This is a genomic window from Nitrosospira sp. Nsp18 (assembly GCF_900103145.1).
In the GTDB taxonomy this organism is placed as follows: Bacteria; Pseudomonadota; Gammaproteobacteria; order Burkholderiales; family Nitrosomonadaceae; genus Nitrosospira.
In genome coordinates, this window is the sequence record NZ_FMWY01000026.1 from 1 (window position 1) to 48,341 (window position 48,341).

The 48,341-nt window shown below is 52.7% G+C and carries 39 protein-coding genes and 3 tRNA genes; 35 read left to right on the forward strand and 7 right to left on the reverse strand.

Annotated features, from left to right (window positions below; all coding sequences use genetic code 11):
- The first annotated feature begins 499 nt into the window (after positions 1-499).
- The 9 genes from BLS94_RS11200 (at position 500) to der (ending at position 10,479) form a co-directional block, all read left to right on the forward strand.
- Positions 500-1,261 (forward strand): SGNH/GDSL hydrolase family protein, encoded by a 762-nt coding sequence (locus BLS94_RS11200; RefSeq protein ID WP_218124794.1) that lies wholly within the window; start codon positions 500-502, stop codon positions 1,259-1,261.
- A 299-nt stretch (positions 1,262-1,560) separates the two neighbouring features.
- Positions 1,561-1,986, forward strand: coding sequence for a nucleoside-diphosphate kinase (gene ndk, locus BLS94_RS11205; RefSeq protein ID WP_090961016.1), 426 nt, complete (start codon positions 1,561-1,563; stop codon positions 1,984-1,986).
- Positions 1,987-2,004: 18 nt separating this feature from the next.
- On the forward strand, positions 2,005-3,102 hold the full coding sequence (gene rlmN, locus BLS94_RS11210) for a dual-specificity RNA methyltransferase RlmN (protein WP_090961018.1): 1,098 nt from the start codon (positions 2,005-2,007) through the stop codon (positions 3,100-3,102).
- 112 nt (positions 3,103-3,214) lie between these two features.
- Positions 3,215-4,216 (forward strand): RodZ domain-containing protein, encoded by a 1,002-nt coding sequence (locus BLS94_RS11215; RefSeq protein ID WP_090961023.1) that lies wholly within the window; start codon positions 3,215-3,217, stop codon positions 4,214-4,216.
- Between the two features lie 39 nt (positions 4,217-4,255).
- Positions 4,256-5,500 (forward strand): flavodoxin-dependent (E)-4-hydroxy-3-methylbut-2-enyl-diphosphate synthase, encoded by a 1,245-nt coding sequence (gene ispG, locus BLS94_RS11220; protein ID WP_090961103.1) that lies wholly within the window; start codon positions 4,256-4,258, stop codon positions 5,498-5,500.
- A complete protein-coding gene (hisS, locus tag BLS94_RS11225) occupies positions 5,490-6,767 on the forward strand; it encodes a histidine--tRNA ligase (protein WP_090961027.1) in 1,278 nt (425 codons plus the stop codon). The genes ispG and hisS overlap by 11 nt, the downstream gene beginning before the upstream one ends.
- A 45-nt stretch (positions 6,768-6,812) precedes the next feature.
- Entirely contained in the window at positions 6,813-7,439 is a 627-nt protein-coding gene (locus BLS94_RS11230) for a tetratricopeptide repeat protein (protein ID WP_090961030.1), read from the forward strand.
- A 251-nt stretch (positions 7,440-7,690) separates the two neighbouring features.
- Complete coding sequence (bamB, locus tag BLS94_RS11235; RefSeq protein ID WP_256325403.1) at positions 7,691-8,971, forward strand: outer membrane protein assembly factor BamB; 1,281 nt, start codon at positions 7,691-7,693, stop codon at positions 8,969-8,971.
- A gap of 107 nt (positions 8,972-9,078) precedes the next feature.
- Complete coding sequence (gene der / locus BLS94_RS11240) at positions 9,079-10,479, forward strand: ribosome biogenesis GTPase Der (protein WP_072768197.1); 1,401 nt, start codon at positions 9,079-9,081, stop codon at positions 10,477-10,479.
- A gap of 193 nt (positions 10,480-10,672) precedes the next feature.
- On the opposite strand, the gene apaG is transcribed toward der, so the two are convergent.
- Positions 10,673-11,056, reverse strand: a complete 384-nt coding sequence (apaG, locus tag BLS94_RS11245; protein ID WP_072768196.1) for a Co2+/Mg2+ efflux protein ApaG — start codon at positions 11,054-11,056, stop codon at positions 10,673-10,675.
- Between the two features lie 165 nt (positions 11,057-11,221).
- Between apaG and rpe the strand changes: the two genes are divergently transcribed.
- From rpe to trpE, 3 genes are all read left to right on the forward strand, one after another.
- Positions 11,222-11,905: a ribulose-phosphate 3-epimerase gene (rpe, locus tag BLS94_RS11250; protein ID WP_090961037.1), complete on the forward strand. Its 684-nt coding sequence runs from the start codon at positions 11,222-11,224 to the stop codon at positions 11,903-11,905.
- 265 nt (positions 11,906-12,170) lie between these two features.
- Positions 12,171-12,899 carry a phosphoglycolate phosphatase gene (locus BLS94_RS11255; protein WP_256325401.1) on the forward strand — a complete coding sequence of 243 codons (729 nt, stop codon included), beginning with the start codon at positions 12,171-12,173 and terminating at the stop codon, positions 12,897-12,899.
- Positions 12,900-13,029: 130 nt separating this feature from the next.
- On the forward strand, positions 13,030-14,511 hold the full coding sequence (gene trpE / locus BLS94_RS11260; RefSeq protein ID WP_090961040.1) for an anthranilate synthase component I: 1,482 nt from the start codon (positions 13,030-13,032) through the stop codon (positions 14,509-14,511).
- 191 nt (positions 14,512-14,702) lie between these two features.
- On the opposite strand, the gene dacB is transcribed toward trpE, so the two are convergent.
- Both dacB and bioA read right to left on the reverse strand, forming a co-directional pair.
- Entirely contained in the window at positions 14,703-16,232 is a 1,530-nt protein-coding gene (dacB, locus tag BLS94_RS11265; RefSeq protein WP_176767862.1) for a D-alanyl-D-alanine carboxypeptidase/D-alanyl-D-alanine endopeptidase, read from the reverse strand.
- Positions 16,233-16,285: 53 nt separating this feature from the next.
- Complete coding sequence (bioA, locus tag BLS94_RS11270) at positions 16,286-17,596, reverse strand: adenosylmethionine--8-amino-7-oxononanoate transaminase (protein ID WP_090961043.1); 1,311 nt, start codon at positions 17,594-17,596, stop codon at positions 16,286-16,288.
- A 148-nt stretch (positions 17,597-17,744) separates the two neighbouring features.
- Between bioA and groES the strand changes: the two genes are divergently transcribed.
- The 14 genes from groES (at position 17,745) to BLS94_RS11335 (ending at position 30,577) form a co-directional block, all read left to right on the forward strand.
- A complete protein-coding gene (groES, locus tag BLS94_RS11275) occupies positions 17,745-18,035 on the forward strand; it encodes a co-chaperone GroES (protein WP_025041667.1) in 291 nt (96 codons plus the stop codon).
- Positions 18,036-18,079: 44 nt separating this feature from the next.
- The gene (gene groL / locus BLS94_RS11280; RefSeq protein ID WP_072768190.1) at positions 18,080-19,732 is read left to right on the forward strand and encodes a chaperonin GroEL; all 1,653 of its coding nucleotides are present in this window, start codon (positions 18,080-18,082) and stop codon (positions 19,730-19,732) included.
- Positions 19,733-20,135: 403 nt separating this feature from the next.
- Complete coding sequence (hpnD, locus tag BLS94_RS11285) at positions 20,136-20,981, forward strand: presqualene diphosphate synthase HpnD (RefSeq protein WP_090961046.1); 846 nt, start codon at positions 20,136-20,138, stop codon at positions 20,979-20,981.
- A 2-nt stretch (positions 20,982-20,983) separates the two neighbouring features.
- Positions 20,984-21,118: a hypothetical protein gene (locus BLS94_RS15320; protein WP_256325402.1), complete on the forward strand. Its 135-nt coding sequence runs from the start codon at positions 20,984-20,986 to the stop codon at positions 21,116-21,118.
- Positions 21,119-21,157: 39 nt separating this feature from the next.
- The gene (locus BLS94_RS11290) at positions 21,158-21,916 is read left to right on the forward strand and encodes a YciK family oxidoreductase (RefSeq protein ID WP_090961049.1); all 759 of its coding nucleotides are present in this window, start codon (positions 21,158-21,160) and stop codon (positions 21,914-21,916) included.
- Between the two features lie 62 nt (positions 21,917-21,978).
- Positions 21,979-22,063 (forward strand) — tRNA-Leu (locus BLS94_RS11295).
- Positions 22,064-22,162: 99 nt separating this feature from the next.
- Positions 22,163-23,467 carry a trigger factor gene (tig, locus tag BLS94_RS11300; RefSeq protein ID WP_090961053.1) on the forward strand — a complete coding sequence of 435 codons (1,305 nt, stop codon included), beginning with the start codon at positions 22,163-22,165 and terminating at the stop codon, positions 23,465-23,467.
- Complete coding sequence (clpP, locus tag BLS94_RS11305) at positions 23,464-24,108, forward strand: ATP-dependent Clp endopeptidase proteolytic subunit ClpP (RefSeq protein ID WP_371130283.1); 645 nt, start codon at positions 23,464-23,466, stop codon at positions 24,106-24,108. The genes tig and clpP overlap by 4 nt, the downstream gene beginning before the upstream one ends.
- 65 nt (positions 24,109-24,173) lie before the next feature.
- Complete coding sequence (gene clpX / locus BLS94_RS11310; RefSeq protein ID WP_072768185.1) at positions 24,174-25,451, forward strand: ATP-dependent Clp protease ATP-binding subunit ClpX; 1,278 nt, start codon at positions 24,174-24,176, stop codon at positions 25,449-25,451.
- An 89-nt stretch (positions 25,452-25,540) separates the two neighbouring features.
- Positions 25,541-27,955, forward strand: a complete 2,415-nt coding sequence (gene lon / locus BLS94_RS11315) for an endopeptidase La (RefSeq protein WP_072768184.1) — start codon at positions 25,541-25,543, stop codon at positions 27,953-27,955.
- A 218-nt stretch (positions 27,956-28,173) separates the two neighbouring features.
- Complete coding sequence (locus BLS94_RS11320; protein WP_025041659.1) at positions 28,174-28,446, forward strand: HU family DNA-binding protein; 273 nt, start codon at positions 28,174-28,176, stop codon at positions 28,444-28,446.
- A gap of 13 nt (positions 28,447-28,459) precedes the next feature.
- Positions 28,460-28,535: transfer RNA gene (locus tag BLS94_RS11325), tRNA-Val, on the forward strand.
- Between the two features lie 17 nt (positions 28,536-28,552).
- Positions 28,553-28,629: transfer RNA gene (locus BLS94_RS11330), tRNA-Asp, on the forward strand.
- Positions 28,630-28,690: 61 nt separating this feature from the next.
- The gene (locus tag BLS94_RS11335; RefSeq protein ID WP_090961062.1) at positions 28,691-30,577 is read left to right on the forward strand and encodes a SurA N-terminal domain-containing protein; all 1,887 of its coding nucleotides are present in this window, start codon (positions 28,691-28,693) and stop codon (positions 30,575-30,577) included.
- 24 nt (positions 30,578-30,601) lie between these two features.
- On the opposite strand, the gene BLS94_RS11340 is transcribed toward BLS94_RS11335, so the two are convergent.
- Positions 30,602-31,384 (reverse strand): enoyl-ACP reductase FabI, encoded by a 783-nt coding sequence (locus BLS94_RS11340; RefSeq protein WP_072768182.1) that lies wholly within the window; start codon positions 31,382-31,384, stop codon positions 30,602-30,604.
- Positions 31,385-31,688: 304 nt separating this feature from the next.
- On the opposite strand from BLS94_RS11340, the gene BLS94_RS14935 reads away from it, so the two are divergent.
- From BLS94_RS14935 to BLS94_RS11375, 8 genes are all read left to right on the forward strand, one after another.
- The gene (locus tag BLS94_RS14935) at positions 31,689-31,829 is read left to right on the forward strand and encodes a hypothetical protein (RefSeq protein ID WP_176767863.1); all 141 of its coding nucleotides are present in this window, start codon (positions 31,689-31,691) and stop codon (positions 31,827-31,829) included.
- Between the two features lie 91 nt (positions 31,830-31,920).
- Positions 31,921-34,203 carry an ABC transporter substrate-binding protein gene (locus BLS94_RS11345; protein ID WP_090961065.1) on the forward strand — a complete coding sequence of 761 codons (2,283 nt, stop codon included), beginning with the start codon at positions 31,921-31,923 and terminating at the stop codon, positions 34,201-34,203.
- Positions 34,196-35,173: an ABC transporter permease gene (locus BLS94_RS11350; protein WP_090961068.1), complete on the forward strand. Its 978-nt coding sequence runs from the start codon at positions 34,196-34,198 to the stop codon at positions 35,171-35,173. Before BLS94_RS11345 ends, BLS94_RS11350 begins: the two co-directional genes overlap by 8 nt.
- A gap of 22 nt (positions 35,174-35,195) precedes the next feature.
- Positions 35,196-36,704, forward strand: coding sequence for an ABC transporter permease (locus BLS94_RS11355; protein WP_090961071.1), 1,509 nt, complete (start codon positions 35,196-35,198; stop codon positions 36,702-36,704).
- On the forward strand, positions 36,701-38,845 hold the full coding sequence (locus BLS94_RS11360; protein ID WP_090961076.1) for an ABC transporter ATP-binding protein: 2,145 nt from the start codon (positions 36,701-36,703) through the stop codon (positions 38,843-38,845). The genes BLS94_RS11355 and BLS94_RS11360 overlap by 4 nt, the downstream gene beginning before the upstream one ends.
- 10 nt (positions 38,846-38,855) lie before the next feature.
- Positions 38,856-40,466, forward strand: coding sequence for a peptide chain release factor 3 (locus BLS94_RS11365; protein WP_090961079.1), 1,611 nt, complete (start codon positions 38,856-38,858; stop codon positions 40,464-40,466).
- 603 nt (positions 40,467-41,069) lie between these two features.
- Positions 41,070-41,789 carry a hypothetical protein gene (locus BLS94_RS11370; RefSeq protein WP_090961082.1) on the forward strand — a complete coding sequence of 240 codons (720 nt, stop codon included), beginning with the start codon at positions 41,070-41,072 and terminating at the stop codon, positions 41,787-41,789.
- A gap of 201 nt (positions 41,790-41,990) precedes the next feature.
- Positions 41,991-42,419 carry a hypothetical protein gene (locus BLS94_RS11375; protein ID WP_090961085.1) on the forward strand — a complete coding sequence of 143 codons (429 nt, stop codon included), beginning with the start codon at positions 41,991-41,993 and terminating at the stop codon, positions 42,417-42,419.
- A 345-nt stretch (positions 42,420-42,764) separates the two neighbouring features.
- Here the strand turns inward: BLS94_RS11375 and BLS94_RS11380 are convergent, their stop codons facing one another.
- From BLS94_RS11380 to BLS94_RS11390, 3 genes are all read right to left on the reverse strand, one after another.
- On the reverse strand, positions 42,765-43,649 hold the full coding sequence (locus BLS94_RS11380) for a fructosamine kinase family protein (RefSeq protein ID WP_090961088.1): 885 nt from the start codon (positions 43,647-43,649) through the stop codon (positions 42,765-42,767).
- A gap of 33 nt (positions 43,650-43,682) precedes the next feature.
- A complete protein-coding gene (gene argH, locus BLS94_RS11385; RefSeq protein WP_090961091.1) occupies positions 43,683-45,095 on the reverse strand; it encodes an argininosuccinate lyase in 1,413 nt (470 codons plus the stop codon).
- Positions 45,096-45,316: 221 nt separating this feature from the next.
- Complete coding sequence (locus tag BLS94_RS11390; RefSeq protein WP_090961094.1) at positions 45,317-47,518, reverse strand: primosomal protein N'; 2,202 nt, start codon at positions 47,516-47,518, stop codon at positions 45,317-45,319.
- 190 nt (positions 47,519-47,708) lie between these two features.
- On the opposite strand from BLS94_RS11390, the gene BLS94_RS11395 reads away from it, so the two are divergent.
- A complete protein-coding gene (locus BLS94_RS11395; RefSeq protein WP_090961097.1) occupies positions 47,709-47,906 on the forward strand; it encodes a hypothetical protein in 198 nt (65 codons plus the stop codon).
- Positions 47,907-48,341: the final 435 nt, after the last annotated feature.

The following is a 48,341-nucleotide window of genomic DNA, read 5'->3' on the forward strand; positions in this document are numbered from 1 at the left end:
TTACCATATCAAGGTCTCCTTTTCGGTAACCTTCAATATGGCGCAACGTTATTTCTCAGAATACCTTTCGGTTACATTTAATTCGGCGCAATTCGTCTTCATCGGAGTGGTATCAAGGGGCTAACCGGACGGGCTATAATTACGCGGCGCCTGGTTTATCCTCTCCTCTACGATCCTGGTTGGGGGGTGCGATGCGTCGGCTGTGAGGTTATCCAGCAGCCTGCCGGGCTTAAAAGGAAATCGCTGTAAAAGCGCAAAATGTCTAGGCTGTTCATATTTCGCCGCTTTTTCGACCAATAGAATAACTATTGGCCTTCAAAATCTGCAAAATCCGCCTTCACCCAGTCACTTTTTCGCTGCGATTCTTTAAGCTCGACACGCTGCCAGCGGGGGCGGAACAATCGATGGGTGCGCAATCATCACAACGGATTGTAGTGCATTTCGATACGGCTCATCCATGTCTGTATATCGTTGACTCGTTATATGATGACCGGGAAATATGGCTAGTCGCCGCACTCCGGATGATGGGTTCGAGTCGAGCACCCGGCGCTGCTGGCTGCGGACACTCATAGCCGGCGCCGCAATGATCGCACTGGATGCGACAGGAGCAACCAGGCGGCGTAATGGATTCACTGTTCTCACATTTGGGGATTCCATCCTGGACTGCGCCCGATACAATGAATATGGCGTACATCCAGGGCAGCTGATCCTGCGTAATGACGATCATCTGTTTCCCGAGTTCCGCGGTAATGACCTTTTGTCGTTCGCGTTTGCACAGCTCGACCATCGGGCGCGTGACGGCAGTCGGGTGGAGGATCTTCCGCGGCAAGCGCTAGGACTCCAGGTTGCCGAGCCGGGGGTGGCGTTGGTGACGATCGGTGGCAACGATCTTCTTGCGGGACTTGCCGCAGACCGGGGAAATGGCATACTGCGCTTCGAGCAGCGTCTGGATATGTTTCTGCACGCGCTCCCAATGCAGCCAGTTCTGCTCGGCACGGTCTACGATCCGACGTTCGGTGACGATTCGCGCAACTTTCTAGGTGTCGATGCGGGCATTGCACGTGCGAATTTTAATCGGGTAAACGCGATCATTGCCAAGCTCGCCGTGCGCTATGGGCAACTCATCGATTTGCACCGGCATTTTCTAGGCGGCGATCCCTCATGGTTTACGTATACGATCGAGCCGAGCCTGCGGGGGGCCTCGGAAATCCGTGCCGCATTCCTGCCAGCGGTATTGACGGCCCAAAAATGCCTGATGTAGGGCGTGGCCGCGATTCATGAACGGTTGATCTCTGCACCAGTCTCATGCTCTATGTCTCGATAACTACTCGATCCACTTCCTGCCCGCTAAACAATCGCTCGTATTACACCGGCATCCACCGATCCCGAAGCCATCCAGGCATGTTTAGATGGAAGAGTCGATGGAAAGAATCGTTTTTCACCTGATCCCTAATTTATCGAAGCCATCGCCAAGCTAACCGTTGGTTTTCCGATTTCCGGGCGTAAGGGCGGTTTTTTTGTTAAAATACGCTTTAATTTATTAATTTAGTGGAGTATTTAATGGCTGTCGAGAGAACTTTGTCTATCATCAAACCTGATGCGGTTGCTAAAAACGTGATCGGCGAAATCTATTCCCGCTTCGAAAGCAAGGGATTGAAAATAATCGCGGCGCGCATGCTACAGCTGTCGCAGGCCGAAGCGGAAGGTTTTTACGCTGTGCATCGCAGCCGCCCATTTTTTAACGATCTGGTGAAGTTCATGGTTTCCGGGCCGGTAATGGTGCAGGTGCTTGAGGGCGAAGGCGCAATCGGCAAAAACCGGGAACTGATGGGCGCGACGGATCCGAAAAAGGCCGAGAATGGTACTATCCGCGCAGATTTCGCCGATAGCATCGACGCCAATGCCGTGCATGGTTCCGACGCGCCGGAAACTGCAGCAACTGAAATTTCCTATTTTTTTCCGCAACTCAACATTTATTCTCGCTAGGAAAACCACAGCTCCGCCATGAGCGTTAATCTTCTCGATTTCGATGCGAAAGGGCTCTCCGGCTTCTTTACGGAAATTGGTGAGAAGCCGTTTCGTGCCAAGCAGTTGCTGCGCTGGATACACCGATGTGGCCGGGCGGATTTTGATGGCATGAGCGACTTGGCGAAAGAATTGCGCGATAAGCTTGCTGCAACCGCCGTGATCGAATCCCCGCAGGTCATCAGCGATCATACCGCAGCCGACGGTACCCGAAAATGGCTGCTGTCGGTGGGTGCAGGTAATGGAATCGAGACGGTTTACATACCTGAAACCAACCGTGGGACGTTATGCATTTCCAGTCAGGTTGGCTGCGCGCTGGCGTGTACTTTTTGCTCTACCGGCAGGCAGGGATTCAACCGGAATTTGACAGTAGCGGAAATCATCGGTCAGTTATGGTGGGCAAATAAAGCGCTGGCGGAAGAGTTCGGCGGCGAGCAGGTCCGCGATCGGGCTGTCACGAATGTGGTAATGATGGGCATGGGCGAGCCCTTGGCTAATTTGGAAAATGTCGTGACCGCACTCAGCCTGATGCTGGACGATAACGCCTATGGGCTTTCGCGGCGACGCGTGACAGTAAGTACATCAGGCTTGATACCGGCCATGGACCGGTTGCGGGAGCGTTGCCCGGTAGCGCTGGCGGTATCCTTGCATGCGCCCAACGACATGCTGCGCGACCAGTTGGTTCCAATCAACAAGAAGTACCCCATCAAGGAATTGCTGGCGGCGTGCGAGCGCTACCTTCAATCCGCGCCGAGGGATTTCATCACTTTCGAATACGTCATGCTGGATGGGATTAACGATAGCGTGGCTCATGCACGTGAATTGGTTCAGTTGGTACGGCATACGCCCTGCAAGTTCAACCTGATTCCGTTCAATCCGTTTCCGAATTCCGGTTACAAGCGCTCATTGCCGGAAGCGGTGTCCTCATTTCGGGATGTGCTGATGCAGGCCGGGTTGGTGGTCACGGTACGCAAGACACGCGGAGACGATATTGCCGCTGCATGTGGTCAGCTGGCAGGGAAAGTCCATGATAAAACCCGACGGACAAGCCGGGGATCGATGGAAGTGGCAAGATGACGCAGACTTCGTGACGCAAACTTCGACGGATTTCTACAGTCAGTATTCACATACAGTGATAGAGCTGATTTCCGAATAAGAGGCAAGGCTGGCACAATGACGGATTCGAGTAATGGACGCGCCTGATAACGGAGATACCACCCTTGGGGCGGATGAAAAACCAGCCCGGACTGGAACAGGCGTGGGCGAATTATTGCGAGCGGAACGGCTGGCGCGCGGCTTGAGCATCGAGGATGTGGCACGGCAACTGCGCTTGGCGGTGCGGCAGGTGACGGCGCTCGAGGAGGATGACTACGACAAGCTTGCGGGCGGAACATTCGCGCGCGGATTCGTACGCAATTATGCCAAGCTGTTGCAGATCGATGCTGCGCCGTTATTGCAACAACTGGATCAGTCACTTCCGCCGTCCGCCCCTCAAACCATTACCTATCAGACTGAAGGTGTTCCGTTTCCTTCGAAGCAGAAATCGGGAACCCGCAACCTGATTGTCGCGGGGGTGATAATTCTGGCGTTGCTGCTGCTGATTTATGAAATTTATCGTGGTAACGAGGCTAATATAGCCAATATAGGCAAGCAGCCCAGCGTAAGTAGTGAAACCGGATCTGGAGCTGAAGAAGCAACCGAGCCGCCGCAATTCCAATCTCCTGACGTAATTTCAAACAGCGACGCCGGCTTGCCTGCCGAGGAAGCCACGGCAGGCAAGCAAGAAAGTACTGCGCAGCTTTCTGTTCCTGCTCCGGTTTTGTCTCCACCGCTGGCGCGGCAAGCTGCTCCGGCGACCGCTGTGCCTGAATCGGCGAACACGGTTTCCCCAAGGTCGGCGAGCCAATCGGCGAATACGACCGTTGCCTCTCCAGCCGTGAATGGCGGGGCGAACGGTATTCACTTGATATTTGCAGGAGAATCATGGACCGAAGTTAAAGATGGCAAAGGCAGATTGCTCCTTTCGCGGATTAACCCCCGGGGCGCCGAGCATGTTCTGCAAGGTACGCCGCCATTCTTCCTGACGATCGGGAACGCGGCTGAGGTCAAGCTGGTCTACAATAGCAAACCGGTTGATCTGGCGCCTTATACAAATGCCTTTGGTGGAACGGCGCGGTTGTCGCTCGAATAGAATTTCAACATTTATAAGATTCCTATATTTATCATGACCATGTCTCAAAATGCTTTCCCCCCACGTCGAAACAGTGTAGGCGTTTGCGTAGATAAGATCAGAATTGGCGGTGGCGCCCCGGTAGTGGTGCAATCCATGACCAACACCGATACCGAAAATGAAGTTGCCACCGCGGTACAAGTGGCGCAACTTGCGCGCGCGGGGTCCGAGCTGGTGCGTATTACCGTTAATACCCCGGCCGCTGCAAAAGCGGTGCCGGCTATCCGGGCTCGCCTCGATGACATGGGTTGCGATGTACCGCTGATAGGCGACTTCCATTTTAACGGCCACAAGCTGGTGACCGACTATCCCGGTTGTGCGAAGGCGCTGGCAAAATACCGTATCAATCCGGGTAATGTCGGGCATGGAAAGAAGCGCGACGAGCAATTCTCCATTCTGATAGAAACAGCCTGTAAATATGACAAGCCGGTGCGTATCGGCGTCAACTGGGGTAGTCTGGATCCGGAGTTGCTGGTGCGCATGATGGATGAGAACGCGCGATCCCCCGATCCGAAGGAGGCATCGCTCGTAATGCATGAGGCGTTGATCACCTCTGCGTTGGAAAGCGCAGCCAAGGCGGAAGAGATTGGTTTGGGCCGCGACAGGATTATACTGTCCTGCAAGATGAGCGGCGTGCGTGACTTGATCACCGTTTACCGTGACCTCGCGGCACGATGCGACTATGCGCTGCATCTGGGATTGACGGAAGCAGGCATGGGTTCCAAGGGAATCGTTGCTTCCACCGCCGCGCTATCCGTGCTGCTTCTGCAAGGCATAGGCGACACCATACGCATATCGCTCACCCCTGAGCCGGGCGGTGACCGCTCGCGTGAAGTCATCGTTGCCCAGGAAATCCTGCAGACCACGGGGTTGCGCGCATTTGTGCCTCTGGTGGCGGCATGCCCCGGTTGCGGCCGCACTACCAGCACCTATTTCCAAGAGTTGGCTGAAAGTATCCAGGGCTACGTGCGGAGCCAGATGCTGGTATGGCGCGAAGAATACGATGGTGTGGAAAACATGACGCTGGCTGTGATGGGATGCGTGGTCAATGGCCCCGGCGAAAGCAAGCATGCCAACATCGGCATCAGCCTGCCAGGCTCGGGAGAAAGGCCGGTGGCGCCGGTTTACGTGGATGGGCAGAAGTCTGTGACCTTGAAAGGCGATAATATCGCGGGGGAGTTTCGCCAGATCGTCGACGAATACGTGCATATGAAATATCCGAAGAAAACGGTCGATGTCCAGTAGAACGCTGCAAGCCATTCGCGGGATGAATGACATCCTGCCTGATCAGATATACCTATGGGAGTTTTTCGAGCAAGTTGTGCATGACTGTATGGCGGCTTTTGGTTACCGGAACATCCGCATGCCAATTGTCGAACAGACCGACTTGTTTGTGAGGTCGATTGGCGCGGTAACAGACATCGTCGAGAAAGAGATGTATTCCTTTTCGGATCAACTTAACGGCGACAGTCTGACGCTGCGTCCTGAAGGAACCGCTTCCTGTGTGCGTGCGGTGCTGGAACATAACCTGCTCTATGCGGGTTCCCAAAGACTATATTATTCCGGCGCGATGTTTCGCCATGAGCGTCCTCAAAAAGGCCGTTACCGGCAATTCCATCAGGTAGGCGTCGAAGCGCTGGGTTACGCGGGTCCGGATATCGATGCCGAGCTCATAATCATGTGTGCGGAATTATGGAAAAGATTGGGTATTTCCAATCTGCGCCTGGAAATTGGCACGCTTGGCAGCACCGCATCCCGCGCGGTGCACAGGTCTCGATTGATCGGATATCTGGAGCGGCATCTGGACAAGCTCGATGACGATGCCCGCAGGCGGTTGCACAGCAATCCGCTACGGATACTCGACAGCAAGAATGCCGAAATGAGAGAGGTTATCGACGGCGCGCCGCGGTTACTGGATGACCTTGACGAGGATTCACTGGCGCATTTCGAGGCGTTACAGCGGCTGCTGCGCGATCAGGGAGTCGATTTCGAGATCAATCCGAGACTGGTGCGGGGTCTGGATTATTACAATCGTACCGTGTTCGAGTGGATAACCGGCAAGCTTGGCGCACAAGGCGCAGTATGTGCCGGCGGCCGCTATGACGGATTGGTGGAACAGATCGGCGGAAGGGCTGCGTCGGCGGCGCCGGCTTGTGGGTTCGCGCTAGGGGTGGAGCGTGTGCTGGCGCTGATATCGATGGAAAGTGCAGGCGACATACCGCATTCCGTACCGGATGCTTACGTAATACATCGTGGCGAAATTGCAGATGGCTTTGCCTGGAAGGTTGTCAGGTACTTACGGGACAAAGGGCTCAAGGCAATTTTGCATTGTGGAGATGGCAGCTTCAAGGTCCAGATGAGAAAAGCGGACGCCAGCGGGGCGCGTTTTGCCGTCATCATTGGCGACGTGGAAGCACAAGCCGGCGAAATAAGCATCAAGCCGTTGCGCGAAGCGGCTGAACAGGTGAGGGTCGGGCTCGCGGAAGCAGCCGACCTGCTCAAAGGAAATTGAAAAAAAAAGCAATCAAGAAAGAAAATTATTAATTCGGGAAGCTAAATGGCAACATATGATCCGGAAGAACAAGAGAACATAGACGAACTGAAGACGTGGTGGAGCGTATATGGCACGCAGGTAATCGTGGTTATAGCCGTTTTTATCGCGAGTATAGCGGGCGTGCAGGCGTGGAATTACTACCAGCGGCAACAGATTGACCAGGCGGTGGAATTGTACGATTCGTTGTTGCAGGTTCGGGGGAGCGGGGATGCCAAGAAAATCAGCGATGCCGCTGGTCTGGTAATGGCGGGGTTTGCCAGCAGCGGCTACGCATCGCGCGCAGCGCTGATCTCTGCACAGTCCAGCCTGGACGCAGGCGATTTGCAAAATGCAAAAAGCCGTCTGCAGTGGGTGCTGGATAATTCGAAGGAAGAGGAATTGAAGGATCTCGTGCGGCTGCGGATGGCAAGCATCTTGCTGGATGAGAAAAAATACGATGACGGCCTGCGTGTGCTGGAAGCCAAGCACGGCGAATCTTTTGATGGACTCTATGCCGATCTTAAAGGCGATCTGCTCGCCAGCGCTGGAAAGGTTGCCGAAGCACGTGCGGCTTATCAAATAGCAATCGACAAGGTGGGCAAACAAGGCACGTATCACAATATCATTCAAATGAAATTGGACGCTTTGTGAAACCGCAAGTAATCTGAGTCTCCAACAAAATCAGGACCATCATCGAAGATGAGGGGAGTGGTAATTTTGACCCTCAAGGAAAATGATATGGCGGGGCCACCCTGTCGACGTGCAATCATTTTTTATTGTAAACCTCGAAAATGTCCCCAAGCAAACTGATGCCCTGGGCAATGCTCGCCGGAAGAGTAATTATCCGGAGGTTCGCCGGGATAGCTGACGCCGTCTCGCAGTATAGGCAGCATATTCTGCTGCTGACGGCATCCTTTTTGCTTTCCGGATGCGCTGGTATGATAGATATGGCGCGCGATGTGGCGAGCAGCCTGGCGGATATCGACATTTCCGGTGTCACCGAGATGTTCGTTGGCAAAGCGCCTGAGTTAAGTCCGGAGCAGCTTGCTCAGCTGGAGGTTATTCCGCCTGCGCGTTCGTTATGGAAAGCCGGGGTCGAAGAAGGCCAGGCGGCGGTATTTCTGCCGGTATTCGAGAATGGCACGGTATATGTAGCCAGCACGGATGGTCTCCTCGTGCGTTTTAATGCGACGACAGGCAAAGCGTCGGGCGTTATCGATACGAAACACAAGTTGTCGGGCGGCGTTGGCACGGGTGAAGGCCTGTTGCTGGTTGGAACCTTCAAAGGCGAAGTTTTGGCGTTTGATGAGAAAAGCGGTAACCGGCTATGGAAAGCACAGGTATCCACCGAGGTGCTAAGCCCACCGCATGCGGCAAACGGTATGGTAGTGATTCGTACCGGAGACGGCAGAATCTTCAGCCTGGAGGCGAGCAGCGGTAAGCGCAAGTGGATTTACCAAGGCGCCACCCCCTCATTGACGGTGCGAAGTTTCGCGGGCGTTCTGATCTCGGATGACACCGTCTATGCCGGTTTCGCTGGAGGTAAGCTGGTGGCGATAAATTCCTTGACGGGCAGTGTAAGCTGGGAAGCCGCTGTAGCACGGCCAAAAGGTGCGTCCGAGCTGGAGCGGATCGCCGATATCACCAGTTTGCCGGTAATGGATGAACAGCAGGTATGCGCTGTCGCCTATCAGGGACGTGTTGCGTGCTTCGAAATAACGACCGGCACCCAGATTTGGGCACAGGACGTATCCAGCAACGCCGGCCTTGCCATGGATAACCATTACCTTTACGTAAGCGAGAATAAAGGCGCGCTGGTAGCTTACGATAAAAAGGACGGCACCCGCATCTGGACGCAAAGTCTACTTGATGGAATCCGATTGTCTCCACCGCTCGTTCGCGACGCTCGTATCATAGTCGGAGATTCCCTGGGATATGTGAATCTCATCAGAAACGACAACGGCGCTATCGTTGCGCGAAGCCTCACTGACGAGGGCGCCATCGTTACTCGCCCGGTGCCGCTACCTGATGGTTTTGCGGTACAAACCTTGAAAGGTGGAATTTATGCATTCAGCACAGAATCAATGGCAGTGCCACCCCTGTTGCCTGGTCAGTCATCTTCGATACTGCGATCACCGCAAAGCCAGTTTCTCTGCGCATTGCTTCCATTCTGTACGCCGTAGTAAGTGAATTACAACCGACAAACAGGAGTAAAAATCCGAGAAAAATCTTTATTGCAGAAGAAAGGCGAGAGCGACAAGGAACCGGCTTTTTTGGGAAAATTACTATAATGAAACCTACTCTTGTGCTGGTCGGCCGCCCCAATGTCGGAAAATCAACGCTCTTCAACCGCTTGACCCGTAGCCGTGACGCGATCGTGGCGGATATACCGGGATTGACACGAGATCGCCACTACGGCCACGGCAGACTGGGAGATAAGCCCTATCTGGTTGTCGATACCGGAGGTTTCGAGCCCATGGCGACGGAAGGCATCCTGCATGAGATGGCCAAGCAGACGCGACAAGCGATCGATGAGGCTGACATGGTCCTATTCATCGTGGATGGGAGGCTGGGCCTGGCGCCGCAAGATAGAATCATCGCGGAGCAGCTGCGCAAAACGGGGCGCAAAGTCATACTGGTGGTAAATAAAACCGAAGGTATGGCGTCTTCTGTCGTTACCGCTGAGTTTCACGAGCTGGGCTTGGGAGATCCGTGCGCCATTTCCGCCATTCATGGCGACAATGTAAATGATCTGGTTGAACTGGCTCTGCTGCATTTTCCTCCGCCGCAAGAGGACGAAACAAAAGACAAGCATCCGAAAATTGCCATTGTCGGGCGTCCAAACGTTGGTAAATCGACGCTGGTAAATACAATGCTGGGGGAGGAGCGGGTTATCGCCTTCGATGAGCCCGGTACGACGCGTAACAGTATCTATATCGATTTCGACCGTAACGGCCGCACATATACGCTGATCGACACAGCTGGTTTACGGCGTCGCGGCAAAGTGCTTGAGGCGATAGAAAAGTTTTCGGTAGTGAAAACACTGCAAGCGGTAGAGGATGCCAACGTGGTTGTACTGGTCCTTGACGCGAGCAGCGAAATTTCGGACCAGGATGCCCACATCGCCGGATTTATTCTGGAGGCGGGCCGTGCGCTGGTGTTGGCAATTAATAAGTGGGATGGCCTAAGCGAGTATCAACGCGACACTATCAAGAGCGAAATCGCCCGAAAACTGCCTTTCCTGGTGAGTTTCGCGAAGTTCCACTACATCTCGGCATTACGGGGCACCGGTTTAAAAGGACTACTCCCATCGATTGACGCCGCCTATGCCGCCGCGATGGCACAGCTATCCACCCCCAAACTCACCCGTGTCCTAATGGCGGCGGTAGAGAGGCAGCCACCGCCGCGTGCGGGCATGTCTCGTCCAAAACTGCGTTACGCCCATCAGGGCGGCTCAAACCCGCCTTTGATCGTGATCCATGGCAAGTCCCTCGATCATGTGCCCCAAACCTATCAGCGTTATCTCGAGAATATGTTTCGCGAGACTTTCAAGCTCGAGGGTACGCCTTTACGGGTGGAATTCAAGACTGGCCACAATCCCTACGCCGGAAAAAGCCCGGCGCCACTCAGCGAGGCAGAAGCAAAACAAGCGCATCGCCGCCGCAGATACGGCCGAAAGAGATATGGATAATTATTGATTTCGCTCCGGGTCTCAGTAGAACATGGGAAATTTCTGAATAACGCCTCGTCCTCGTCGCATGCGCCAAGGCTGATTCACGGATATCTAGCAGCCTTTCGGACTTGAAGAATCGCAGCGAAAAAGCGGAAAAATATGAACCAGCCAGACGCTTTTGCAGCCGATTTCCTTCAAATTCGACAGGAGGTTAGTGTAATATCCTTGGCACACTCAAGATAAATTCCGGAATCGGTGCGTCGAAACGAAGACCGTCTTCAGCCACCATCTGATAACTGCCTTTCATCGATCCAACCGGCGTTGAAATGGCAGTGCCGCTCGTATACTCAAAGCTGTCACCGGGCTTCAGCAACGGCTGCTCACCTACTACGCCGAGACCCCGCACCTCCTGCACACCGCCGCCTCCATCCGCGATAATCCAATGGCGGCTAATCAGCTGTGCCGGAACCGTGCCGGTATTGGAAAGGACGATCGTATAGGCGAACACATACCGATCGAGCGCCTCGTCTGATTGTTCAGGAAGATAGGTTGTGTGGACCTTTACCTTAATTTCGTATTTTGTGCTTTCAGTCATAACCGCATTGCACACTATTTTTCATCTGACGGCAAGGGTGGCGCGTCATAAAATTGTCCAGGCGAACGAAATTTGAGGGGAGAGCTGGTTTAACGGCTGAAGCTGTTAGCGTCAAGCTGTCATTTGCGGTTAAAATCCAGTTTTTTGTTTACAAGGAAGCCCTTCATGGCTAATTATCGCATCGCCCCGAGCATTCTTTCCGCAAACTTTGCCAAATTAGGCGAGGAGATCACTGCTGTTATCGATTCCGGAGCGGATTTTATTCACTTTGATGTGATGGATAACCACTACGTGCCCAATCTTACTATTGGCCCACTGGTATGCAGCGCGATCCGTCCCCTGACGGACGCGGTTATCGATGTGCATCTGATGGTCGAGCCGGTGGATCGTATTATTCCTGACTTCGCCAAGGCCGGCGCCAATATCATTTCGTTTCATCCAGAAGCCTCCCGTCATATAGATCGTACTATAGGGCTCATCAAGGAACAGGGTTGCAAGGCAGGTCTGGTATTCAACCCTGCAACACCGTTAAATTATCTCGACCATGTACTCGAAAAGCTGGATCTGGTACTGATAATGTCGGTAAATCCCGGTTTCGGCGGACAGCAATTCATTCCTGAAGCATTAGAAAAACTTAAGGCGGTGCGGAAGCGCATTGATGAGACGGGGAAGAAAATTTTGCTTGAAATCGATGGTGGGGTGAAGGTGGATAACATCGCTGAAATTGCTCGCGCGGGGGCTGATACTTTCGTTGCGGGTTCTGCTATCTACGGCGCAGGCAGGGACAGCGATCCGCACCGCTATGATTCGGTATTGGCTGCTTTACGCGCAGAGTTGGCAAAGGCTTGACAACAGCCTTTAAAGGCAGAAAAGCTCGTTGAACGCCGGTCATGAATAGCATATTTATTCCATTTCCCTCCGTCACTCTGAAAATGATCCACGTCCAGGATGCGTTCTGAGAGCGCGTGCTGGGGCGTTCTGGCTCAGCGCAGTGACAATGGGTTATGCCCAAGCTATGTGATCTGTTCCAATCAGATTTTAAGGGGGAATTCACAACTCACGAGTTCCCGGCGTTTCACCGCAACATAATCATATCGAACAATAGGAACCACTCATGAACAAAAGTTTTTCTCCGATGGCGGATGCCTCTGAAGTTGAAATGGAATTTCCCCTGCCAGTAAAGGCCGTGATGATCGACCTGGATGGCACCCTTCTCGATACCGCGCGGGACTTGGCCACTGCTGCCAACATGATGCTAAGGGAGTTGGGCAGAACGCAGCTTCCGCTGGAAACCATCCAGTCCTACATCGGCAAAGGCGTAGAAAAATTGGTGAAACGTTCTCTTACTGGAAGTATTGACGGCGAACCTGGCGCAGAATTGCTCGGCAAAGCGATGCCGATATATGAGCGTGAATACGCGAGAGCGTTGTGCAATGACACCCAGGCCTATCCAGGTGTTTTGGAAGGGTTGAACGCCTTGCGCGAAAGCGGATTTGGTCTGGCTTGCGTTACCAATAAAGCTGAAGTCTTCACCTTGCCGCTGCTTCGTGCGACCGGGTTACTCGGTTTTTTCGACATTGTCGTTTCAGGCGATAGCCTGCCCAAAAAAAAACCCGATCCAATGCCTCTGCTGCATGCCTGCAAGCACTTTGGAATTCAGCCACGTGAGATGCTGCTGATCGGGGACTCATTAAACGATGCGCAAGCAGCGCGCGCGGCAGATTGCCACATATTTTGTGTACCATATGGTTATAACGAGGGGCGGGATGTGTATGAGCTCGATTGCGACGCTGTGGTCTCGTCGATTTATGAGGCAACGAGGTTGATCCGGAAATTGTCATGATAGCCAAAAAAACTGAAATTGGAAGATGCAGGGGCAAAACCTGGTGTCCTTGGCGCCAGAGCTTTGCTCGCTGGCGTGTTTAGTCCCGCTGCGGCCTTCTTTCTTTTTCTGTTTTTTTTCAAAGTAAATCATGACCGAAACTGAATTCAACGATCTTGCAAGACAGGGCTACAACCGCATTCCAATAGTACTGGAAACCGTTGCTGATCTCGACACCCCCCTGTCGGTTTATCTGAAGCTTGCCCATCAGCCTTATTCATATTTGCTGGAATCGGTGCAGGGCGGCGAACGTTTCGGGCGATATTCATTTATTGGCTTGCCTGCTTCGACCCGCATCGAGGCGCGCGGCAACCGCATCAGACTTATCAATAGCGCAGGACTAAGAGAAATTGAGGTGGATGATCCGCTGTCGTTCGTCGAATCCTATTTGTCGGATTTCAAGGCGGCGCCATACCTTGCTTTACCACGCTTCTGCGGGGGTCTCGCGGGCTACTTCGCATATGACACGGTGCGATATATCGAGCGCAAGCTGGCCGGTAATGTTCGCCTTGGCGTCCGCCCCAATGTGCTCGACACACCGGACATATTATTGCTGCTATCCGAAGAACTGGCGGTCGTGGATAATCTTTCTGGCAAGCTCTACCTTATCGTCTACGCTGACCCGGGTGTGTCCGGCACATACCTCGCCGCCAAGAAACGCCTGAAAGAACTGCTGGCGAATTTGCGCAAGCCTGTGGAGATTCCGGCAGAAGCGTCATATCAATCCGGTGAGGCTGTCTCGGAATTCAACGAAGCAGATTTTATTGCGGCAGTGGAGCGCGCCAAGCGTTATATTTTCGATGGCGACGTCATGCAGGTAGTGCTATCGCAGCGCACCAGCAAGCCTTACAGTGCTTCACCGCTGGCGCTTTACCGTGCGCTTCGCAGCCTCAATCCATCGCCTTATATGTTTTATTATCATCTCGGTGGCTTTCACGTGGTAGGCGCCTCACCCGAGATTCTGGTGCGACTGGAAGGCGAAACCGTGACGGCGCGTCCTATCGCAGGTACCCGCCCGCGCGGAAAAACCGTACAGGAAGATACGGCGCTGGCGGCCGATTTGCTGGCTGACCCGAAAGAACGTGCGGAGCACGTGATGCTGATGGATCTGGGGCGTAACGATGTCGGGCGGGTTGCACAGACGGGCACGGTAAAAGTCACCGAGAACATGCAGATCGAGCGCTATTCCCACGTTATGCATATCGTTTCCAATGTAGAGGGCAAACTCAAGCCCGGCCTGAATGCAATGGATGTACTGCGTGCCACCTTCCCGGCAGGAACCGTTAGCGGCGCCCCCAAGGTTCGGGCAATGGAAATTATCGATGAGCTGGAAGTTTCGAAACGGGGAATCTACGCCGGCGCAGTCGGTTATCTGGGGTTCAACGGAGATATGGATCTGGCTATTGCCATTCGCACCGGTATCGTCAAGGAGGGTACGTTGTATGTACAGGCGGGCGCTGGTATCGTTGCCGATTCCGTGCCGCGAAGTGAATGGATAGAGACCCAGAACAAAGCCAGGGCGCTATTGCGGGCGGCGGAGATCGCAGAAGCGGGTTTGGATAGCAAGGTTTGAATAGAATGTGATGTCATTGCCGCGCTACGGCGGACGGAACCTGGAAGCTGGGTACGCCACTGACTGTCGAGTTTATTCATGTGCTTGTGGCAGCTCATTGCAATCAGGGTAGCGATGCAGTAGAAATAAGTCATATTTACCTACTTCATATGTTGACTCCCCGAATTCGCAGCAGAATTAACCGGTAGCTATCACTGCCTTTCATAAGCCCATTCCAGCAGCGCATCCATCGCGGGCTGAGCACCTCCCGCCTTGGGATGGTTGACCAAAAAAACCACAACCACGCGTCTGCCTGATTTTTCAAGTACATAGCCGGCCATGGTTTTTACGCCCTCGAGCAGGCCGGTCTTGATATGAGCCTGGCCCGCCGTAGCGCTGCCGTTCAGCCTTTTTTTCATGGTGCCATCCACTGCCGCGATCGGCAGGGAGGAGATGAACTCGGGCATTGCCGGGCTTTGAAATGCCGCAAGTAAAAGCTCTCCCAGGTGGCGAGCGCTGATTCGCTCGTTGCGTGATAACCCCGAGCCATTTTCCATGATCAATTCAGGAAAACTCAACCGTTTGGATGCGAGCCATTGTTGAATCGCCGTGTTCGACTTCGCCAGTGTCGCGCGCCGTTTATTTTTACTGTCACCCGTACCGTTGGTTGAGCTGATACTCTCACCGGCAGGGACACCTGTCGACATGCCCCCTAGCATATCGGCCGGCAGGCCGGTAGTCAGCCCAAGTGCAAGATACAGTTGCCGTGCCGCGGTATTGTTGCTGAATTTATTGATATCGCGAACGATGTCCGTGAGTGGAGGGGATTGATGGATTTCAAGTGGCGGCATTCCTTCCGGCGCCGTGCCCGTTCTTACCTTGCCGTGAAATACTCCGCCCTGTTCCTCCCATAGGTGCCGAAAGAGGCTGAAGATATAGTGGGCGTTATCGTGTACGCTGAGAAACAGGGTTTTTTCGCCGCAATCGCTGGAATAATTCCCGTTGAGCGAGACCGATACGCGACCGTTGTCCTTGACGGCGGTACGAATATCGGTACCCAGCGCATCGCGCCATTCGCTGCATGGGCCATTAGTAAGCGTCAGGCTATTTTGAAGGTCCAGCGAGGCCGGGAGTGGATCGACAACAATCCGAACGGTTTTGCTTCCGGGCTGAGGAATCAGGCGCAGCGCCAGCGTCCGATAGTTTACCAGCAGCGCTTCGGGGAGCACGTTGTAAGCTCGGTAGGGTTTGCCATCGAAGGCCGCAGGGTCGCCATTGGGCAGATCGAAATGACTGCTATCCAGTACCAGGTCACCGGTAATTTCGCGTAATCCCGTCTGGCGCAGGCGCCGCGTGAGCAGCCAGAAATTTTCGAGATTCAGCTTGGGATCCCCGTAACCCTTGATCACCAGGTCGCCGCGCAGCGTGCCATCCTCCACTATTCCACTGGCGTACGACTCCGTGTTCCAGGTATAAGCCGGACCCAGCAGTTCCAACCCGGCGAAAGTAGTGACAAGCTTCATCACCGATGCCGGATTCATTGCCACGTTGCCATTAACGGTCAGCAGCGGTTTGCTCGCGCTGATTTCATGAACGTAAACACCAATTGCAGACTCGGGAATTCGTGCTTGTTTAAGCGCTCTATTGACGGATGCCGGCAGATTGTGGGACCACGCGGACAGCGGCACGGCGGCCGATATAAAACATAGGGCAGCAAGTACATGCTGATGCAAGATTTTCATTTACTTACGCACGAGCGAGCGATTTGCATGATGCTTGTTGCTTGCGCTGATTTTTACCATGAAGCAAGTGCCCGTAGGGTTCCTGCTGCCAGCAAATCCATTTCCTGTTCGTCAATCGTATACGGCGGCATGAAGTAGACTGTATTTCCAAGCGGACGCAACGATAACTCCTGCTTGAGGGCCGCCTGAAAAAATTTTCCGGAAAAATCCGGGTCGGGCGTCTCAACGTCGAATGCCCAGATCATGCCGCAGTTACGAAAGTTTTTTACTCCTGGATGGAGCGCGATCGGCTGTGCTGCGTGATTGAGATAGCTGGCCTTGATGCGATTGGTTTCAATGACCTTATCCTGTTCGAAAATATCCAGCGTAGCCAGCGCGGCGCGGCAGGCAAGTGCATTACCCGCATGAGTATGGGAATGCAGAAAACCGAGCGCAGGCTTGTCGTGATAAAAAGCGTTATAAATCCCATCAGTGGCCATCACCACTGACAGGGGCAAGTAACCCGCACTCAAGCCCTTTCCGAGACACAATAGGTCCGGAACGATATTAGCTTGTTCGCAGGCAAATAGGGTTCCAGTCCTGCCAAAGCCAACCGCGATTTCATCGGCAATCATATGTACTTTATATTTATCGCATAGCTCTCGCGCAAGCTTCAGGTAATCGGGATGATACATGCCCATTCCCGCCGCCCCCTGTACGAGCGGTTCGATAATAAGTGCCGCTGTTTCGGTATGGTGTTGCACGAGATATGCTTCAAGCGCGGCGGCAGCGCGTAGCGCATAATCGCCAGGGGATTCCCCTTCAGCCGCATAACGCCAATCCGGGGTTGGAACGTGCGCACTTTGGCGCAATAACGGGGCGTAGATATCTTTGAACAGCGCCACATCGGTGACTGACAGCGCTCCCAGCGTCTCGCCGTGATAATCGTTCTGCAAGCTTACAAAGCGATTTTTCTCAGGATGACCCATGTTGTGCCAGTAATGAAAGCTCATTTTCAGCGCAATTTCCACTGCGGATGCGCCATCGCTGCTGTAGAAACAATGGCCGAGCTTCTCTGATACCAGTTTGCGCAACCGCTCAGAGAGTTCCACTACCGATTCATGCGTGAAGCCCGCAAGCATGACATGTTCCAGCTTATCAAGCTGGTCACGGATGGCGGCAGTGATGCGAGGGTTGGCATGACCGAACAGATTGACCCACCACGAACCGATAGCGTCAAGGTAGCGCCTGCCTTCATTGTCGTAAAGCCATACGCCTTGACCGCGGACGATAGGGATGAGTGGCATCGATTCATGCTGTTTCATCTGGGTGCACGGGTGCCACACCGTCTTTAAACTGCGTTCCTGCAAGTATTTATTGTTCATCTACTTGAAATTCACCCTCATAGACCATATTATTAGCACTCGTTAGCAGTGAGTGCTAACAGATTTGTGATAAATCCAGGATCAGGCCGTCAATACGGTTTTTCCAAGATTTCGTCGTTTTGATTTTTTAAAACAGGAGAAAGAAAACATGCAGATTCGTCCATTACACGACCGCGTCATTGTCAAGCGGCTGGAAGAAGAACGCAAGACCGCATCCGGCATTGTCATTCCAGACAGTGCCGCCGAGAAGCCCGATCAAGGCGAAATTGTCGCGGTCGGCAAAGGCAAGGTCGGCGACGATGGCACCATCCGTGCGTTGGAAGTGAAAGTCGGCGATAAAGTGCTGTTTGGCAAATATTCCGGACAAACGGTAAAAGTATCCGGGGACGAACTTCTCGTGATGCGCGAAGAAGACATCATGGGCGTTATCGAAGGTTAATTTTTACCTTACACAACATTTTCTGGAATTAGGAGAAAAAGATTATGGCAGCAAAAGACGTAAAATTCGGCGATTCAGCCCGCCAAAAAATGGTTAACGGGGTCAACATACTGGCCGACGCAGTCAAGGTTACCTTGGGTCCTAAGGGTCGTAACGTCGTGTTGGAGCGTTCCTACGGTTCGCCCACCATCACCAAGGACGGTGTTTCAGTAGCCAAGGAAATCGAGCTGAAAGACAAGTTCGAGAATATGGGCGCGCAAATGGTGAAGGAAGTCGCCAGCAAGACCTCGGATGTGGCCGGTGACGGCACCACGACTGCTACCGTATTGGCGCAATCCATCGTCAAAGAAGGCATGAAGTATGTTGCCGCCGGGATGAACCCGATGGATCTCAAGCGGGGTATCGACAAAGCGGTTACCGCCACGGTTGAAGAACTCAAGAAGTTTTCCAAACCCTGTACCACCGGAAAGGAAATCGCTCAGGTAGGCAGCATTTCCGCCAACTCGGATCCTGAAATCGGCAAGATCATCGCCGACGCAATGGAGAAAGTAGGTAAGGAAGGCGTAATCACCGTCGAAGACGGATCCGGGTTGCAAAACGAGCTGGAAGTGGTCGAGGGCATGCAGTTCGACCGTGGCTATCTTTCACCCTATTTCGTCAATAATCCCGACAGACAGATCGCATTGCTGGACAATCCTTTTATCCTGCTGCACGATAAAAAAATATCCAACATCCGTGAATTGCTGCCGGTGCTGGAACTGGTAGCCAAGGCAGGCAAGCCCCTCTTGATAATTGCTGAAGATGTGGACGGTGAAGCGCTCGCGACACTGGTGGTGAACAATATCCGCGGGATCCTCAAAACCTGTGCAGTCAAAGCACCAGGATTTGGCGATCGCCGTAAAGCCATGCTCGAGGATCTCGCCATTCTCACAGGTGGCACCGTCATTGCCGAGGAAGTCGGTCTGTCTCTGGAAAAAGCGACACTGCAGGAGCTCGGTCAGGCCAAGCGCATTGAAATCGGTAAGGAAGAAACCACCGTCATCGATGGAGCGGGCGATACCAAGAACATCGAATCCCGCGTCAAGCAGGTCCGCAACCAGATTGAAGAAGCGACCAGCGATTACGACAAGGAGAAATTGCAGGAGCGCGTGGCAAAACTGGCAGGCGGCGTAGCGCTGATCAAAGTTGGCGCGGCTACGGAAGTTGAAATGAAAGAGAAGAAAGCGCGTGTTGAAGATGCGCTTCACGCAACTCGGGCGGCGGTGGAAGAAGGTATCGTTCCCGGCGGTGGTGTTGCATTGTTGCGTGCCCGTGCTGCACTGGCCAGCATCAAAGGCGACAATGCCGATCAGGATGCGGGTATCAAGATCGTTCTGCGAGCGCTGGAAGAACCGCTGCGCCAGATTGTGGCCAACTGCGGCGATGAGCCCTCGGTGGTCATCAACAAGGTACTGGAAGGCCAAGGCAACTTTGGCTATAACGCTGCTACCAGCGAGTATGGCGACATGGTGGAAATGGGCGTGCTGGACCCCACGAAGGTCACGCGTTACGCCCTGCAGCACGCTGCTTCGGTGGCGAGCCTGATGCTGACTACCGACGCCCTGGTAGCGGAACTGCCTAAGGAGGAATCCGGTGGCGGAGGTGGTATGGGTGGTGGAATGGGTGGTATGGGCGGCATGGGCGGCATGGACATGTAGGGTTTGCCCCAGTCGTAATAAAACGCACGCAATAAAAAACCCCGCTCCGGTGGGGTTTTTTATTGTATAAAGCGTTCTGGAGAAAATTAGCGGTATCTTTACAGCAGCCCATATAAAACCCTTGAATAATTTATTGCCCCCTTTGCCTGCGCAGTTGCAATAAGCTATCCGAGAAGATTTGTTCAGAAATTCCTTTTGAATTCGCTATTTTTGCAAGAACCGGGCTGTTCTAAGATTTTGGCGCCATCATTGAATATCGCATTAATGGGTTTCATCTCCTGCAGGCTTGCGATTGGATGGATATGCGCGAGACGACAGAGTGTGAGGCAGCAGTCGAGATGATGGATATTCCGATGTTAGGGCGACCCGATCGCGGCCGATATACTTTCCATAATTACTTATCATGACCCCAGACCAGTATTGCCAAGAGAAAGCTGTTCAAAGCGGTTCCAGCTTCTATTACAGTTTTCTCTATTTACCCTTGGAAAAACGCCGCGCTATCACTGCGTTATATGCATTTTGCCGGGAAGTAGACGACGTGGTGGATGAATGCACCGACGTATCGGTGGCGCGCACGAAGCTTGCCTGGTGGCGGCAAGAAGTCGACGCTATCTTCAACGAAGGGCAGGGACATAAGCCGAGCCATCCAGTGGCGAAAGCGCTGGCTGATGTGTCGGCAACATTCAATCTCACTGCTCAGCGATTGAAGGAAATTATAGACGGCATGGAAATGGACCTTAACTATAACCGCTATGCGGATTTCGAAACCTTGCGGCACTACTGTTATCACGTAGCCAGCGTGGTAGGACTCTGTTCCGCTGAGATATTCGGCTATCGAAATCCGAAAACCCTGAGATATGCGGAAGATCTGGGGCTCGCGTTCCAGCTTACGAATATCATACGGGACGTAGGGGAGGATGCGTGTCGTGACCGCATTTACCTGCCCCAGGATGACCTCGCCCGCTTTGGAGTAACCAGCGAGGACATACTCAATTCCCGCGAAACCGATGGCTTCCGGCAATTGATGGAGTTTCAGATCGAGCGTGCAGAAGGTTATTACGCCCGGGCTTTCGCCGCGTTGCCTGCGGAGGATCGCAAAAACCAGCGGCCGGGAATCATCATGGCTGGGATATATGAAGCCTTGCTGAAGGAGATCAAGGCGGACGGCTGCCACGTCCTGCGCCAGCGTGTGAGACTGACGCCGATGCGCAAATTATGGATTGCGTGGACCACCTGGATGAGAGGGTAAGCATGTCGACACAACGATTCTGGCTAGCGATAGCGAAGTTGGAGTGCCCCATGCGCACTCTCTATTACCAGAATTACGGCGACATACTACGCAGTAAGCACAATCTGGAATCGGCGCTGGCGGGCAACCTGTTTTAGTATTCGGCCACCGGGATTTTTTAACCGATAAACTCTTCCATGAATCAATTCGAAAATTACACTCCGTCAAAGGACTTGCTCAAGAGCCGCGTGATCCTTGTCACTGGAGCGGGGCAGGGAATGGGCCGGTCTGCAGCGCTGGCATATGCCGCGCATGGCGCAACCGTTATATTACACGGGCGTAATGTCAAGAAACTGGAAAGCGTGTACGATGAAATCGAGGCGGCGGGCGGGGCTCAGCCGTCAATTTTTCCACTTGACCTCGAAAAGGCCGAAGACAAGGATTTCGCCGCAATCGCCCAAGCCATTAAACTGCAATTAGGTCGGTTGGATGGCATCTTGCACAATGCGGCGCTTCTATTCAACCTGACTCCGCTTGAGGCGCAGACACTGGACCAATGGCTGGCGCTGCTGCGTGTCAATCTTATTGCCCCGTTTGCGCTGACCCGAGCCTGCCTGCCTCTGCTGAGAGCTTCACCGGATGGAAGCGTCGTTATGACGTCGGATACACATGGCCATGTGCCTGCCGCCTATTGGGGCGGCTTTGCAGTGGCGAAGGCGGCGATAGAGGCGTTGGTAAAAATTCAGGCTCAGGAATGGGAAATATTTCCGAATCTGCGCATCAACGTCTTGATCCCCGGGCCTGTGCATACACCGCAACGAACCCGGACCCATCCTGGCGAGGTCAAGCGTGACATGCTCCAGCCGCAGGATTTAATGCCATACTATTTGTACCTGATGGGTGGTGATAGTAAAGCATTCAGTGGCGAAACCCTATTTTGCCAGGGCCGCGAGTAGTACAGGCTGCTGTAGCCGAAAGAAAAAGGTATAATCGTTCGCACCCATGAAAAAAGCGGCCTGCGAAAGTGGCGGAATTGGTAGACGCACCAGATTTAGGTTCTGGCGCCGAAAGGTGTGGGGGTTCGAGTCCCCCCTTTCGCACCAGGGAGTTGTAAGCGGTCTGAGCGATAGCGCATCTTGACGGCTGTCGCGTTCCCCTGGTCGCTAACGCTGCACAATGTTATCAACCAGTCAGGAAAAGAAATGCAAACGAATGTCGAAGACCTTGGTGCGCTGGAGCGCCGCCTTAACGTTTCGGTTCCTCAGGAGAAAATCGAGACAGAAATTGAAAGCCGCTTGAAGCATTTGGCGCGCACGGCGAAGTTGCCCGGTTTTCGACCGGGAAAAGTGCCGTTGAAAATCGTGATGCAGCAGTATGGCCCGCAGGTGCGCCAGGAAGTGATCAGCGATGTGCTGAAGAAGAATTTCAACGATGCGGTGCGCGAGAAGAACCTCAGAATCGCTGGCTATCCTCGCTTTGAACCCAGGGAGGTGGCAGAAAATGCGACTCAGTTTGAATTCAGCGCGACATTCGAGGTCTATCCCGAGGTGGTTCTGGGAAATCTGGGTGAAATTCGCATTGAACGACCCGTCGTCAACATTTCCGAATCCGATATTGATAAAACCATAGATGTTTTGCGCAAGCAACGCGTTCAGTATGAACCGGCGGAACGGGGAGCTCTGCCGGGTGACCGTATCAATATCGATTATCACGGCATCATCGATGGAGTAGAGTTTGCAGGAGGTAAAGCCGAGAATTTTACCTTGGTGCTGGGGGAAGGGAAGCTTCTCAAAGACTTCGAGGAACCGTTGATCGGCATGAGCGCCGGGCAGGTTAAAACATTTGAAGTTACCTTTCCGGCAGACTATCATGGTAAAGAGGTCGCCGGAAAGACCGCCACGTTTGAAGTCAGTTTAAACGGGGTCGAGTCTTCAAGGCTGCCCGACGCCGATATGGAATTCGCCAGGTCGCTGGGGGTCGCCGATGGCGATACTGAAAAAATGCGCGTCGAAATTGAGGCTAATCTTGAGCGTGAGGCGTCTCGTCGTGTAAAGGTCAGGCTTAAGGAACAGGTCATGCAGGCGCTCCTTGATGTAACCAGCATTCAGCCTCCTAAAGCGTTGGTGGAAATGGAACAGGAGCGCTTGATGCAGGAAGCGCGCGAAGAACTGACTTCGCGCGGCCTGAGCGCCAAGAATTTGCCGCTGCCGCAGGATTTGCTTCTGGAAAGGGCGCAACGCCGTGTAAACCTGGGATTGATTTTGGGGGAACTGGTAAAAAGCCACGGCTTGCATCCGAAACCCGAACAGGTGCGTGCGGTGGTAGAGGATCTCGCACAGAGTTATGAGAATCCGGCGGAGGTGATCAAATGGCACTATTCCGTGCCGGATCGTCTTAACGAGGTCGAGTCAGCAGCGCTGGAAGACAACGTCGTGATGTGGGTATTGGAGAAGGTGACGGTGGTGGATAAGTTGATGACTTTAGATGAGCTAATGGGAAGATCATGATGCAGCAACTTGACTGGAAGCAACGGAATCTCGAGCCGAACGGGTTGGGCCTGATTCCCATGGTCATCGAAACCAGCGGGAGAGGTGAGCGCGCATACGACATCTATTCCCGATTGCTGAAAGAGCGAGTCATATTCCTGGTGGGTCCGGTTACGGAAGGCTCAGCGAACCTGATCGTGGCGCAACTCTTGTTTCTGGAATCCGAAAACGCGGACAAGGATATTCATTTTTATATTAATTCTCCTGGCGGACTGGTTTCTGCCGGGATGGCGATTTACGATACCATGCAATACATTAAACCCGATGTCAGCACACTCTGCATTGGACAGGCGGCAAGCATGGGATCGCTGTTGCTGACGGCCGGTGCCAAGGGCAAGCGCTTCTGCCTCGCTAACTCGCGCGTTATGATCCATCAGCCGCTAGGTGGCTTCCAGGGGCAGGCTTCGGACATTGAGATACATGCGAAAGAGATACTGTTTTTAAAAAACCGGTTGAATGAGTTGTTGGCGAAGCACAGTGGTCAAAGTATAGAGACCATAGAGAGGGACACGGACCGGGATAACTTTCTCAGCGCCGAGCAGGCGGAGAAATACGGTTTGATCGATGCTGTGCTAACCTCCAGGAGTGAAAGCACGAGTTGAAAAAAACAGGGTGGAAGTGATTGCTAGCTACGAGCGCAACGGCTCGGATAATGCGGGATAAAACTATGTCAGAGAAAACTGGCGGTGAAAAACTGCTTTATTGTTCCTTCTGCGGCAAAAGTCAACACGAAGTGAAGAAGCTCATTGCTGGCCCATCGGTATTCATTTGCGATGAATGTATCGAGCTTTGCAATGACATCATTCGTGAGGAAATACAAGGCGCTGAAGCTGCCAAGCTGACGAAGTCGGATTTGCCGGTGCCGCATGAAATTTGCCAAATTCTCGATCACTATGTAATTGGCCAGGAGCAGGCAAAGAAAATCCTGTCAGTAGCGGTTTACAACCATTACAAGCGTTTGAGAAACCTGGCAAAGGCGACGGACGCCGATGAAATCGAGCTGGCGAAGAGCAATATTCTGCTTATCGGACCGACGGGCTCGGGCAAGACATTGCTTGCGCAGACGTTGGCGCGGTTGCTTGATGTGCCCTTTGTGATGGCTGACGCGACCACGCTGACAGAAGCAGGTTACGTCGGCGAGGATGTGGAAAACATCATCCAGAAGCTGCTCCAGAAATGTAATTACGATGCAGAAAAGGCGCAGCAAGGAATAGTCTACATTGACGAAATTGATAAGATTTCGCGCAAATCTGACAACCCGTCAATTACCAGAGACGTTTCGGGAGAGGGCGTACAGCAGGCCTTGCTGAAACTGATCGAAGGAACCATTGCTTCGGTGCCGCCCCAGGGAGGCAGAAAACATCCAAATCAAGAGTTTGTGCAGGTGGATACCACCAACATTCTTTTCATTTGCGGCGGTGCTTTTGATGGGCTCGACAAGGTGATACGCGCCCGCTCCGAAAAGGGAGGGATAGGTTTTGGCGCCAGCGTGAGAAGCCGCGACAGCCGGAAGGACTTCGGAGAAGTGTTGCGAGGCGTGGAGCCTGAAGATCTGGTCAAATACGGCCTGATACCCGAATTCGTCGGGCGTCTGCCCGTGGTGGCGACTTTGGAAGAGCTGGATGAGTCAGCATTGATTCAAATATTGACCGAACCAAAGAATGCGCTTATCAAACAGTACCAGAAAATGTTTCACATGGAGGGGGGCGTCGATCTCGAATTCCGTGAGCAGGCCCTGAAAGCAATAGCCAAGAAGGCGCTGGCGCGAAAGACCGGGGCCCGTGGTTTGCGCTCCATTCTGGAGAGCGCTCTGCTGGACACGATGTTTGATCTTCCATCACTGGAAAATGTTGCCAAGGTAGTGATTGATCACGGATCGGTCAATGGCGACATCAAGCCCATCCTGATCTATTCAGATAAGCCGAAGGTAGCCAAGAGCTGTTAACTGTTAATGCACGTTTCGTATTGCCTTGTCCGTTGAATTTCTCTGCGGCGTCCCCATAACTCTTGTTTGTCTCTTATAGGTGAGCCGACATGTCTTCTCCAGTGAACGATCCCACTCAAATTTCATTACCGCTATTACCGTTACGCGATGTCGTCGTCTTTCCGCATATGGTAATTCCTCTTTTCGTTGGAAGGCCCAAGTCCATAAAGGCGCTGGAAATCGCCATGGAATCCGGTAAAAGCATTTTGCTGGTGGCTCAGAAATTTGCGGCCAAGGACGAACCGGCGCCGGAAGACCTCTACGGCGTGTCCACCGTTGCAAACCTGCTGCAAATGCTTAAATTGCCGGATGGTACTGTCAAAGTGCTTGTAGAAGGCGGCCGCCGTGCGCGCATTATCAATGTGACCGACGATGGCACGTATTTCTCCGGCCAGGCTGCATTGCTACCCCCGGATGCTGTGGATAACCATGAGGTCGAGGCGATGCGGCGCGCGATGCTGGCACAATTCGATCAATACGTAAAGCTCAATAAAAAAATTCCTCCCGAGATACTGACTTCGCTTAGCGGTATAGATGAAGCGGGGCGTCTTGCTGATACGATTGCTGCTCATTTACCCTTGAAACTTGAGCAAAAGCAGGAAGTACTGGAAATCTTTGATGTACCCAAACGCCTGGAACATCTGCTCGGATTACTGGAAACCGAGCTGGATATACTCCAGGTGGAAAAACGCATTCGTGGGCGAGTCAAGCGTCAGATGGAGAAAAGCCAGCGGGACTACTACCTCAACGAGCAGGTGAAAGCTATCCAGAAGGAGTTGGGCGAGGGCGAAGACGGCGCTGACCTGGAAGAAATCGACAAGAAAATACAGGCAGCCCAGATGTCGAAGGAAGCTCGGGCGAAGGCAGAGGCAGAACTGAAAAAACTCCGGTTGATGTCGCCAATGTCGGCGGAAGCCACGGTCGTCCGTAATTATATCGATGCGCTGGTCGCGCTCCCTTGGAAAAAAAGGAGCAAAATCAGCAAAAACCTCAGTGCTGCCGAGGTAGTGCTTGAGCAAGACCATTACGGGTTGGAGAAGGTCAAGGAGCGAATCGTCGAGTACCTGGCTGTGCAGCAGCGGGTGGATAAATTGAAAGCGCCCATTCTTTGTCTGGTAGGCCCTCCCGGAGTGGGCAAAACTTCGCTGGGCCAATCCATTGCGCGTGCCACCAATCGCAAATTTGTGCGTATGTCACTGGGCGGTGTTCGTGACGAGGCCGAGATACGTGGCCATCGCCGCACTTATATTGGTTCGATGCCCGGCAAGATCCTGCAGAATATGACTAAGGTGAGTGTCAAGAATCCCTTGTTTCTACTGGACGAAGTGGACAAGATGGGTATGGATTTTCGTGGCGACCCCTCATCCGCGCTTTTGGAAGTTCTTGATCCTGAACAAAATAATTCTTTCGTTGATCATTATATCGAGGTTGAGTACGATTTGTCCGACGTCATGTTCGTGGCTACCGCGAACACGCTGAATATACCGCCGGCGCTGCTTGACCGCATGGAGGTAATAAGGCTGTCGGGCTATACCGAGGACGAGAAACTGAACATTGCAATGCGCTATTTATTGCCTAAACAGATAAAAAACCACGGTTTGAAGGAAAACGAACTGGCGGTGTCCGAGTCTGCCTTGCGCGATATTACGCGCTATTACACGCGCGAGGCCGGTGTGCGGGCAATGGAACGGGAGATCTCGAAAATTTGCCGTAAAGTCGTGAAGGCATTATTGCTGAAAAATGATCAAAAGAAGATTACGGTCAGTGGGCGGAATCTCGACAAATATCTGGGCGTAAGGCGCTACACGTATGGCGTTGCTGAAGAAAAGAACCAGGTGGGACAGGTTACGGGACTGGCGTGGACCGAAGTGGGGGGCGAACTATTGACCATTGAAGCTGTGGTGTTGCCCGGCAAGGGAAAAACCATCACAACCGGAAAATTGGGTGAAGTGATGCAGGAGTCCGTTCAGGCCGCCCTCTCGGTGGCGCGCAGTCGTTCACGGACCTTGGGTATCGCCGACGATTTTTATCAGAAGAACGATATTCATATTCACTTGCCGGAGGGCGCGACACCCAAAGATGGCCCGAGCGCAGGCATTGGCATCTGCATTGCGATGGTGTCGGCTCTGACCGGTATTCCGGCTCGGGCGGCTGTCGCAATGACAGGGGAGATCACGCTGCGCGGCGAGGTTCTGCCTATCGGCGGCCTCAAGGAGAAACTGCTGGCGGCACATCGTGGCGGCATAAAAACGGTATTGATTCCGGAGGACAATGTCAAAGACCTGACGGAGATTCCAGAAAATATTAAAAATAGACTGGATATTCATCCGGTTAAATGGATAGATCAGGTGCTGGAGTTGGCCTTGGAGCGCAAACCGGAACCGCTTCCCTCCGCCTCACCCGTATCCGGTCCTGGTCCCGTTGCGGCCGAAGGGGGCGTACCTAGCGTTGTTATCAAGCACTAAGATGATTTCTGCCTCCTGCCAGTCGATGAGGCAGAAATCAAGCTGTATAGACAATTTTTATTTTCGGCCTTTCATTTTGGATAAGATTCCTGCGGAAAATTTGGTATGAAACGTTCTCTGAAATATTTTTACAATTGCTTGACCAAGCACAAGCGGCTTGATATAAAACCGATTGCAGGGTTTTTGTAACTCTTTAACAATAACGAAAGGGGAATCACGTGAATAAATCTGAACTTATCGATGCCATCGCCAAATCATCCGACATTTCCAAAGCCTCTGCGGGAAATGCGCTGGATGGTGCGTTGTCTGCTATTAAAGCGGCTTTGAAAAAAGGGCAAAGTGTAACCCTGGTTGGATTCGGAACTTTCAAAGTGGGAAAGCGCGCCGCCCGCACCGGGCGAAATCCCCGTACCGGCGCAGCTATTAAAATTGAAGCTACGAAGGTGCCGAAATTCAGCGCTGGCAAGGCGCTCAAGGATGCAGTAAACTAGCATTCTTTAGATGGGGTGCTTAGCTCAGTTGGTAGAGCGTCGCCCTTACAAGGCGAATGTCGGCGGTTCGACCCCGTCAGCACCCACCAGCAGCTTTTTGTTCGTTGGAGTGGTAGTTCAGTTGGTTAGAATACCGGCCTGTCACGCCGGGGGTCGCGGGTTCGAGTCCCGTCCACTCCGCCAGATTTTTGCCTAAACCAGGGCGAACGCAAGTTCGCCTTTTTTATTCATTTTCTGTCCCTCAATGTTTGATTTTGTCCATAAAAAAAGACGTATAGTTCAGGTCATTCTGGCGCTCGCCACGCTGCCATTCCTGTTCTGGGGCCTCGAATCATATCAAGGCAAGGAGAGCGAAGATCAAGTTGCGATGGCAGCCGGCGAAAAGATCCTTCGCCAGGAATTCGATCAGGCTGTGCGCAATCAGAAGGACAGCATGCGGGCTTCGATGGGAGCGGGCTTTGACGATGCGCTGCTGGATAAGCCCGAAGTACGATCTGCAATATTGGAAGGACTGATTCAGCAGCGCTTACTGAAACATGAGGCATCTCGTGTGGGATTGGCTGTGCCGGATGCCCAGCTTGTGGAAACAATACAAAATATCTCTTCATTTCAAGAAGACGGAAAATTTTCCAAGCCGCGCTACGAAGAACTGCTGCGTGGACAGGGGCTAAGTCCGCAAGCATTCGAAGCACGGGTGCGCCAGGAACTGATGCGCCAGCAGTTGATCGCGCCCTACAGCGAAAGCGGCTTCATTTCCGATACGGTAGCGGATCGGGTCCTTCGGTTGAGTGAAGAAAAGCGTGAAGTGAGTCTGGTTCAAATACAGCCAGAGAAGTTTCTGGGCCATATTAAGCCTGATGATGCGGCCATCAAGGCATACTATGACAGTCACCAAGCCGACTTTCAGTTGCCGGAGCAAGTACGGCTCGAGTATCTGGTGTTATCCCTGGATGAGCTGATTAAACAATCGCATGTCAGTACTGATGAAGCAGAGAAATATTTTAACGAGCACCGGGGCGAATTTGGGCAGCCGGAAGAGCGCCGGGCAAGCCACATACTTCTGAGCGCGCCTGCCACGGCGCCGGATTCGGAGAAAGCCGCGGCGCGCGCCAAAGCTGAGCAGCTGCTTGTCGAAATTAAAAAAGCGCCGGAACGCTTTGCGGATCTTGCCAGAGAATATTCTCAAGATCCGGGTTCGGCGGCCAAAGGGGGTGACCTCGGCTTCTTCGCACGCAACATGATGGTCAAGTCTTTTGAAGACGCGGTTTTTCAGATGAAACAGGATGAGATCAGCGGAGTGGTCGAGACCGATCACGGCTTCCATATTATCCAGCTTTCCGCCATAAAGAACGCAGAACCGGTCAGTTTTGATAAGGTAAAAAATCAGGTCGAACAGGAAGTGAAGAAGCAGAAAGCCGAGAAAGCTTTCGGTGAAATGGCGGACGACTTCAGCAATATGGTATATGAGCAGAGTGATAGCCTGCAGCCTGCCGCCGAAAAATTCGGCTTATCCATGCAGCAAAGCGACTGGACTGGAAGAAGTGGCGACCAACCACCCTATTTCAATAACGAAAGGCTGCTGCAAGCGGTTTTTTCGGACGACGTCATCAAGGACAAACGCAACACCGAAGCAATCGAAGTTTCGCCGAACACGCTGGTTTCGGCGAGGCTATTGAATTACCGACCAGCGACTACGCTCTCCCTGACAGAGTTGAAGGATAAAATTGCCGGGCTTATCGCGCGGCAGGAAGCTGCCAAGGCGGCCATCAATGAGGGAAAGGAGAAGCTCGCGCAACTGCAGGAGGGCAAAGATGGGGTCGTTAAGTGGAGCGCTACCCAGGAGATCTCCCGCAAAGAGCCCCATGGTCTTGACAACGAAACCCTGCGGGCGGTTTTCAAGGCCGACGCTACGAAACTTCCCTCCTATACCGGGATTGAAAATCCCCAGGGCGGTTTTACCTTGATTCGTGTCGAACATGTCACCAAACCAGCCCCGCCCGAGGCGGATCAACAACAAGCTTTTGCCAGGCAATTGCAGCAGTTGGTCGCCCAGGAGGAACTCTCGGCTTATTTGGCCGGGGTCAGGAAGCGGTATGACGTCTCCGTGAGTAACGAGAACCTGGAGAAGTAGCAGAAAACAAGCCGTTATCAGCGGCTACATGATATCAAACGCGACCGTGTTAAACCCTGCATCGACATGGGTAATTTCGCCGGTAATACCGCTTGCCAGATCGCTGCACAGAAATGCCGCGACATTCCCGACCTCCAGAATGGAAACATTACGCCGTAACGGTGATACCTTTTCGGTGTAGCTCAAAAGTTTTCCGAAGTTCCCGATCCCAGCCGCTGCCAAGGTTTTGATCGGACCTGCTGAAATCGCGTTGACCCGTATCCCCTTGGGACCAAGGCTGGAAGCCATGAATCGCACATTCGCTTCAAGGCTCGCTTTGGCTAATCCCATCACATTGTAATTCGGCATTACCCTTTCTGCACCTAGATAGGTGAGCGTGAGAAGTGAGCCGTTTCGGCCTTGCATCAGGGGTGTGCCGGCTTTCGCCAGCGCAGTGAAACTGTAGGAGCTCACATCATGGGCTATGCGGAAAGCCTCACGATTTACGCTTTCAACATAATCCCCATTCAGTGCCTCGCGTGGAGCAAAGGCAATAGAATGAACGATACCGTCAAGACCGTCCCAATGTTTCCCCAAATCATCGAAACATTGCGCTATTTCGTTATCATTCGAAACATCGCATGGAAAAAGTAAATCGCTGTCAAACTCCGCGATTACTTTTTTAACCCGCTCGCGCACCGCTTCTCCCTGATAAGTAAAAGCCAGTTGCGCGCCTTCACGATGCATTGCTTTTGCAATGCCGTAGGCAATGGAACGATTACTCAGTAGTCCGGCGATGAGAATGCGCTTATCGGCAAGAAGTGTCATGTAATATACCTTACGAATGTTGAATAGCTGAATGGTTTTGGGATCCATCCGGCAATTGGTACTGGCAGCGAGCATCTAAAGGACCGAATGACACGAAAAGCTGTTGCCGGTAGGCGCGTCAAGCTGAAAAAAGCCGGTCCATTGCCGGACTTGGGATTATAGCTTCAAGTCTTTCATACTTGTAAAATCATCAAATGCCGCCTGGGTACCGATCAGCTTTCCCCAATCGCTGTGCTATACAATTACATCAATGATAGCTGTGCTTACGATATCGAAACACGTCTGGGTTTTGCAAACGGGAAGCATGACAATCGCTTCTCAGTATGAAATATCCCAAAAAACGGTAAGTCCAAAAGTCAATGGCGCATTCCGCCTGGTAGTGGACCTTGGCAAAAACCTGTCGCAACAGATCGTCCAGTATCTGTCCATGCGCTATCCCTTGTAATCTACGGTAAAATTGTGTGTCCATCACGTTACACGCCATGGTATGACCATTATGTTAGTAGCGAACCAATGCCTCTTTCTCGGCGGTACTCATGAGTTGTCCTTCGCCCGATCTTGCCGAAACCGTTCCGCCTGGAGAAGTTATCCGACGACTCCCTAAATACCTGCTGGCGCCGCTCGTCGTTTTTATCTGCGCCTGTAGCGGCAATCCATGGAACAATCCCTATCCAGCCTCCGACGCCGAAAAAAACATTCTCTATGCTGCCTTTGCAGAGCGCCCAAAGCATCTGGATCCGGTGCAATCTTATAGTTCCAACGAAATTCTTATGACAGCGCAGATCTATGAACCGCCATTGCAATATCATTATTTGAAACGCCCCTACCAGTTGATCCCATCAGCGGCGGTGAGAATGCCGGTGGCGCAATATTTCGACAAGAACGGCGTACGTTTGCATGACGATGCCGATGCAGAGAAAATCGCGCATACGATTTATGAAATTTCCATCCAGCCTGGTATTCGGTATCAGCCTCACCCTGCCTTTGCCAGAAACGAACTGGGAGCTTATAGCTATCATAATCTCACCGCTGAGGCTCTAGCTGATATTCATAAACTGGGCGATCTTCGAGATACCGGTTCCCGCGAGTTGACTGCCGAGGATTATGTTTTTCAGATTAAGCGGCTGGCACACCCCAGGCTGCATTCGCCCATTTTTGGCTTGATGTCCGATTACATTGTTGGACTGAAGGAATATTCAGCGACGCTACAGGCTGCCGCCGAGGCGCAGTTCAAGGAGGAGGGCAAAGATGCATATCTGGATCTGAGCAGTTATCCTCTCGAGGGCGCGGAGGTGCTGGGTCCTTACACTTATCGCATCAAGATCAATGGGAAATATCCGCAATTCATGTACTGGCTGGCAATGCCTTTTTTTGCCCCTATCCCCTGGGAAGCAGAGCGCTTTTACAGCCAACGCGGATTGTCGGAAAAAAATATCACCCTTGACTGGTATCCAGTCGGCACCGGGCCTTATATGCTCACCGAGAACGATCCCAACCGTGTGATGATACTGGAAAAAAACCCCAACTTTCATGGTGAGGCTTATCCGTCTGAAGGTATGCCGGGTGACGCGGTAGCCGGTTTGTTGAAGGACGCGGGAGAGCCGCTGCCTTTTATCGACAAAGTGATATACAGCCGGGAAAGGGAAAGCATTCCCCGCTGGAACAAATTCCTGCAGGGCTATTATGACGCTTCCGCAATCGGGTCCGATAGTTTCGATCAGGCGATCCAACTGACAGGTGGACAGGGCGAAGCAACGGTAACCGATGCGATGAGAGCGCAGGGCATTCGCCTGGAGACTGCTGTGGCCGCATCCACGAATTACCTGGGCTTCAATATGCTGGACCCGGTAGTGGGCGGAACGGATAAAAAAGGGCGCGAATCCGCCAGAAAGCTGCGCCAGGCTATTTCGATCGCGGTTGATTATGAAGAGTATGTTTCTATATTTGCCAATGGCCGTGGCATTCCGGCGCAGGGCCCTATTGCGCCTGGCATCGCTGGACATCGCGAGGGTAAACAAGGAATTAACCCGGTAGTGTATGACTGGGTGAACGGACGGGCGCAGCGAAAGCCAATTGAAGCGGCCAGAGAATTGCTGGCTGAGGCAGGCTATCCAGGCGGGATGAGTAGAAAGACAGGTGAGCCGCTGGTGCTTTATTTCGATGTCACTGCCCGCGGGGCCGAGGACAAATCCAGCCTCGACTGGATGCGCAAGCAGTTTCAGAAACTCAACATCCAGCTCGTGGTTCGAAGTACCGACTACAACCGTTTTCAGGACAAGATTCGCAAGGGCAATGCTCAAATTTTCGAGTGGGGCTGGAATGCCGACTACCCTGATCCGGAGAATTTTTTATTTCTGCTGCATGGCCCTCAGCAGAAAGTCGGTAACGAAGGTGAAAACGCCGCTAATTACTCCAACGCCGAATATAACCGCCTTTTCGACCATATGAAGAATATGGAGAATGGCCCCAGGCGCCAGCAAATCATCGACAGGATGGTCGATATTCTTCGTCACGATGCGCCCTGGCTCTGGGGCTATCATCCCAAGGACTACGGGTTGTATCACTCATGGTATGGCAATGTTAAGCCGAACAGATTATCAAACAATAATGTCAAATATCTCCGCATCGACGCCGGCATGAGGGACCGGAAGCGGCGCGAATGGAATAAGCCGGTATTGTGGCCTGTCGGTGGAGGATTGATCCTGCTGGCTGTCAGCCTGCTTCCGGCCGCAATCGTTTATCGCCGCAAGGAGCGAAACGCCGGTATAAGGCGTGCCGGGCCAAATGAAGATATCGAGGTCAAGCGCTTAAATGCTTAATTACATCGTAAGGCGGGTGCTTTACGCTGTCCCCATTCTCATCGGCGTCAACCTGATTACCTTCACCTTATTCTTCGTCGTGAATACGCCCGACGATATGGCGCGGATGCAACTGGGCATCAAGCGTGTCACGCCCGAGGCTATCAACAAGTGGAAGCAGGAGCGCGGCTATGACAAGCCGCTGATGTTTAACGATACAGAGAATGGAATTGCAAAATTTACGCATACCATTTTTTTCGAGAAGTCGGCTGCCATGTTCGCCTTCCGCTTCGGCCCCGCCGACGACGGACGCGACATTGCCCATGAAATCAGAACACGGATGGTGCCCAGCCTGGCTATCGCGCTGCCGGTATTTTTGTTGGGGCTGGGCGTTTATATCGTTTTCGCGCTGACAATGGTTTTTTTTCGGGCTACCTACGTGGATTTCTGGGGCGTGGTATTATGCGTCGCGCTAATGTCGATCTCCAGTTTATTCTATATTATTGGCGGACAATTCCTGATCAGCAAATTATGGCATCTAGTGCCGATTTCTGGATATGGGCAGGGACTGGATGCCGGCAAGTTCCTGATTCTTCCGGTTATTATCGGCGTGATTAGCGGCGCGGGAGCGAACACGCGCTGGTACCGTACCATTTTTCTGGAAGAAATGGGCAAGGATTATGTCCGCACCGCCCGTGCCAAGGGCCTGCCGGAAAGTCTCGTGCTGTTCGGACACGTACTCCGAAACGCCATGATTCCGATACTCACCGGGGCAGTGGTGGTGATCCCCCTGTTATTTTTAGGTAGCCTCATTACCGAATCGTTTTTCGGTATCCCCGGCCTGGGCAGCTATACGATCGATGCAATCAATTCCCAGGATTTCGCGGTAGTGCGGGCGATGGTCTTTCTGGGATCATTGCTTTATATCGTCGGCCTTATATTGACGGACATTTCCTATACCCTGGTCGACCCCAGGGTAAGGCTGGAATAATGCTGCTCCGGTAAAACCAGACATGGCTTTCAAACCTGTAGTTCTCTGGACAGATGCGCTGGTCTATCTGCTTGTGGCAGTAGTACTCCTATTTGTTTGGCATGTGCGGCGAAACCAGCACCTTCTTGTGCCATGGCGGCGCGTGAGCCATAGCGCGAGTGGTATGGCGGCTCTCACGGTATTAATGTTCTTTATCATTATCGGGCTACTCGATACGGTGCATTTACGTCCCGCAGTGGGAAACGCCAACGAAGGCGCCCGTGAGCAGGCTTACAGCGTGGAAGTGCTGAGTCTGCTCGATCTGATCGCCACCCCCCTGCGCGTACGTGTGGAAAAGACCTACTCAGCGCCCTTTGCCGCGCATCTATACGCTCGAGAAACAGTGGAGCTCCCGGATGGCAGGCAGACACGGGAATTTCCCAGATTGAAATTCGGCGGGGCGCATTTGCAGGATCCCGAAGCGCAGCTTATCACCGACGTTGCCTTGAGAGCGGGAGCGGGCGGAGGCTTGGGGCTACTTGTCTGGGGCCTGCTGTTAATTTCACTGGTCGCCTTGGTGGCGCGCCGCAGCGGTGAGACATTCATATCAGCGCTTTCCGCCATCAGGCGTGGCACTACCGCAATTCCCTGGAATGCGGTAGCCATCGTACTCTTGCTGATATTATTGCTGTGCGGCGCGGCCCTGGCATTATGCGGAAACTACCATATATTAGGTACCGACAAGGTAGGACAGGACGTTTTTTACCAGTCGCTCAAAAGTATCCGTACCGGACTCGTGATCGGAACACTGACTACGTTGATGATGCTTCCTTTTGCGCTGCTTCTGGGTATTACAGCAGGCTACTTTCGGGGGTGGATAGATGATGTGATTCAATACCTCTATACGACACTCAGTTCAATTCCGGGTGTTTTGCTCATCGCGGCGGCAGTATTGATGATGCAGGTTTACATCGAGACCCGCCCCGAGCTGTTCGATACGATCGCCGCGCGGGCTGATCTGCGCCTGCTGTTTCTCTGCATCATACTCGGGGTTACGAGTTGGACCGGCCTGTGCCGTCTACTGCGCGGCGAGACATTGAAGTTGCGCGAAATGGAGTATATTCAGGCGGCTCACGCGTTTGGTGTTTCCCATTGGCGCATTATCAGCCGGCACATTCTTCCTAACGTAATGCATATCGTACTCATTACGACGGTTATGGATTTCAGCGGCCTCGTCCTGGCGGAGGCCGTATTGTCTTACGTCGGTGTCGGGGTTGATCCGTCGACGATTAGTTTTGGAACCATGATCAATGCGGCACGGATGGAGATGGCGCGTGAACCGGTGGTATGGTGGGCCCTGCTCGCGGCTTTCAGCTTTATGTTTGCGCTGGTATTGAGCGCTAATCTATTTGCCGATGCGGTACAAAATGCGTTTGACCCACGCGTGAGAACCTTGTCCGCAAAAATTGGAACATTGCGGCGCAAAAAACTCGTGAAAGCGCCGGAAGGCAAAGCTGTTTCCACCGTGATCGAAGATCCCCTTTCGTCATGAGCGCCGTGCTGCAAATCAGCAACCTGGAAACCGTTTTGCATGCGGAGGCAACACTGGTTCGGGCTGTGGACGGGCTTACGCTGCAAGTCATGAGAGGCGAGACTTTCGCCCTATTGGGCGAATCGGGCTGCGGCAAGTCCATGACTGCGCTGTCCGTTATGCGGTTGCTGCCAGAAATAGGCGAAATCGTAGGGGGCTCTATCAAGCTTGATGGAGATGACCTCCTTCTGCTGCCGGAGACCGTGATGCGCAGCATTCGCGGAAAGCGTATCAGCATGATTTTCCAGGAGCCGATGCTGAGCCTGAATCCAGTAATGACCGTGGCGCAACAGATTGGCGAGGTCCTGCGGCGGCACTTCAACCTGCGCGGCGCGGTTGCGCAAAAACGCATACAGGAAATTTTGAATGAGGTGGGAATACCAGACGCATCACAGCGCATGAACGAATACCCTTTCCAGTTTTCGGGAGGGATGAAGCAGCGAATGATGATAGCAATGGCGCTGGCGGGAGAACCGGAACTCCTCATCGCCGATGAGCCGACTACTGCCCTGGATGTTACCATTCAGGCCCAGGTACTCAATCTCATGCGTGATTTGCAGCAACGTGAGGGGATGGCTATCCTGCTGATTACTCACGATCTTGGTGTGGCGGCGGAAATGGCGCATCGAGTGGGAATAATGTATGCCGGGGAAATGGTAGAGACGGCGACGCGCGAAGATTTTTTCCGCGAGCCCGCGCATCCCTACTCGCGAAAATTACTCGCTTCGCTGCCAGGGCGGGACAGACGCCGGCAGGGCTTACGGTTGGCGGCGATCAGCGGAAATGTGCCGCCATTGTCACGTGAATTCGTAGGCTGCCGTTTTGCCGACCGCTGTGATCAGGCTTGGGGATTATGTCACGATGTGGCGCCGGGGTGGACGGCGTTGGCTGGCGAACACCACGTCAGATGTCATCTTTTTAATCAGAACCTGGGGTCACAGGTTAATGAGCAAGGGCAGCAAGGGTCAAGGGATGCGGAACCGGAAGCCTTGACTCTGAACTCCCGGCCTGCGGATGAGTCCAACACCCAGATCACATCGCTGACTCCTGAATCTCGTGTGTCCCATTCATGCTTGTTATCCGCCAATGACCTGAAAGTTTACTTTCCCATCCGTAAGGGCTTGATGAAACATGTGGTGGGGCATGTCAAGGCGGTAGATGGCGTTTCACTGGAAATCGGCCGAGGCAAGACGTTAGCGTTGGTGGGAGAATCGGGTTGCGGGAAGACGACAGTCGGTAAGGGTATCCTGCAATTGATCCCGCTCTCTGGCGGCAGCGTCCGTTATAACGGGCTCGAATTGGTTGGGTTGGAACGCAAGCGGTTGCGGAAATTACGCTCCGAATTCCAGCTTATATTTCAGGACCCGTATTCATCGCTCAATCCGAGGATGCGCATTGTCGACATTATCGAAGAGGGCATGAATGCCCTGAATGTCGAAGACGACAGCAAAGCCAGCGACGCGGAGCATCAGCCTGATATCGCGAAGAGGCATAAAGTCGATGCCTTGCTGGAAAATGTCGGGTTGCCGCCAGAAGCAAAATGGCGTTATCCACATGAGTTTTCCGGCGGCCAGCGCCAGCGTATCGCCATCGCACGTGCGCTGGCCGTTAACCCCAAGCTGATCGTGTGCGATGAACCTACCAGCGCACTGGACGTATCGGTTCAAGCCCAGATTCTGAACCTGTTGAACGAATTGCAGGACAATCTGGGATTGGCCTATCTATTCATTACTCATAATATTTCCGTAGTTGAATATCTCGCGGATGAAGTGGCGGTCATGTACCTTGGAAGAATTGTAGAACGCGGGAGCGTGGACGAAGTCTTGATCAGTCCCAGGCATCCATATACTCAGGCTCTGATGTCGGCGATTCCTGTGATCGAGCTTGAATCGAAACGTCATATTATCCGACTTCACGGAGACCTTCCTTCACCCGCCAATCCGCCGGCCGGTTGTCACTTTCATCCTCGTTGCCCCCACGTCATGCCAATTTGCCGCGAAATTTACCCAGCGGCAAGTTCATTCAGCCCGACGCATACCGCGCACTGTTATCTTTATCCCCAGGAACAAGACTCAGCAGCGCACCTCGAATCACAAGCATAAGGAAAATCTCATGATGGTCGGTCAGCAAGTGGCGCGGCGTCGCACGTTTGCCATAATTTCTCATCCGGATGCCGGTAAGACGACGCTTACCGAGAAGTTGCTGCTGTTTGCGGGCGCCATTCACATCGCAGGCAGCGTTAAGGCGCGGAAGGCGAGTCGCCACGCCACTTCCGACTGGATGGAGATCGAGAAGCAGCGAGGAATTTCGGTAGCCAGTTCAGTGATGCAGATGGAATATGGCGATTGCGTCATCAATCTCCTGGATACGCCCGGCCACCAGGATTTCTCCGAGGACACGTACCGTGTTCTGACCGCCGTTGACGCCGCGCTGATGGTGATTGATGCCGCCAATGGTGTCGAGGCCCAGACACTGCGTCTGCTGGAGGTGTGCCGTGCACGCAAAACGCCCATCCTCACTTTCGTGAATAAAATGGATCGCGAAGTACGTGACCCGCTCGATCTTATCAATGAAATCGAGCAAACGCTGGGCATGGCCGCAGTGCCTTTTACCTGGCCGATGGGTATGGGTCGCAGCTTTAAAGGTGTATTCGACTTGGAGCGCGATAGCATGCGCGTTTTTCAGCCTGGATCGGACAGGCTGGATGATGGAGACGAAATCATCAAAGGGCTGAATAACCCGGTGCTTGAAGAGCGTTTTGCGGATGGCGCCGCTACTATGCAGCAGGAAATCGAACTGATACGCGGCGCTTCACCCGAATTCAGCCATGAAGCCTTTCTCGCTGGCCGGCAGACCCCGGTATTTTTTGGCTCAGCCATCAACAACTTCGGCGTGCGAGAAGTACTTGACGCGCTGGTCAATCTTGCCCCGCCGCCCGGATCGCGTATGGCCTTGCAGCGGCAGGTGCAACCTGGCGAACCGAGATTTTCAGGGGTGGTGTTCAAGATTCAGGCTAATATGAATCCAGCTCACCGGGATCGCATCGCATTTGTGAGGATTTGCTCGGGCCGGTTCGATCGCGGGATGAACTTGAGGATTGTGCGTAACGGTAAGGATATTCGCACCAACGGCGTGGTGTCGTTTCTCTCCCAGCGGCGCGACTTGCTCGATATTGCCTATCCCGGCGATATCATCGGGATCCCCAACCACGGAACACTGCAGCTGGGGGATACACTGACTGAAGGCGAGCGACTGCAATTCACGGGCTTGCCGTTTTTCGCGCCCGAAATCTTCCAGACGGTCGAGCTCGCCGATCCGATGCGCAGCAAACAACTCAAATTGGGACTGGCACAGTTGGGCGAGGAGGGCGCGATTCAGGTGTTTCGTCCTCATTGGGGCGGCACCTTGCTGCTGGGCGCGGTAGGCACCTTGCAATTCGAGGTGGTAGCACACCGACTCAAGCATGAATATGGCGTCGATGCCCGGCTCGCGCCTGCCAAGTATCAGTTGGCCCGCTGGGTCACCGCGGACGACTCCCGCGAGCTTAAGCGGTTCATCGATACCAACGCGCATCGGATAGCCTATGACGTCGTCGATGCCCCTACTTTCCTGGCTTCATATGGAGCGGAACTGAGCGTAGCGGAGGAAAGCTGGAAGCATGTTCAGTTCCATCGAATGCGAGAGCATGCCGGGCTGTTATTCCAGACTCATCTCGACAGGTAAAATAAGGCAACAGTCAGCATAAGCAGCTCCATTTGACGCTGCTGCACCTTACGGCCTGTGCGGAGGCTTCGTTCGGATAAGGTGGAGAAGCTCGCAGCAGCTTGAGACGGGCAGGCGGATGGGGCGGGGAAGAAGTAGGTGATTCAGACATCCAAGTAGTGTAAGGAATTTGTTTTTGGTTCGAAAGAGGCCGCAAGTATGTGATCGTTTGGTGACATTTTCTTAAATGGCCTTGGGGACGTCCTCCATCCTTGTGAGCATGGCACGGCACATGTACCAAGGTCTACTATGCAATAGCTATAAATGTCCCTACAATTCCGCCGCGAGAGGGTAAAGCTAAGCCCCATCAATTCATAGGTCTTATTTCATCCCTGTATTTTGAAGGCCGCTAACAGCTAATAAAAGGTTGCCGTCAATCTAGGATTTGCAGAACAGAAGCAGTACATCCACGGAAGCAGTTTTTAGTGGCGATGGATGAGCTGGCATTCGAGGTCTCCTACGATCAGGACGATAGGATCGAGCAGGTGACTGCGTCAAAGAAATAAATCACGAGCTCAAGCAGGAGTAGCAAAACCCTATAGCTCCACGTTAGCCCAACAAATTATGGAACACTTTGCGCCGCTCATTCAAACTATCCTCTGGGTCAGCCTTATTGGTATCGTGCTTTATCGTTTTCACGACCCCATTTACGGCCTACTCGTCGCGTTACAGAAACGTGTGGAAGCTGGTAGCAGTATTAAGGCGGGGCCATTTGAAATTAACGACCAGCTGAAACCGCAGGATCCGATAATACAGAAAGAAAAGGCTGCGCTTGAAGTTCAGGAAGTGCTACAAGCTGAAGGCCAGGAAGTGCTACAAGCTGAAGGTCAGCTGCCACCGGAAGTAACATTACTTAATGAACGCATGGCTTCAGTAAAAGCTCGCTACTTTCAGGCGGAAGACTTGGTGTTACGAGCTATTCAAGCTGAGTACGGCGCTCCTTTACACAGACAAGTAACTGCCGGTCGAGACACCGGCTTTGATGGCTTGTTTATTGCAGAGGGCCGCACCAACGTGGTAGAAGTTAAGTACATCTCCACAAAAGCGCGGTATCCGCGACTAAAACCAACTATCGAGCGTCTCACTAAGTCTATCCAGAGTTACGGCTGGATGAATGCTCAAATCATCTTGGTTCTTGTTTTTGACCGCGAAGAGGATATTAAGAATGTTAGGGAAATCCTATCTGTCGGGTTTTCACAGAATCCTGTTCCAGTAGTTGTTCGTATTTACTCCCTGGGTGAACTTAAAGTCAAATTTGGCGTAGATGAAAAAAATGGAGACTAGTCCTTTATTAATTCAAGCCATAGCAAAATGACTCGAACCGTTTATCGATACCAGGCTCATGACCTCAATGGGGCAGGTGTAGGATCTAGCGATGAACCTTCCGTTGTCTTGATAAAGATGACAAAGACTTATATCGGCCAACTTATGAATCCGCTCAAAAATGATTATCCAAGATGGACGTAGATAAGGAATACTAGAAACATGTCAAACATTGTAGCAATAGGAATAATTGCAATAATCTTCTTTAGTCTAGTTGGTGGAAAGGACAAAGTTCCAGATACCCCTGAAGGCAGGCTTGTTGCGGAAATTGCAGATTTGGAGAAAAAGTATAGTGCCGCTCAGAGTAGATACAATGAATCAAGCTCAGACTGGAGGTCAGCCGAAATTAAGCAGGAATATGATTCAATAGTACGGCAAGGCGATGCAGGCGCGTCAGAAATGTTAATTTTGGCTCAGAAGCAATTTAACAATCCTATGTACAGCCAAGAACAAAATAGACTGAAAGATTATAATCGAGATTCAATGAAAAGAGCACAGGTTCAAGTTGACGAACTCAAACACCAACTAGACATTAAGCGCGCTCAGCTAGCAGATATTAAGCGCGCTCAGCAACCAGTCAATGGCCCATAACTCATCAGTTCGCGGAGCTGTAAACTAAATCAAATTTCGCACGGACGAAACTTCAACTCACCCTCAAGGGCAGGGCATTTAGCTCCCGCCAAACTTCCTTTGCCGCTCTAAATCCTGCCCCTCCCAACGCACTGCAACCATTCCCCGGTTTAATAGACTATGAGACTCGAAACAAAAATTTGATCTTGGTATAGCGCATAGCCCATCTCGTCCTGCACTGAGCCGTACATTCTATAAGAATGGTAGAACAACCATAAAGTGTCAAGAAGAAGCAGCCCCTTAGCACATTTTGTAGCTTCACTGCCCATAGCCTTTTGAAGGCCATGGGCATGGGCACGCTAATGTTTAGTTGACTTCGGCAAGCAGCCTGCTGATCGCTTGCTGTGCCTGATGTAGATAACCGCCGCCAAACAGGTTGAGATGGTTCAGTATGTGATAGAGGTTATAAAGCGTTTTACGCGTTTCATAGCCGGCGTCAAGCGGATAGGCTTCCCGATAAGCGGCATAAAATGTTTGGGAGAAACCGCCGAAAAGTTCGGTCATGGCGATATCCGTCTCGCGATCCCCATAATATACAGCCGGATCGAATAGCACTGGCTGCGCTGTGTCATCAAAGCTGTAGTTGCCGCTCCATAAGTCGCCATGCAACAGTGAGGCCACCGGTTGCGGTCCTGGAAAAAAGAAATGAAGCTTCTCCAACAGTTGCTCGCCCTGCGCCTGTAGCCTTCCGGTGTAACCATTAACGCTGGCGAGCTGTAATTGATAGCCCAGGCGGTATCTGCGCCAAAATTCAATCCAGTTGGTACAGGATTGATTGATTTGCGGCGTGGCGCCGATCGTGTTATCGCGCGACCACCCGAATTTTCCGGAAGTAAAATGATGCATCGCGGCAAGCCCCGAGCCCAGGGCATCTGTGCTGCCGTGAGAAGCCCTGCCCATCTCCAGATATTCCAGTACCAGCCATGCCCCGGATGTATTTCTTCCCCAGCATATCGGGACGGGAACGCGGAGCGTGCGGGTATTGCTGATTTCCCGAAGACCCGCCGCTTCCGCGTCAAACATCGGCAGGCTTTCGGCATCGTTCAGTTTGACAAAAAATCGCTGGCCGTTGCCTTCGATCCGATACGTTTGATTGATACAGCCGCCGCCAACGGAAGAAATGGTTTCGACAGCGAATGGAATACCGGTGGTGCGACTGATTTGTGCCGAGATTTCAGACCAGGCAGGCATAAGTAGCAGGTGGCCACTTGAAGGGCCACTGTATCAGGATAGACATTTCCTTGCGCGCGCGATGGCGGCGCTTACCTGTGCCGGCGCCGTTCCGCCGATATGGTTGCGGCTGCTGACGGAGCCTTCCAGAGTCAGCACAGCGAAGATGTCATTCGCAATGAGTGGTGAGAATTGTTGCAACTCCGGCAGGGTAAGCGCGCTCAGGTCCCGTCCGCTGTCATCGGCAAAGCGCACTGCCTGCGCGACGGTTTCATGCGCTTCACGAAAAGGCAGCCCTTTTTTTGTCAGGTAATCCGCCAGGTCAGTCGCGGTTGCATAACCGCGCATCGCGGCCTTATACATTGCCTCCCGGTTGACACGAACCCCTGTCAGCATATCGGCATAGATACGCAGCGTGTCAGTGAGCGTGTCTACGGTATCGAATAAAGGTTCCTTGTCTTCCTGATTATCCTTATTGTAAGCAAGCGGCTGGGCCTTCATCAGGGTAAGCAGCGCCACCAGGTGGCCGTTGACGCGCCCCGTCTTGCCGCGTACCAGCTCCGGTACATCGGGGTTCTTCTTTTGCGGCATAATGGACGAACCGGTGCAGAATCGGTCGGCGAGATCAATGAAGCCGAACGATGGGTTCATCCATAGAATCAGTTCCTCGGATAACCGGGACAGATGTGTCATGATCAGTGCCGCAGCGGCACAAAACTCAATGGCAAAGTCCCGATCGGAAACCGCATCCAGCGAATTTTCGCAAACGCCATCGAACCCCAGTTCTTGCGCAACCCTGTCACGGTTGATCGGATAACTGGTTCCTGCCAGCGCAGCCGCGCCTAACGGCAATCTGTTCACACGCTTTCTACAGTCGGATAATCGTTCCACATCGCGCTTCAGCATTTCAAAATATGCCATGAGATGGTGGCCGAAGACCACTGGCTGCGCCACCTGTAAATGAGTGAAACCCGGCATCACCGTATCAGTATGCTTTTCCGCGAGGTCCAGCAGCGCATGCTGCATCGCATGGATGAGGCTGACAATGTCGTCGATTGAAGCGCGCAGATAGAGCCGTATATCAGTAGCCACCTGATCGTTGCGTGATCGCGCCGTATGTAGCCGCTTCCCTGCATCGCCTATGAGGGCAGTCAGGCGTTTCTCGATATTGAGGTGCACATCCTCCAGTTCCAGTAGCCAGACAAATTCGCCACTGCGGATTTCTTCCCGTATCTGGTCCAAGCCAAGTTGGATAGCCGCTAGGTCATCCGCGCCAATAATGTCCGTCGCCGCGAGCATCCGGGCGTGAGCAAGGGATCCCTGGATATCATATTCCGCCAGCCGCCGGTCGAAGCTCACCGAAGCGGTGTAGCGTTGCACCAACTGGGAAACTGGCTCGCTAAATCGGCCCGACCATGTGTTTATTTTTTTTTCAACCGGTGCGCTGATCTTTTTTGAGGCTGCCATTTGTTTCGCTCATCAGGATGGAAGGGCAAAGAAATACACAACCTTGCCAAGCCGTTCTTCTTTATCGTGTTAAAAAACGATGAGTATAAATCAAAAGATGTGTCCGAGGCCCTTCTATAGCCATACGTTATAGCCAAGCAGATGGGAATCTGTGATCTTCGGTATCCGTAAACAGGTCAACAGGAAGTATTTCTTGTGGTGGTAAAAAGAATTATTCAGGCTCAGAACTCAAGCGGATCTATGTCCAATGTCCATCGCACTTTATAGCTGGGAAGTGCGTCGAGTTTTATCCGCCATCCGGCAAGGAATTCCTGCAATTTTTTACGCGACCTGCATTGTACTAAGAGATAGCCGCGTTCCATTCCCTTCAGGCGTGCCATTGGCGCCGGAACCGGGTCGAATACCTCGACCTGCTTTGGCGCCTTGGCTAGTGCTGCCGCGCTAGCGAGAAAATCCAGCGCGGCAGCGATCCTGGGCGCTTCGGCGCGCAATAAAACCTGGTAGACGAATGGCGGGAACCCCGCCGTCCTTCTTTCCTCCAGCAGCGCTTGCGCAAGCAGGTCGTAATTATGCTGCCGTAATGCATGGTACAGCGGATGGTCCGGAAACTCGGTTTGAATCAGTACTTCTCCTGGAATATCGGCACGTCCGGCTCGGCCCGCGACCTGCATTAATTGCGCGAACAGGCGTTCCGAGGCCCGGAAATCCGTACTGAATAGCGAGGCATCGGAATTCAGGGTGACCACTAGCGATAAATTTGGAAAATCATGCCCTTTCGCGAGAATTTGGGTCCCAACCAGGATGTCGACGCGGTGCTCCTGAATGTCTTTCAGCATTCGCCCCCAGGCATCTTTTCGGCTTGTGCTGTCGCGATCTATACGCATGATCCGAGCGTCGGGAAAACGTTGGCCTAACGCGTCCTCCACCCGCTGGGTGCCGTGCCCGAAGGGGGCAATGTCCTGATCCCCACATTCGTGACAGACGCCGGGAAATCGCTCCTGATGACCGCAATGGTGACAACGCAATTTTTTCTCGCGCAGGTGCACGACCAGGCGGCTGGCGCAGCGGTGACAGACCGCCGTCCATCCGCATGATTTGCATAGCAGTACCGGCGCATAGCCGCGCCGGTTTATGAAAACAAGGCTTTGCTGGTTTAACGCCAGGCATTTCTCGAGCGCGGCGATCACGGGCTCGGAAAAGCTTTCTTTGGTTTTTACAGCTCGGGTGTCTATACAGCGGACCATTGGCAGGACGGCGTTCTTTACTGCGCGCGACGGTAGTGCTAGCCTGAGATAGCGGCCAGACATGGCATTGTAATAACTTTCGAGCGACGGAGTGGCGGAGCCAAGTATTACCGGCACACCGGCATACTTGGCACGAAAGATGGCCACGTCGCGCGCGGAATAGCGTAAGCCATCCTGTTGCTTGAATGAGGCGTCCTGTTCCTCATCCACTATCAGCAGCCCAAGCTTTGGCAATGGCGTGAATACTGCTAAGCGAGTGCCCAATATTATTTCTGCATCGCCCTGTTGCGCTTGCAGCCAGGCGGTCGCGCGTTCGGAAGGGCTGAGTCCGCTATGGAGACTCACCAGCTTCACTGCGGGAAAGCGCGCACGGAAGACAGCCTCCAGCTGTGGCGTCAGATTGATTTCAGGAACAAGCACCAGCGTTTGCCTCGCTTGTCGCAACAGCAGCGAAATCAGTCGCAGGTATACCTCTGTTTTCCCGCTGCCGGTAACCCCATGCAGCAGCCATGTATTGAACGTATTTATTTTTGGAGCAATCACATCAATGGCGTTTTGCTGCGCAAGGTTAAGGACGGGCATCGGCGCAGTTTTGGTAACGGAAGCTGAAGCTTCGAAAGGCGTAACGGGTATTTCTTCAACCCACCGCAGCGCTACCAGTTCCTTCAGTGCCTTGGGCGCACGCTGCGAAAATTGCTTTGCCTCACTGGCGCTCATTGCACCCGACTCTCTCAGTTTTGCTAAAAGCCTTCGTTTGACTATACTGCGGGCGGGAATCGCTGAGGCATCAGCCGCGCTCCCCGCTGCGGTGAGGCAATAATGAAATGCAGTTGGAATATTCTGCGTAAAAGGTTTATTGCTGCGCAGGCGGATCGGCAGTCCATTCATGACGACCTCCCCCAGAGGATGATGATAGTACTCGCTACAGAAATGAAATAGATCAAGCAATGCCGGGGGCAGAGAGGGAATATCCCGAAATATATGGGTAATGTACTTAAGTTTAACGGGGTCGACAGAAGAGTGAGTAGTCACTTCCATGATCACCCCCGTCTTCGTGCTTCTTCCGAGGGGAACGCGCACGCGCGTCCCGATATCTTGCGCCGTTATTTCGGTATCCGGCGCAAGATAATCGAACAAAATATTCAGGGGAACATCAAGCGCGACGCGTACGATGGGCATGTCAGGAAGAGTATATTGAAAACGAGTTTATGTTTATTGGCGGTGTAAGAATCGTGGGAATCCAGCATGCCAGCTGATCCGGAGCAACAGCAACTCAAGCATTGAGCAGAGATCCGTCCAGCTCGTCTGATAAAGAAAACCTACGCGCACTCCAAAGCTGTTCAGCTCGTTTCTCGTCCATGGAGTTTTTGTGAGCCCCAAGGAAGTCAAGAAAAGACCAGGAAAAATTGTAACCGTTGCGCGAACACCCAAACAGAGCGTACCGCACTTGGAACAATTCGAGGTGGAGATGATCCCCGGCATGAAAAGCGGTTATTCAAGGGTTATCTACATCCAGCCATTTATTGAAGATGTCGGGTTTTTTTACAGTTATTTGCGTAAAATTTGAGAGTAAGTTACAAGCTCCTGATAATAAAAACATATGAAACCTGGCACGAGATATGCTTGCGGTATTAACAATGCACAGCCGTAGCAGAAGATGAACTGATCCTACCTATGCAATTTTTTCGGTAACAAACTGAATTCAAATTTTACTTTTTTTAAGTTTTAAATAAAGATCAGTATGAGCCGAAGAAGGCGTGAAAAACCAACACAAATTGGCATAGAAATTGCTATGAAAGATGCCCTGTTGTAGCCCCGACAAACTGCTTGACTTAGGGCATCTTCGGGGATAGTCTTTATGAGGTTATGGGTATGTAACGTATTGGTAACACGTATTCAGAAACACGGGTACAGAGAAACACCTGGAAACACCTCTGACAGCACCGAGCAACACCTGCAGTATAAGCAGCACCAGAAGCATTGAGCAACACCCGCAGCATCG

Coding starts and splice junctions, on each gene's coding strand:
- bioA (WP_090961043.1), bottom strand. CDS start 17,596: ATGAACAATAAATACTTGCAGGAACGCAGTTTAAAGACGGTGTGGCAC.
- rpe (WP_090961037.1), top strand. CDS start 11,222: ATGGCTAATTATCGCATCGCCCCGAGCATTCTTTCCGCAAACTTTGCC.
- clpX (WP_072768185.1), top strand. CDS start 24,174: ATGTCAGAGAAAACTGGCGGTGAAAAACTGCTTTATTGTTCCTTCTGC.
- BLS94_RS11335 (WP_090961062.1), top strand. CDS start 28,691: ATGTTTGATTTTGTCCATAAAAAAAGACGTATAGTTCAGGTCATTCTG.
- BLS94_RS11390 (WP_090961094.1), bottom strand. CDS start 47,518: ATGCCCATCGTACGCGTCGCGCTTGATGTTCCCCTGAATATTTTGTTC.
- ispG (WP_090961103.1), top strand. CDS start 4,256: ATGTCTCAAAATGCTTTCCCCCCACGTCGAAACAGTGTAGGCGTTTGC.
- BLS94_RS11350 (WP_090961068.1), top strand. CDS start 34,196: ATGCTTAATTACATCGTAAGGCGGGTGCTTTACGCTGTCCCCATTCTC.
- BLS94_RS11255 (WP_256325401.1), top strand. CDS start 12,171: ATGAACAAAAGTTTTTCTCCGATGGCGGATGCCTCTGAAGTTGAAATG.
- hisS (WP_090961027.1), top strand. CDS start 5,490: ATGTCCAGTAGAACGCTGCAAGCCATTCGCGGGATGAATGACATCCTG.
- trpE (WP_090961040.1), top strand. CDS start 13,030: ATGACCGAAACTGAATTCAACGATCTTGCAAGACAGGGCTACAACCGC.
- BLS94_RS11380 (WP_090961088.1), bottom strand. CDS start 43,649: ATGCCTGCCTGGTCTGAAATCTCGGCACAAATCAGTCGCACCACCGGT.
- ndk (WP_090961016.1), top strand. CDS start 1,561: ATGGCTGTCGAGAGAACTTTGTCTATCATCAAACCTGATGCGGTTGCT.
- BLS94_RS14935 (WP_176767863.1), top strand. CDS start 31,689: ATGACAATCGCTTCTCAGTATGAAATATCCCAAAAAACGGTAAGTCCA.
- BLS94_RS11360 (WP_090961076.1), top strand. CDS start 36,701: ATGAGCGCCGTGCTGCAAATCAGCAACCTGGAAACCGTTTTGCATGCG.
- hpnD (WP_090961046.1), top strand. CDS start 20,136: ATGACCCCAGACCAGTATTGCCAAGAGAAAGCTGTTCAAAGCGGTTCC.
- groL (WP_072768190.1), top strand. CDS start 18,080: ATGGCAGCAAAAGACGTAAAATTCGGCGATTCAGCCCGCCAAAAAATG.
- BLS94_RS11215 (WP_090961023.1), top strand. CDS start 3,215: ATGGACGCGCCTGATAACGGAGATACCACCCTTGGGGCGGATGAAAAA.
- lon (WP_072768184.1), top strand. CDS start 25,541: ATGTCTTCTCCAGTGAACGATCCCACTCAAATTTCATTACCGCTATTA.
- BLS94_RS11365 (WP_090961079.1), top strand. CDS start 38,856: ATGATGGTCGGTCAGCAAGTGGCGCGGCGTCGCACGTTTGCCATAATT.
- apaG (WP_072768196.1), bottom strand. CDS start 11,056: ATGACTGAAAGCACAAAATACGAAATTAAGGTAAAGGTCCACACAACC.
- argH (WP_090961091.1), bottom strand. CDS start 45,095: ATGGCAGCCTCAAAAAAGATCAGCGCACCGGTTGAAAAAAAAATAAAC.
- BLS94_RS11370 (WP_090961082.1), top strand. CDS start 41,070: ATGGAACACTTTGCGCCGCTCATTCAAACTATCCTCTGGGTCAGCCTT.
- tig (WP_090961053.1), top strand. CDS start 22,163: ATGCAAACGAATGTCGAAGACCTTGGTGCGCTGGAGCGCCGCCTTAAC.
- der (WP_072768197.1), top strand. CDS start 9,079: ATGAAACCTACTCTTGTGCTGGTCGGCCGCCCCAATGTCGGAAAATCA.
- BLS94_RS11355 (WP_090961071.1), top strand. CDS start 35,196: ATGGCTTTCAAACCTGTAGTTCTCTGGACAGATGCGCTGGTCTATCTG.
- BLS94_RS11375 (WP_090961085.1), top strand. CDS start 41,991: ATGTCAAACATTGTAGCAATAGGAATAATTGCAATAATCTTCTTTAGT.
- BLS94_RS11340 (WP_072768182.1), bottom strand. CDS start 31,384: ATGACACTTCTTGCCGATAAGCGCATTCTCATCGCCGGACTACTGAGT.
- groES (WP_025041667.1), top strand. CDS start 17,745: ATGCAGATTCGTCCATTACACGACCGCGTCATTGTCAAGCGGCTGGAA.
- BLS94_RS11345 (WP_090961065.1), top strand. CDS start 31,921: ATGAGTTGTCCTTCGCCCGATCTTGCCGAAACCGTTCCGCCTGGAGAA.
- dacB (WP_176767862.1), bottom strand. CDS start 16,232: ATGAAAATCTTGCATCAGCATGTACTTGCTGCCCTATGTTTTATATCG.
- BLS94_RS11200 (WP_218124794.1), top strand. CDS start 500: ATGGCTAGTCGCCGCACTCCGGATGATGGGTTCGAGTCGAGCACCCGG.
- rlmN (WP_090961018.1), top strand. CDS start 2,005: ATGAGCGTTAATCTTCTCGATTTCGATGCGAAAGGGCTCTCCGGCTTC.
- BLS94_RS11230 (WP_090961030.1), top strand. CDS start 6,813: ATGGCAACATATGATCCGGAAGAACAAGAGAACATAGACGAACTGAAG.
- BLS94_RS15320 (WP_256325402.1), top strand. CDS start 20,984: ATGTCGACACAACGATTCTGGCTAGCGATAGCGAAGTTGGAGTGCCCC.
- BLS94_RS11290 (WP_090961049.1), top strand. CDS start 21,158: ATGAATCAATTCGAAAATTACACTCCGTCAAAGGACTTGCTCAAGAGC.
- clpP (WP_371130283.1), top strand. CDS start 23,464: ATGATGCAGCAACTTGACTGGAAGCAACGGAATCTCGAGCCGAACGGG.